Origin of the sequence: Paracoccus sp. J39, from assembly GCF_000518925.1 — a bacterium.
Lineage (GTDB): Bacteria > Pseudomonadota > Alphaproteobacteria > Rhodobacterales > Rhodobacteraceae > Paracoccus.
Window position 1 is genome coordinate 55950 of the sequence record NZ_KI912521.1, and the last position, 46358, is coordinate 102307.

Here is a 46358-nt window from a genome sequence, read left to right on the forward strand (position 1 = left end):
GGATGCCGCGCACCACCAGCCGCACCACCATGACCACGGGGGCGAGGATGCGGGTGCTGATGCCGATCGGGCGGGCGACCCGGCTGGCCAGGTCCTCGGGCGCCAGGATGGCATAGGTCTTGGGCAGCACCTCGGAAAAGACCAGCACCAGCGCGGTCATCACCAGCGTCGCCGCCGCCACGCCGCCCGAGCCCAGCAGCCGGGTGAACAGCGCCGTCGCCAGGCTGGCGGCCAGGATGTTGACGACATTGTTGCCCAGCAGGATCGAGCCGATCAGGCTTTCGCTGTCCTCGGTCACGTCCAGCGCCTTTTGCGCGCCCGCATCGCCCTTGTCGGCGCGCGCCCGCAGCTTGCTGCGGCTCGAGGCGGTCAAAGCGGTCTCGGAGCCCGAGAAGAAGGCCGAGAGGGCCAGCAGCACCAGGATCGCCGCGCCGGTCAGCCAGAAGGCCAGGTCGTAATACGCCGACCCGGCGGCAGGCGCAGGGACGGCGGCGGCCGCTGCCGTGGCCAGGGCGATCATGGCGCTTTCCCGTTGCGGCCGCGCCGCGCCAGCGGATGGTGGTTCAGCACCAGATCGCGCATCCGCCCGTCCATGACATGGGTATAGATCTCGGTCGTGCCCAGATCGGCATGGCCCAGCAGCGTCTGGATGGCGCGCAGGTCGGCGCCGCCTTCCAGAAGATGCGTGGCGAAGGCGTGGCGGATCACATGCGGCGAGACGCGGGCCGGGTCGATCCCGGCCGCCAGCGCCAGCTGGCCCAGCAGGTTGTTCATCGCCTGCCGGGTCATGTGCCCTTCGCGGCTGGCGGCGGGGAACAGCCAGCGCGCGCCCTTGCCGGCGACCAGCCGGCCCAGCGGGCTTTCGGCGGGGGCCTCGTCGCGGCGCTTCAGCCAGGCGGCGAGCGCCCGGCGGGCCGGATCGCTCAGCGGCACCATGCGCTCCTTGCCGCCCTTGCCCCGGATGAGCAGCAGCGCCGGATCGCCCCGGCAGGCGCCGACCGGCAGCGACACCAGCTCGCTCACCCGCATGCCGGTGGCATAGATCAGCTCGACCAGCGCCAGGTTGCGCGCGCGCTCGGTCTCGTTGCGGCCGATGCGGGGCATGGCGTCCAGCATGGCCTGCACCTCGGCGCGGTCCAGCACCTTGGGCAGGCGCTGCATCCGGCCCGGCCCGCTGATGCGGCAGGCCGGATCGTCCTCGCGCCAATCTTCTTCGAGCGCGAAGCGGAACAGCTGCCGGATCGCCGACAGCCGCCGCGCCCGCGTCGCCCGCGACAGGCCCTGGGCGTCGCAATGAAGCAGGTAGTCCTCGATCCCGTCGCGGGTGACGGTCAGCAGGCTGCCGCCGCGCGCCGCAAGCCAGCCGGCGAAATCCTTCAGGTCGCGGCCATAGGCCAGCAGCGTGTTGCGCGCCGCCCCCGCCTCGGCCGCCTGCGCGTCGAGAAAGGCCGAGATCCGGCCCTGATCGCCAAGCCGGCCGCCGCTCACGGTGCGCCGCCGCCCGGTCCGGGCGTCATCACCGGGGCCAGGACCAGCTCGACCGCGGCCTGACGCGCGATCTCCTGCTGGCCCAGCACCCGCAGCACGCGCAGGCCCTGCGCCGCGCGCGGCAGGTCGCCGTCAAGCCCGGCATCCACGTCGGCAAGGGCGGCCAGCAGCGCCTCGCCCCGGCGGTTTGCCAGGATCAGCTGCGCCGCGCCCTGCGGCAGGTCCTGTTCCGAAGGGCCCAGAAAGGCGGGGAAAAGCTGCGCCGCGCGCGGCTCGCCCTCGCCCGGGGGCGGCGCGGATTCGGGCTCGCCCTCGGCAAAGCGCAAGAGCCACAGGTCGAAGGGCTCGGCATCGGCGGGCGGGTTCTGCGCCACCTGCGGCTGCGCGGCCTGCAGCGCCAGCCAGAGCGCGATCTGCCCGGGCCTGCCGTCCAGCCCCAGCGCCCCGACCTCGGCCCCGACCATATCGGCCAGCGCCGGGCCGAGGCCGGCCTGGACCATGGCGTCGAAGGCGGCGGGCAGGGTCCGCGCCACCGCATCCGCGTCGCGCAGCAGCAGCGCATCGGCCAGCGCCTGCACGGCCGCGGCGCGGTCCCAGACCCCGCCCGAGGCGGCGGGCTTCTGCTCCAGATAGATCATGCGCAGCTGCGAGGCCGGGATGGCGCCGGCCCGCGCCAGCCGCTCGGCCGCGTCCAGCCGGGCCTTCCAGCCTTCGTTCTGGTCCAGGTCGGCCAGGGCGAAGGCCAGCGGCAGGCTGGACGAGGGCAGGGGCTGGCCGATCGCCTCGTGCAGGCGCAGCTCCAGCGGCGTCACCACCTGCGGCGGCACCAGTTCCTCGCTGCTGTCGGAATAGCCGTCGTCGAGATATTGCGCCAGCAGCGCCGCCATCTGCGGGTCGATCCGGCCCATGGTTTCGGCGCCGTGAAAGACCAGCGCGGCGGCGGTCCAGTCGCCGCCGAGCGCCAGGCAGAAGATCCGTGCCGGGAAGCTGGGGGCGACCCCGGGGGTGCGGTCCATGATCTCGCAGGCATGCGCCTCGTCGCCGGACAGCAGCGCGATGTCGAAAAGGCGCCGGAAGCGTTCCGGATCGCCGGGACCGGCCGCCTTCAGCAGCTCCTTGGCGGCGCCGGTCGCGCCCATGTCCAGAAGCTTGTCCACCCGCGCCAGGAACAGCGCGCCTTCCTGCCCGGCCTCGGTCCGGGGCGGGCGCAGCTGTGCGGCCAGCAGCCGCCGCTCCAGCCGCCGCAGCGCCGGCAGGCGCGGGTTCGAGCTGCGGATCAGCCGCACCAGCACCGCCGCGTCGCTGTCGCCCCAGAGATCCGCCGGCAGTCCCGCCGCCCGGGGCGAGACGGTGCCCTTGCCGTCGGGATTGCCCTCGCCCAGCCGGGTCACCCCGACCGGCTCGACCGCGCCGGTCGGGGCAATGTCGCGCTTGGACCGGCGCTTGAGCTCGGGCGGCCGCGGATCGCCGGGCCGCCATGAGGAGATGCTGCCCGGCTCCTGCACGCTGCCCGACAGCCAGTCGCTGGCCGAAAGCGGCGGTTTGGCCCCGGCCGGCTGGGCCAGCGCCAGCCCCGCCGCCACGGCGCAGATCAGGGCGCGGGCCAGGCCGGAGCTGTCAGTCGAGGTCATCTTGCCCAGCCCCCGCATCGGCCCCGGACGGGCCGGCATCGCCGGTCGCCGCGGCGGTTGCGGCTCCGGCAGGATTGCCGGCGGCGGGCTCGGCGGCCGGGGCCGGGGTCTCGGCGCCCAGGTCCAGCTCGACCGGCATCCGCATCTCGCGCGGGTCCGAGCTCATGTCGCCGAAATAGGCATAGCCGGCCAGGCCCGCCAGAATCAGGATGACCAGAACCACCACCACCTTCAAAAGCCGCATGAAACGCCCCTTCCGCCTCGATCAGGAATGCCGGTCTGCTGCCGGCTCGCGCGAAATATATATGGCATTTCCCGAAAGATCACGCCATCAGTCACTCCGGTTGCAAAAGGCGGGATGCGGGTGGTGATGCGGCGTAACATCGTGCTGATCGGGATGATGGGGGCGGGAAAGACCGCGATCGGGGGCGAGCTTGCGCGCCGCCTGCGCCGGCCGTTCCACGACACCGACGCCGAGATCGAGCGCGCCGCCGCAATGACCATCCCGGAAATCTTTGCCCGCGACGGCGAGGAGTTCTTCCGCGCCCGCGAATCGGAGGTGCTGGGCCGGGTGCTGGCCTCGGGCCCCGGCATCGTCTCGACCGGCGGCGGCGCCTGGCTGCGCCCCGAGAACCGTGCCCGCATCGGCGGCGAAGGCGTCTCGGTCTGGCTGGACTGCGATCTCGAGACGCTCTGGCACCGGGTCCGGCACCGGCCGACCCGGCCCCTGCTGCAGACTCCCGACCCGCGCGGCACGCTCGAGCGGCTGCTGGCCGAGCGCAGCCCGGTCTATGCGCTGGCCGATATCCGCGTCCCCGCGCAACGCGGCGACAGCATCGAGCAGACGGCAAATCGCGTGCTGGCCGCCATCGGCGCGCATGATCCGGCGATCCTGGAGGATAAATGAGCATCGACACCGTTCACGTGGATCTGGGCGCGCGTTCCTATGACGTGCGCATCGGCCAGGGCCTGCTGGCGCGCGCCGGCGACGAGATCGTCGCGCTGGCCGGCAAGCGCCGCGTCGCCATCCTGACCGACGAGACGGTCGCCGGCCTGCACCTGCCGGCGCTGCGCGAGGCGCTGGCCCGGCACGGCATCGCCGCGCCGGCGCTGGCCTTGCCCGCGGGCGAGGCCACGAAATCCTGGGCCGAGCTGGGCCGCGCCGTGGAATGGCTGCTGGCGCAGAAGGTCGAGCGCAAGGATCTGGTCATCGCGCTTGGCGGCGGGGTGATCGGCGATCTGGCCGGATTCGCCGCCGCGATCCTGCGCCGCGGCGTGCGCTTCGTGCAAATTCCGACCACGCTGCTGGCGCAGGTTGACAGCTCGGTGGGCGGCAAGACCGGCATCAACAGCCCGCAGGGCAAGAACCTGATCGGCGCCTTCCACCAGCCGGCGCTGGTCCTGGCCGATATCGACGTGCTGGGCACGCTGGCGCCGCGCGATTTCCGCGCCGGCTATGGCGAGGTGGCGAAATACGGGCTTCTGGGCGACGAGGATTTCTTCGGCTGGCTCGAGGCCAATGCCACGGCGCTGGCCCGCGATCCGGCGTTGCGCCAGTGCGCCGTGCGCCATTCGGTGGCGATGAAGGCCGGCATCGTCCAGCGCGACGAGACCGAGCAGGGCGAGCGCGCGCTGCTGAATCTGGGCCATACCTTCGGCCATGCGCTGGAATCGGCGACCGGCTATTCCGACCGGCTGCTGCATGGCGAAGGCGTGGCCATCGGCTGCACCCTGGCCTTCGAGCTGTCCGCGCGGATGGGCCTGTGCAGCCAAGAGGCGCCGTCGCGCGTCGCCGCGCATTTCGCCGCCATGGGCCTGCCGGCGCGCATCCGCGACATTCCGGGCGAGCTGCCGGACGACGAGGCGCTGATCGCGCTGATGGCGCAGGACAAGAAGGTGCAGGACGGAAAGCTGCGCTTCGTCCTGGCGCGCGGCATCGGCCAGGCCTTCGTCACCGATGCGGTCCAGCCGGCGCTGCTGCGGCAGGTCCTGGCGGATTCGCGCTAGGGTCGCGGCTCTTCGGTCTCGGCCCCGGCCTCCGCATCGGTTCCCGCCTCGGCTTCGGCCTCGATATCGTCGAGGGGCGGCGGTTCGGTGCGGCGGCGGGGCGGCACCGCCTCGTTATGGCCCAGCTTGCGGTCGCGGTCCCGGCGCAGCGCAGCGCGGCCCAGCATCAGCAGGGTGATCGGCGTGGTGGCCATGATGAAGATGCCGATCATCAGCTCGTGCACCACTGCTCGCCCCTCGGCCAGCGAGAACATCAGCATCGAGGCCAGGATGATCAGCAGCGTGCCGTAGCTGTAGCCCAGCGTCGGCGCGTGCAGCCGCTGGTAGAAGCTTTTCAGCCGCACCAGCCCGACCCCGCCCAGCAGGGTCAGCGTGGCCCCGATCACCACGAACAGCGCCACGACAAGCGCGGCCCAGGGCGGCAGCTGATGCAGATGCGTCATTCGATGACCTCGCCGCGCATCAGGAACTTGGCCGCGCAGACCGTGGTGACGAAGCCCAGCACGGCGATGACCAGCGCGCCCTCGAAGAAGAAGACATTGCCGTTGACCATGCCGATGACCAGAAACAGCAGCATGGCGTTGATATACATGGTATCCAGCCCCAGCACGCGATCCTGGGCGCGTGGGCCGCGCAGCATGCGCCAGCAGGCCAGCGCCAGCGCCAGGATCAGGGCGATCTGGGCATAGCCCAGGGCGAAACGCAGGATCTCGGCGGTCATTCGAATATCTCCATCAGCAGCGTCTCGTAGCGGTCGTGGATCAGGCTCTGCCAGTCGGCGTCGCTGCGCAGGTCGAGGACATGCAGCAGCAGCCGTCCTTCCTCCTGGTCGAACTCGATCCAGGCGGTGCCGGGCGTGCCGGTCAGGATGATCGCCAGCACCGCGATGGCATTGGGGTCGCGCAGGGCCAGGGTCAGCTCGACGAAGCCCGAGTTGTATTTCGGATGGTCGGGCCCGAGGAGCAGCACCCGCGCCACGGTGATGTTCGAGCGCAGGATGTCCACCGCCACGATCGCCATCAGCTTCGGGATCGCCAGCCAGCGCCGGAATACCGGCTTCGGCGGGTGCAGATGCTCGACCGACCAGCCCGCCCCCAGCGCGATCAGCGTGCCGAGCAGCAGATGGCCTAGGGTGAAGGCGGTCAGGAACAGCCACATCACCACCAGCGCGGCCGAGAGCAGGGGATGGGGAACGAGCCGGCTCATTCCGTCTCCTCCCCGTCGTTGCCGGGCTGCGGATCGGGGGCAAGGTTCTGCGCGGGGGCGGAGCGAATGTCCTGCGCCTCGGCCAGAACCGCCTTGCGATAGACGCCGGGCTCGAGCAGCGCGCTGGCGGTGGCGCTGGTATAGCCCAGCAGCGCCTCGGACCGCACGGTCTGCACCGCGATCATGCCCAAGAGCATGACCACCGGCACGACCTCGAGCGCCAGGATGCGCGGCGTCGGACCCTCTTCGGCCCAGAAGCGCCGGATGCCGAAGCGCATCAGCGAGATCAGCGCCCCGAGGCCGGACAGGATCAGCATGGCGGCATAGGTCCACAGGATCAGCGGCAGATGGCCGGCGGCAGGCAGGTTGTCCTGCACCGCACCGCGCAGGATGGCGAACTTGCCGATGAAGCCGGGCATCGGCGGCAGGCCGGCAATCATCGCCGCGACCAGGCTGAAGCAGATGGCCATGGTCAGCCAGCTGACCGTGCGATGGCTGGCCGGGGCCGGGGCGTCCTCGACCGTGTCCAGGCCCATCGGCGCCCAGCGTTCGCTGAGCGGGTCGAAGCCGTCCCCCTCGGTTGGGGCGTCGTCGTCGCCCTCGTCGTTGCGGCTGACCGGCTCGGCGATCAGGAAGAAGGCCGAGATCGCCGCGGTCGAGCCGACCATGTAGTAAAGCGCGCCTCCCAGCATCGAGCTGCCGCCGCCGGCCTGCGCGAAGCCGATCGAGGCCAGCACCGTGCCCGAGGAGATGATCGCCAGATAGCCGCCCTTGCGCGACAGGTCCGGGGTGCCGAGGATGCCGATCATGCCGAAGCCCATGGTCAGCACGCCGCCGATCATCAGCACCGGCGCGCCGAACCCCGCCGAGGGCCCCGCATCCGGCCCCAGCACCAGCAGCGACAGCCGCAGGATGACATAGATCCCGACCTTGGTCATGATCGCCATGATCGCCGCGGCGGGCGGCGAAGCCGAGCCATAGGTCGAGGGCAGCCAGAAGCACAGCGGCCAGGCGGCCGCCTTGATCAGGAAGGCCAGCCCCAGGAAGGTGGCGGCGGCATGGAACAGCAGCCGCTCGGCATCGTTGAGCCAGTAGAGGGCCCGGCCGATATCGGCCATGTTCAGGGTGCCGGTGGTGCCGTAGACCAGCGCCACCCCGATCAGGAAGAACAGCGAGGCCGCGAGGTTCACCGCCAGGTAATGCAGCCCGGCCTTGATCCGCTCGGGGCCCGAGCCGTGCAGCATCAGACCGTAGGAGGCGGCCAGCATCACCTCGAAGAAGACGAAGAGGTTGAACAGGTCCCCGGTCAGGAACGAACCGTTGACCCCGGCCAGCAGGAACTGGAACATGCTGTGGTAATGCTGGCCCTTGCCGTGCCAGCCGGCGGCGGCATAGATCAGCGAGGGCGCAGCCAGCAGCGCCGTCAGCATCACCATCATCGCCGACAGCCGGTCCAGCACCAGCACGATGCCGATGGGCACCGGCCAGTCGCCCAGCCGGTAGAGCCCGACCACGGTGCCGCCCTGTTCGGTGGCGGATTTCACGTCGGCCATCAGCTCGACCGAGGCGAGGAAGGTCAGCCCGACCGCCACGAGCCCCATGATCAGCTTGGTCTGCCGGTTGCGGTCGCTGTAGAACAGCATGATCGCCCCCGCCACCAGCGGGATCAGGATCGGCGCGATCATCAGATGGTCGGGCGTGGTGCCGTTGTTCATCATTCGCGCTCCCTGCCGTCGACATGGTCGGTGCCGCTTACCCCGCGCGAGGCGATCATCAGGACGAGAAACAGCGCGGTGGTGGCGAAGCTGATGACGATGGCGGTCAGCACCAGCGCCTGCGGCAACGGGTCGGCATAGGCGGTCGGATCGACAAAGCCGCCCTTGGGCATGATCGGCGCGGCGCCGACATAGAGCCGGCCCATGGCGAAGATGAACAGGTTCACGCCATAGGCCAGCAGGCACAGCCCGACGATGACCTGATAGGAGCGCGGGCGCAGCAGCAGCCAGACGCCGGAGCCGACCAGCACGCCGATGGCAAGGGCCAGGATCAGTTCCATTCGCTCGTCTCCTCGCTGGCTTCGGCCGTGCGGGCGCGGGGGGCGACGCGCAGCGACTGGTGGGCGATGGCGATCAGCATCAGCACGATGGCGCCCAGCACCAGCGAGAACACCCCGAAATCGAACAGCATCGCGGTCGAGAACGGCACCTTGCCGATCACCGGGATGTCCAGATACTGCGCATGCGCGCTGAGGAAGGGATAGCCGAAGATCCAGGACCCGGCCCCCACCGCCGCCGAGATGGTCAGCCCCGAGGCCATCCAGCGCACCGGCAGCACGGTGATCCGCGCTTCGACCCAGCGCACATTGGCGGCGACATATTGCAGCAGCAGGCCCACCGCCAGCGTGACGCCGGCGGCGAAGCCCCCGCCCGGCAGGTCATGGCCGCGGAAGAACAGATAGGCCGACAGCGCGATGATCGGCGCAAACATCCATTGCATCAGCACCGAGGGCACGAAGAGATAGGCCTCCAGCGCCTGTTCCTCGGCGTCGAGCTGCGGGCGCGGGCGCTCGACGCTTTCCGGCGCCGGGCGGAAGCGGCGCAAGAGCGCATAGACCGTCAGCCCGACGATGGCGAGCACGGTGATCTCGCCGAAGGTGTCGAAGGCGCGGAAATCGACCAGGATGACGTTGACGACATTGGTGCCGCCGCCCTCGACATAGGCGTTGCGCAGGAACCAGTCGCCGACCGAGGCGCCGGGCGGGGTCAGCAGCACCGCCAGCGCCAGCGCCGTCATGCCGGTGCCGCAGGCCAGCGCGATCAGCAGGTCGCGGCTGCGGCGTGCCCGGGCGACCAGCGTGTTGTCGCCGGGGATCTCCTCGTCGCGCTTGGGCAGCCAGCGCAGGCCCAGCAGCAAGAGCGTGGTGGTGGCGATCTCGACCAGCAGCTGGGTCACGGCCAGGTCGGGGGCCGAGAGCCAGACGAAGGTGGCGCAGGTCACCAGCCCGGCGCCGCCCATCAGCACCAGGGCCGCGAAACGGTGATACTTGGCCTGCCAGGCGGCGCCGACGGCGCAGGTGCCGCCGACCAGCCACAACAGGGCAAAGACCAGCTCGCTGGCGCCGATCTCGGGCATCGGCACGTTCCAGTCCAGCAGGCGCAGCACGAACCAGGACCCGGCCAGCGACAGCAGCACCATGACCCGCAGCTGCGTCTGCAGCGTGTTGGTGGACAGCACCCGCAACGCGAATCGCGGCAGGCGGATGGTGAAGACCTGCAGCAGCCAGTCGAAGCCGCGCGCGAAGTCCAGCCGCCGCATCAGCCGCGTGCCGTCCTCGCCCGAATCGATCAGCCGGCGCGGCAGCAGATAGAGCAGCGCGCCCAGCGACATGGCGATCAGGCTCATGATCAGGGGCGGGGTGACGCCGTGCCAGACCTTCAGGCTGAAATGCGGCAGTTCCGGGCCGACCACGGCCATGCTGGCGGTCTGCAGCCAGATGCCCAGCACCTGCTGCGGGAACATGCCGACCGCAAGGCAGATCGCCACCAGGATCGCCACCGGCAGGCGCATCAGCAGCGGCGGCTCGTGCGGTTCCCGCGGCAGGTCGGTGGCGGTGGGGCCGAAGAACACGGTGACGATGAAGCGCAGCGAATAGGCGGCGCTGAACGCCCCGGCCAGCACCGCGACATAGGGCGCGAAATTGTCGAGCGAGCCGCCGTTGTTCCAGACATAGGTCGCCTCGAAGAACATCTCCTTCGACAGGAAGCCGTTGAGCAGCGGCACCCCGGCCATGGCGCCCGAGGCGATGATCGCCAGCGTCGCCGTGACCGGCATCACCCGGGCCAGGCCCGACAGGCGGCGCATGTCGCGGGTGCCGGTCTCGTGGTCGATGATGCCTGCGGCCATGAACAGCGAGGCCTTGAAGACCGCATGGTTGACGATGTGGAACACCGCCGCGATCAGCGCGAAGGGGCTGCCGATCCCGGCCAGCGCGGTGATCAGGCCCAGGTGACTGATGGTCGAATAGGCCAGCAGTCCCTTGAGATCGTGGCGGAACAGCGCCACCACCGCGCCCAGCAGCAGCGTGGTCATGCCGATGCCGGTGACGATCTGGAACCAGGCATCCGTGCCCCCCAGCGCCGGATGGAAGCGCAGCAGCACGAAGACCCCGGCCTTCACCATGGTCGCCGAATGCAGATAGGCCGAGACCGGAGTCGGCGCCGCCATGGCGTTGGGCAGCCAGAAATGGAACGGGAACTGCGCCGATTTGGTGAAGGCGCCCAGCACGAACAGGATCAGCACCGCGGGATAAAGCCGGTGGCTGGTGATCTGCGGCCCCGCGGCCAGCACCGCGTCCAGGTCGTAGCTGCCGGCGATCTGGCCCAGGATGATCATCGCCACCATCAGGCACAGCCCGCCCGAGGCGGTCACGATCAGCGACATCCGCGCCCCGTCGCGGGCGTCCTGCCGCTGGAACCAGTAGCCGATCAGCAGGAAGGACACGATGCTGGTCAGTTCCCAGAACACCACCAGCATGATGATGTTGCCCGACAGCAGAAGCCCCGACATGGCGCCGGAAAAGGCCAGCAGGCAGGAATAAAGCCGCGGCACCGGGTCGTCGGGAGACATGTAATAGCGCGCGTAGAGGATGACGAGAAAGCCGATCCCCGCCACCAGCACCATGAACAGCCAGGAAAAGCCGTCGATCCGGAAGGTCAGGTCCAGCCCGATCGAGCTGACCCAGTGGAAGGTGCCGGTGATGTGCTGCCCCTCGGTCACGGCGGGATAGAGCACGCCCAGGATCACTAGGACGACGATCATCGTCAGCCCGGCCAGCCAGGCTTCGGCGTTGCGTGCCCCTATGGGAAGCGTGGCCGCCAGGGCGGCCGACACGAATGGCGTCAGAACAAGCAAGAGCAACAGGTTCTGTTCGACCATCGTGTTCCTTTTCCGGTTCGGGGTGCGCGCAGATAATAGACGCGCAGGCCCGGAAAACACAACCGACCGGGTCGAGAAAAACGACGCAAAAATCCAAGATCAGGAATATTTTATCGCGCTGCCGCGCGAGGCGCCGCGCCGGGGCCTAGCGGTCCCGGATTCGCGTCACGTCGCGCATCTGCCCGCCGGTGACCAGCACCTCGACGGGTGTGGGATGGCTGATGAAATGCAGCGGGCTGGCGGTCGGCCCATAGGCGCCGCAGGCATGGATGGCGATCAGGTCGCCTTCCTCCAGCCGCGGCAGCGTGACGCTGCCGCCCAGCTTGTCGATCGAGGTGCAGAGCGGGCCGGAAATATCCTGCTTCTCCTCGGGCCGCGCGCCGTTCTCGTCGCCGCCCACCCGGTGCATGACGTAATTGCGCCGCAGCACCATGCCGAAATTGCCCGAAGCCGCCAGGTTGCCGTTCAGCCCGCCGTCGCAGATGGCGATTCGCGTGCCGCGCGATTGCTTGACCGAGACCACGCGGGTCAGGAACCGGCCCGCCGGCCCGACCAGGTAGCGGCCCAGTTCCAGCACCAGCCGGGTCGCGGGAAAATGCGCGGCGAAGGCGTCGAGTTCGGGGCCGATCTCGGCCGCGATGGCGGCGAGGTCCAGCGCGCTGTCGCCGGGGTGGTAGGGGATGCCCAGCCCGGCGCCGAAGATCAGCTTCTCGGGGTTCAGGTCCAGCGCCGCGCAGGTGTCAGAAAACACCTGCATGAAGATGCGCCAGTTCTCGCAGATCGCCTCGGGCTTGAGGCATTGCGTGCCGGAATAGATGTGCAGCCCGATGATGCGCAGGTTCGGCAGGGCGGCGATCTGCGGCAGGATCTCGGCCGCGTCCTCGACATCGATGCCGAAGGGGCTGGGCCGGCCGGCCATCTGGTCGCCGAAGCCCTTGGGCACCCGCGCCGGCGCGAGGCGGATCAGCACCGGCTGGACGCGGCCCAGCTCGGCGGCGATGGCATCGGCCAGCCGCGCCTCGCGCAGGCTTTCCAGCACCAGCTCGCCCAGGCCCGCCCCGATGGCGGGGCGCAGCTCGGCATCGCGCTTGGCCGGGCCGGTGAAGCTGACCTTCGCCGCATCCCAGCCCGCCTCCTGGCTCAGCGCGAATTCGCCGCCCGAGGAGATGTCGAGATAGTCCAGCCGGCCCCGCATCCAGTCCAGCAGGGCCGGGTTCGGGTTGCTCTTGACCGCGAAGCTGACGGCGAACCAGCGCCCCAGATGCGCGCGCAGATGCGCGAGCCGGGCCTCGATCTCGTCGGTGGCATAGACATAGGCGGGGGTGCCGAAACGCGCGGCGGCCTCGGCCAGCTGCCGGTCCAGCGCGGCCGGATCGGTCGCCGGATCAGTCGCCGCATCAGTCAAGGGATTGCACATAGGCGAGGATGGCGTCGACCGTGTCGAAATTGTCCAGCGTCACGTCGCCGGGCTGCACCCGCACGCCGGCATGCTGCTCGACGAAGGAAATCAGCCCGACCATCGCCACCGAATCCAGCATCCCGGTCGAGAAGAGTTCGGTATCGCCCTCCAGCGGCGTGTCGATGTTCAGCTCGCTGCGGATGTAGCGGATCAGCTCGTCCTTGCTCAGGCTCATGGATTCAATGCCTTTCTGGTCAGTTCTGCAGTGCGGCCTTGGCGGCGGAAATGATGGCGGGGCGGTCCAGCTTGCCGCTGGCGGTGCGCGGCATGGCGCCCTGCCAGGGATGGTATCGCTGCGGACGCATGTAATGCGGCATCGCCCGGGCGCAATGCGCGGCCAGCGCGGTTTCGTCGGCCTGCGGCAGATAGGTCACGACCGCGTGAACCGCCTGGCCCAGATCGGCATCCTCGACCCCGAAGGCCACCACGTCGGTCACCAGCCCGCTTTGCGAGATCGCATCCTCGACCTCGGTCGGCGACAGGCGAAAGCCGAGCGTCTTGATCATCTCGTCCATGCGGCTGACGAACCACAGGTCGCCATCCTCGTCGACGCGCACCAGATCGCCCGACCAGACCACCGGTTCGTCGCCCAGCAGATGCGCCAGTTCGGGGCAGGGGCGGATCTTCTGTGCCGTCACCTCGGGCTTTTCCCAATAGCCCATGCTGACCAGCGGGCCGGCATGGACCAGCTCGCCCTGTTCGCCGGGACCGGCCACGCCCTCGCCATGCTTGACGGCGAAGACCTGCGCGTTCGGGATCTGGCGGCCGATCGAGCCCATCTTGGCCGCGAATTTCTCGGGCGGCAGATAGGTCGAGCGGAAGGCTTCGGTCAGCCCATACATCAGGTAGATGTCGACGCCCGGGAATACCTGCGGCAGCAGCTCCAGGATGTTCGGGGGGATCTTGCCGCCGGTATTGGTGATGCGCCGCAGCGCCGGCAGGTCGGTCGGGCGGTCCACCAGCAGCCGCACGATCTGGTTCCACAGGGGCGGCACGCCGGCGATTCCCGTCACCGATTCGGCCTGGGCCATGCGGATGATCTCGGCCGGCATGGTCAGCGGCTGGTGCACCACCGTCCCGCCCGTCAGCAGCATGGTGGTCAGCTGGTTCAGCCCGGCGTCGAAACTGTAGGGCAGCACCGAAAGCAGCCGGTCGCTTTCGTCCAGCCCCAGATAGTCCGCGACCGAGATGGCGCCCACGCGGATGTTGCGGTGGCTGAGCATCACCCCCTTGGGCGCGCCGGTCGAGCCCGAGGTGTAGATGATCATCGCCAATCCGCGCGGGTCGGGTTCGTCGGGCGCGGAAGCCTGGTCGGCGGCAAGCGCCCCCCAGGGGTCCGCGCCCTGGACAAGGCCCTCGGCCTTGCCCTGAACAAGATAGGCCGTGCCCTTTGGCAAGGCATGTTCGCCCACGAGCGCCTCCAGCGCGTTGCGGGGCAGGATCACCGCGCGCGCCCGGCTGTCGCGGGCGACATAGGCCAGCTGCGCGGGTGTCCAGCGGATGTTCACGTTGACGACCACGGCGCCCATCTTCCAGGCGCCGAACATGGCCGCGACCTCGTCGATGCCCTTGCGCAGATGCACGATCACCCGGTCGCCGGGCAGGATGCCGCGCCGGACCAGCCAGTCGGCGACGCGCCCGGCCTCGGCCGCCAATTCGGCATAGGTGACCGCGCGGCCCTGATCCACGGCGGCGGTCTTGCCCGGGCGGGCGGGCAGGTTGTCGGCCAGCAGGCGCCACATGCTGCGGTCGAAATCGTCACTCATGGGCGGGGGCCTTCTTCCTGGCGGCAAAGATCGGCAGGCTGGGATAGATCTTGGCGGGAGAGCCGATCACCACCGAATCCGGCGGCACATTGGTCGTCACCGCGGTATTGGCGCCGATCCGCACCCGGTCCCCGATGGTGATCGGGCCCAGCACGCAGGAATTCACGCCGATGAACACGTCATCGCCGATCACCGGCGCGCCCGGGCCCATGTTGGTGCCGATGGTGACGTTGTGCATCACCCCGCAGCGGTCGCCGATGACCACGTCGGGATGGATGGACAGCGAGCCCTCGGCATGGATGATGTGGAAATCCTTGCCCAGCCGCACCTGCGGCGGGATCCAGACCTTGGTCACGTTCAGGATCAGTACCTTCATCAGCGCGTAGGGCTTGCTGGCCAGCCAGCGCAGCAGCGGATTCTTCAGCCCGATGGCCCAACGGCCGTAGCGATAGACGGCAAGCGAGACGAAGGCGGGTTCGGTCAGCGAACGGCCGTGTCGTCTGTAGTCGTCCCGGAGAGTTTCAAACATCACCATACACTTGTTTAATGACTTCGGCGGGAAATAAGCTCGCCCGGCCCCATATTCCGATGTCTCGCCGCAAACTCAACCTGACTGTTAGGACGGGTTTCAGGGGTTTTCGACGGCGATCAGGTCGAGGGTGCGCCGAATCTGGTCCCATTCGACCCGGTAGCCGCCCGCCGTTCCCTCGCCGACCACCATGGCGTAGCGTTGCTGCCAGCAATCCGTCAGCAGCTTCAGCGAGGTCGTCACCCGGTCTGCCGGCTGCAGCGTCAGCACCGTGCCGCCCGGGGCCATGGCGATCACGCCATGGGCGAGCTGGCTGCCCTCGACGCCCACCACCAGCCGGGCGGCGCCCGCCGCCTCGGCCATCTGGTCGGCGTCGTGGCGGTCGATATAGAGCGTGCGGAAACCGTATTCGGCCTCCAGCCGCTCGGCGATCTCGGCCTCGTTCTCCAGGATGCGGGCATCGCCGCTGGCGCCGCGGAAGATGAAGACGCCGGGCAGGGGCTTCAGCGCGCGGTCCTTGAGGATGCGGGCGCGATTCTCTTGCGCGCGGGCGCGGCGGTGGCTGTTGTTGTGCAGGTCGTCGAACAGGATCAATTCGTCGAAATGCGCATCGCCGATGCGCCGGGGCGTCATGTCCAGCAATTCCTCGTAACGCGCGATATGGCCGCCGCGGGCAGGGGCAGAGGTCGCGGGCGCGCCGGCCGCCTCGGCCAGACGATAGGCGAGGCAGTCGTTCAAGAGCCAGTTGCCGAACCAGCGGTTGCCGATCCAGCTTTCGTAAAGCGCGCCGGACAGGCTTTCGCGCGGGCGGGCATAGGTCAGGCCGGAATGCCTGCGCTGGCGCAGGTGACGCTCGCCCCCCAGGGCATGCAGCACGCCGTCGACGAAATCGACGTCGCGAAAGCGGTAGCCCATGGTCGGCGGCGTGCGCTCGGCGGGGTCGCCCTGCATCTGCGCCAGAATGTCGGGCAGGGCGCCGAATTCGGTGCGCGCGATATGGTCGATCTGGTCGGGCAGCCAGATGCCCGGCGTGATCTCGACCACCTCGGCGGGGCAGATCTCCCAGCGTTCGACGGCGGTGTCGAAGAAATCCGCCTGGCCCAGACCGAAAAGACGACGCAGGCGGTTATGGATCGGTCTGAGGGAATGCATGGCGGCTCGGCTGGGCAGGTTCGGGACGAGTTTGAGGTCGCAAGGCGGCGCGTGCAAGCGGGATCAGCCGCTTCCGCCGGAATCCGGCGCCGTCAACGCCTGGATCAGCGTCCTGGCGATCATGGCATGGTCCGCGGCGGAAGGGTGCCACAGGCAGGCATTGCGTTTCGGGTCGCCCAGAACGACCAGCCGGTTGGCGATGCCCTTGGCGGTCAGCAGGTCCGAGGCGCTGCGATGCGCCTCGACCAGTTCGGGCCCGTATTCGCCGAAGGCAAGCAGGACGATCTGCGCACCGGGATTTTCCTGCATGCGGGCGGCGGCGAAATCGGCCAGCGCCGGGGCGAAATCACGGCGCAACTGGCTCGGGTCGCTCCAGCGTTCGCCCGGAGCGAGCGCCGAGCCGAAGACATTCGAGCCGAGCGCGATGACGACGATATCGGCCTGGCGCTGGGGCAGGGCGGTCGCTTCGGCATCCCCCGGCAGGGCCAGCGGATAGAGCCGCTCCATGGTGCGCTCGGGGTCTGCGCCGCCATAATTGCGCAAGAGCCCGATGCCCGAGCGGGCGACCATCCGGTAATCCGCATCCAGCGCCGCCGCCACCTGCGGGCCGAAGCTGCGGCTGGTATCGGTGGCGGCATAGACCTCCTCCTCGCTGCAATCGCGGCGCTCGGCGGTATTGGCGAAGCCCAGCGTGTCGGAATCGCCAATGAACTCGATCAGCCTCGGGGCGGGCTCGGGCGGAGGCAGCGCCGCGGCCGAGCCGTCCAGGAAGAAGCCGCCGAACAGCGCCGGTTCCCAGGATTCGCTGATCTTTTCAGCGCGGATCACATGCGGGCCGGGGGCTAGCCCCTCGATTCGCAAGTCCTGCCGGCCCGGGCGCGAAAGCTCGACCGCCTCGCCGTCCAGGATCACCCGCCAGCGATTGACCGCATCGTCGAAGCGCAGGGTGATTCCCGTCCCCGCGAACCGGGCCGAGGCGTGGAACCCCGGCCATTCGTGGCGATAGCCTTCGCCCGAGGAATCGGCCGCCACGCGGCCCGTCACCTGGGCAGGCAGGGCGGTCAACCGGGGCTGCGGCGCGACCAGCCGCGCCTGGAAGCCCAGGCCTTCGGCGAGGAGGAGCTGCGGCACCGGCGTCGCCGGGCGCGGCGGTTCTGGCCAGGGGACAAACGCGACCAGCGCGGCGAGCCCCAGGCCGAAAACCCCGGCGCCGATCCGTTTCATCCGTCCCGCACTCATGACCACCCATCCGCCGCCCGCATTCACGATCCTGACCAGGCCCTGCCGGCAAGTCCAGCGCCCGGTCAGGCGCGGAACCCGGCCAGAATCCCGACCGCGTCCCGGATGTCATAATGATGATTGCCGATGAAGAAACCGTTAAGGTCGATCTCCTCGGCATGGGTCATCGGCCCGTGCAGGCTGTGATCCATCATCCGCAGCACGGGATTTTTCGTAAAATTGCCGCTGACGATGGGCCGGGTCTCGAATCCCAGCGCCTCGAGTCGGCCCAGAACCTCGCGCCGCGCAAGGCCCGTTTCCGGCCGCAGCACCAGCGAAAATCCGAACCAGCTGCTTTCGCCGGTCTCGCGCTGGATGCGGAACAGCGGATGATCCGCCATCGCCTGCTGCCACAGCGCGCCGTTCGCGCGCCGCCCCTCGATCAGCCGCGGCAGCTTGGCCAGCTGCGCCCGCCCCAGCGCCCCCGACATCTCCAGCGGGCGCAGGTTGTAGCCGGGCAGGACGAAGCGGAAGCTTTCCTCGAAGGGATCGTCGCTCTTCTCGCCGGTGACGCGGTTGAATTTCGGCAGGTTGCGCGTCCAGCCATGCGCCCGCAGCGCCAGCAGGATATGGTAAAGCTCCTCGTCGTCGGTGACGACCAGCCCGCCCTCCATGGTGGAGATATGGTGCGAGAAGAAGGTGGAAAACGTCCCCATCACCCCGAATGTGCCGCATTGCCGGCCACCGAAGGTGGCGCCCATCGATTCGCAATTGTCCTCGATCAGCACGATGCTGCGCCCGCGGATAAGGGCGCGGATCGCGTCGAAGTCGTTGGGATTGCCCAGCAGGTTCACCGCCATGACGGCGCGGGTGCGCTCGGTGATCGCCCCGGCCAGCGCGGCCAGGTCATAATTCAGCGTCTCGCGGTCGATATCGACGAATTTCAGATGCAGCCCGTATTGGTGCAGCGGAAAGAAGGTCGTGGACCAGGAGACCGCCGGCACGATCACCTCGTCCCCCGGCGCCAGCCGCAGGGCGGGGTTCTGGGTATGGCGCAGCGCCGCCACCATGGCGAGATTGGCCGAGGAACCCGAATTCACCATCACCGCGTAACGGCTGCCGGTAAAGCGGGCGAATTCTGCCTCGAAGGCCGCCACCTCGCCCCCCATGGAAAAGCGGTCCGAATCGATCACCCGCTGCAGCGCCGCCCGTTCCGCCTCGTCCCAGCTGGAGGTGGCAAGGGGAAAACGGCTCATGGCTGCTGCTCCAGATACCAGGCATAGGTGGCGGCGATGCCCTCGCGCAGCCCGGTCCGCGGCGCCCAGCCCCATTCCGCCTGCCGTGCCACGGACAGGAGCTTGCGCCGCATGCCCACCGGCTTGCCCAGGTCGTGGGTGAAGCGGCCCTGCCAGCCGATCACCTCGGCCACGATGCGGTAATAATCGGCGATGGCGTGATCGTCCCCCGGCCCGACATTCATCACCGGCGGCAGCGCCGAGGGATCGGCCAGCGCCCGCAGGATCGCCTCGGCCAGGTCGCCGGCATACATGAATTCGCGCCGCGCCGTGCCATCGCCCCAGATCTCGACCGTCTCATGGCCCTCGACCCGGGCACGGTGGATCTTGTGGATGATCGCCGGCAGCAGATGCGACTGCCGGGGGTCGAACTTGTCATGCGGGCCATAGAGGTTGCAGGGGATCAGCGTGCGCCATTGCAGGCCGCGATCCTCGCGGCAGGCATAGTCCACCAGCCGCATCGTCAGGATCTTGGCCAGCGCATAGCCCTCGTTGGTGGGCTCCAGCGCGCCGGTCAGGATCTGTTCCTCGGACAGGTCGCGGCCCAGTTCGCGCGGATAGACGCAGCTCGAACTCAGGTTGATCAGCACCGGCACCCCTGCTTCGCGGCAGGCGGTGATGAGGTTCAGGCCGATCCGGGCGTTCTCGGCCAGGAACCGCACCGGCTCGGCCATGTTGGCCTGGATGCCGCCGACCACGCCCGCGGCATGGACCACCGCGTCGGGGCGATGCCGCGCCAGCCAGTCGCGCAGGGCGCGGTCGTCGCACAGGTCCAACTCGGCCCGCGAGGGCGCCAGCAGCTCCCAGGCGGCGATGCCCGGATGGGCGCGCAGGTTGCGCCCGACCATGCCGTTTCCGCCGGTGACGAACAGCCGTGCCATCTAGCGCCCCCCGGCCGAGACCGGCAGGCCCAGCCCGTGACGCTTCAGCAGCGCATGGCGGCGCGCCACCTGCAGATCGGCGGCGACCATCTCGGCGATCATCTCGCGCAGGCCGGTCTCGGGCCGCCAGCCCAGCCGCTGATGCGCCTTGGCCGCGTCGCCCAGCAGGCTCGCCACCTCGGCGGGGCGGAAATATTTCGGATCGACCCGCATCACCACGTCGCCCGGCCCGACCGCCGGCGCGAGGTCGCCGGAAACCGAGGCGACCACGGCAACCTCGTCCACGCCCGCTCCGCGGAACTCCAGCGCGATGCCCAGCTCTTCCGCGGCCCAGATCAGGAACTGGCGCACGGAATGCTGCTCGCCGGTGGCGATGATGTAATCGTCGGGCGCGTCGCATTGCAGCATCAGCCATTGCATCCGCACATAGTCGCGGGCATGGCCCCAGTCGCGCAGCGCGTCCAGGTTGCCCATGTAGAGGCAGCTTTCCACCCCTTGCGCGATATTCGCCAGCCCGCGGGTGATCTTGCGGGTGACGAAGGTCTCGCCGCGGCGCGGGCTTTCGTGGTTGAACAGGATGCCGTTGCAGGCGAAAAGCCCGTAGGCCTCGCGATAGTTCACCGTGATCCAATAGGCATAAAGCTTGGCCACGGCATAGGGGCTGCGGGGATGGAAGGGCGTGCGCTCGGTCTGCGGCGTCTCGCGCACCAGCCCGTAAAGCTCCGAGCTCGAGGCCTGGTAATAGCGCGTCACCCCCTCCAGCCCCAGGAAGCGGATCGCCTCCAGAAGCCGCAGCGCCCCCAGCCCATCCACGTCGGCGGTATATTCCGGCGCCTCGAAACTGACCGCGACATGGGACTGCGCGCCCAGGTTATAGACCTCGTCGGGCCGCACCTCGGCCATGATCCGGGTCAGGCTGGAGCTGTCGGTCAGATCCCCGTAATGCAGGAAGAAGCGCGGCGCGGCCTCATGCGGGTCCTGGAAGATGTGATCGATGCGCTGGGTGTTGAAGGACGAGGCGCGGCGCTTGATGCCATGCACCTCATAGCCCTTTTCCAGCAGGAACTCGGCCAGATAGGAGCCGTCCTGCCCGGTCACCCCGGTGATGAGCGCCTTCTTCACCATCCATCCTCCTGGCCGGGCTTCTTTGCTCTTCAAATACCCATGCGACCGCGCAAGCTTCGCTGTCCTCCGGGTATTTTCAGAGCAAAGAAGACACAGGCGCGGCCCCAAGATCCTTCTGCCCGGCGCCCGCTTTCACCGTTTTTCAAATACTCCCGCGGCCGCACCACCGGCACAGCCGCCCGATCTTCATAGCGCCGCGTCGAAGACCGGCCGGTAGATCTCCTTCAGCCGCGCCACCGCCTCCTGCGGCGACATCTCGATCGACTCGCCGGTGCGGCGCGCGGTCAGCTCGACCTTGTTCGCAGCCAGGCCGCGCGGCCCGACGGTGATCCGCCAGGGCAGGCCGATCAGGTCCATGGTGGCGAATTTCGCCCCTGCGCGCTCGTCGCGGTCGTCATAAAGCGGGTCCAGCCCCTGCGCCTTCAGCTCGGCGTAAAGCGCCTCGCAGGCCCCGTCGGTCGAGGCGTCGCCCTGCTTGAGGTTGACGATGCCGACATGGAAGGGTGTCACGCCCTCGGGCCAGACGATGCCCTTGTCGTCATGGCTGGCCTCGATGATCGCGCCCAGCAGGCGGCTGACGCCGATGCCGTGCGAACCCATATGCACCGGCACGCGCTGGCCGTCCGGGCCGACCACCGTGGCGCCCATCGGCTCGGAATACTTGGTGCCGAAATAGAAGATCTGCCCGACCTCGATGCCGCGCGCCTGGCGGCGGCGGGCCTCGGGAACCTGCTCGAACAGCGCCGGGTCGTGGGTCTCGTCGGTGCGGGCGTAGCGGCTGGTGAATTCCTCAAGCACCGCCTGGCATTGCGCGACATCGTCGTAGTCGATGGTGCGGTCGCCGAATTTCAGGTCGGTGATCTCGCTGTCGTAGAAGACCTCGGATTCGCCGGTCTCGGCCAGCACCAGGAATTCATGGGTATAGTCGCCGCCGATCGGGCCGCCGTCCGCGCGCATCGGGATGGCCTGCAGCCCCATGCGCTCATAGGTGCGCAGATAGCTGACCAGGTGGCGGTTATAGGCGTGCAGCGCGTCCTCTTTCGTCAGGTCGAAATTGTAGCCGTCCTTCATCAGGAATTCGCGGCCGCGCATGACGCCGAAGCGCGGGCGGATCTCGTCGCGGAACTTCCACTGGATGTGATACAGCGTCAGCGGCAGGTCCTTGTAGCTGTTCACATGCGACCGGAAGATGTCGGTGATCATCTCCTCGTTCGTGGGGCCATAGAGCAGGTCGCGCTTGTGGCGGTCCTTGATGCGCAGCATCTCCTCGCCGTAATCGTCATAGCGGCCGCTCTCGCGCCACAGGTCGGCCGCCTGCAGGGTCGGCATCAGCATGGCGATATGGCCGGCGCGGGCCTGTTCCTCATGCACGATCTGCTCGATGCGCCTGAGCACCTTGAAGCCCAGCGGCAGCCAGGAATAGATGCCCGCCGCCTGCTGCTTGATCATGCCGGCGCGCAGCATCAGCCGGTGGCTGACGATCTGGGCCTCTTTGGGGTCTTCCTTCAGGACGGGCATGAAATAGCGCGTGAGACGCATGGCGAAATCCTCGATATGGCCGGCACGGGTTAGCGCAGAGCGTCCGGCGGGGCAACGCCCTTCCTTGCAAGCGGCGGCGGGACCGTCCACATAGGAACGCGGACGCGAGGACGGGAGCGACAAGACCCATGCAATTGCCGGTGCAGAAACAGATCCTGTATTGGGGCGGGGCGCTGGCCGTCCTGCTGCTGGCGCTCTGGGGGCTGGGCAATGCCATCATGCCCTTCATCATGGGCGCGGCGGTGGCCTATCTCTTCGACCCGCTGGCCGACCGGCTGGAGCGGCTGGGCCTGTCGCGCACCGCCGCGGTCGTCATCATCACGCTTTGCGGCCTGCTGCTGGTGGTGGCGCTGTTTTTGCTGCTGGTGCCGGTGCTGGTGCGCCAGACCACGGCGCTGATCGAGACGGCGCCGCAGATGTTCCAGCAGCTGCAGCGGTTCCTGATGACCCGCTTTCCCGAGATCTTCACCGAGGGCAGCCCGGTCAACACCGCGCTGACCAACATGGGCCAGCAGATCAGCGAGCGCGGCGGTCAGCTGGTCAGCACCGTGCTGGGCTCGGTCATGGGCGTGGTCAGCATGGTCATGCTGGTGGTGATCGTGCCGGTCGTGGCCTTCTACCTGCTGCTCGACTGGGACAACATGGTGGACCGGCTGGACGAGCTGCTGCCGCGCGAGCATGCCGGCACCATCCGCCGCCTGGGGCATGAGATCGATGCGGCGCTGTCGGGTTTCGTGCGCGGGCAGGGCATGGTGATCCTGATCCTGGGCACCTTCTATTCGGTCTGCCTGGGCCTGATCGGTCTGCCCTTCGGGGTGGCGATCGGGGTGATCGCCGCCTCGCTCTCGTTCATCCCCTATGTCGGCGTGGTGATCGGCGGCGTGACCGCCATCGGCGTGGCGCTGTTTTCCTTCTGGGGCGAGCCGGTCTGGATCGGCGCAGTGATCGCGGTCTTCGTCCTGGGCCAGATCGTCGAGGGCAACTACCTGCAGCCCAAGATCGTCGGCGGCCATGTCGGGCTGCATCCGGTCTGGCTGATGCTGGCCCTGACCGTCTTCGGCACGCTTTTCGGCTTCGTCGGCCTTCTGGTCGCGGTGCCGGCGGCGGCGGCGCTTGGCGTGCTGGTGCGCTTCGGCGTCGGTCGCTACAAGGAAAGCGCGCTTTACACCGGGCGCGAGGTCCCCTCGCCGCCCCCGCCGCCGACGCTGGTCGAACTGGTGCCGCGCGGCACCTCCGAGCGCGCGCGCCAGTTGGCGCAGATGTCGCGCGACGTGGCGGTGGCCGAGATCCAGCGCGAGGAGCATCTGGCGCATCTGCTGGAGGAGCACCAGCATCGCCAGGAGGCCGGCGCGGTCCCCGATGCCGAAGGTCCGCCCTCGCCCTCGGAACTCTGGGCCGAGGCCCGCGAGAGCCGGGAAGGCAAGGGCGGCTGAACGGTGGCAAGGCAGCTGACCCTGGACCTGACGATGCCGCCGGCCTCGTCGCGCGACGATTTCCTGATCACCGCCGCCAATCGCGACGCGCTGGCCATGCTGGACGCGCCCGAGCGCTGGCCGCAGGGGCGTCTGCTGCTGATCGGGGGCCCCGGATCGGGCAAGTCGCATCTGGTCGGCTTCTGGGCGGCCGAACATGGTGCCCCCGTCAGCCACGGCTGGACGCTGTCGCCCGACACCGTGGACGAGCTGGTCCGGCCGGGCGGCGCTCTGGTCGTCGAGGACGCGCATGAGATCGGCGGCAACGCCACGGCCGAGCAGGGGCTGTTCCATCTGTGGAACCTCGCCGGCGCGCGGCAGGCGCTGCTGCTGATCACCGCGCGCACGGCGCCGCGCGACTGGGGCGTGGCGCTGCCCGACCTGCGCTCGCGGCTGGAAACCGCGGCGCAGGCGGTGCTCGGCCCGCCCGACGACGCGCTGCTGCCGGCGGTGCTGGTCAAGCTGTTCGCGGACCGCCAGATCCAGGTCGCGCCCGAAGTGGTGGACTGGCTGGCGCTGCGCATGGAGCGCGACCTGGGCCTGGCCCGCCGCCTGGTTGCCGCCATCGACCGCGAATCGCTGGCCGACCGCCGCGCCATCACCCGGCGCCTGGCCGCCGAGCTTCTGGACAAGCTCACCCCTGCCGACGCATGATCCGCCGGCATTTCCCTAGCCCGCAGTGACATGACCCAAGCCGATTTCCTGAAATCCCCATTTCCCGCCCCGCGCGCGCTGCCCGACGGCACGCCCGAGGGGTCGGCGCGCTTCTTCAACCGCGAGATCAGCTGGCTCGCCTTCAACTGGCGGGTGCTGGACGAGGCGCGCAACCCGCGCGTGCCGCTGCTGGAGCGGCTGCGCTTCCTGTCGATCTCGGCCACCAATCTGGACGAGTTCTACACCGTCCGCGTCGCCGGCCTGCGCGAACTGGTGCGCGAGGGCAACACCACCCTTTCCGATGACGGGCTGACCGCGGCCGAGCAACTGGCGCTGGTCAATGCCGATGCGCGCCGGCTGATGGGCGCGCAGCAGGCGGTCTGGAACGGGTTGCGCCGCGAGATGGAGCAAGCCGACATCGCCATCCTGTCGCGCGGCCGCGTGACCCGCGCCGAGGAGGAATTCCTGCGCCGGCATTTCATGGATCAGGTGTTCCCGGTGCTGTCGCCGCTGGCCATCGACCCGGCGCACCCCTTTCCCTTCATCCCGAACGCGGGCTTTTCGCTGGCGCTGGAGCTGGCGCGGGAAAGCGACGGCCAGCAGATGCAGGCGCTGCTGCCGATCCCGCAGCAGATCGCCCGTTTCATCCCGCTGCCGGGCGGCAAGCGGTTCCTGCGGCTGGAAGACCTGCTGCTCATGCATCTGCCCAGCCTGTTCCCCGGCTATCGCGACATCGGCCATTGCGCCTTCCGCGTGCTGCGCGACAGCGATCTTGAGGTCGAGGAAGAGGCCGAGGACCTGGTGCGCGAATTCGAGACCGCGCTGAAGCGCCGCCGCCGCGGCAGCGTCATCCGGCTGAAGATCACCGCCGGCGCCCCCGACCGGCTGCGCCGGCTGATCATGGAGGAACTGGACGTCGATCCCGAGGAGGTGGTCGAGGTCGAGGGCCTGTTGGGCATGGCCGACCTGCGCGAACTGGTGCTGGACAGCCGCCGCGACCTGCAATGGCCCAGCTTCACCCCGCGGGTGCCGGAACGGGTGCAGGACCATGACGGCGACATGTTCGCGGCCATCCGGCAAAAGGACATGCTGCTGCATCACCCCTACGAGACCTTCGACATGGTGGTGCGCTTCCTGGCGCAGGCCGCGCGCGATCCGGACGTGCTGGCGATCAAGCAGACGCTCTACCGCACCTCGCGCGACAGTCCGATCGTCGACGCGCTTTGCGAGGCGGCCGAATCGGGCAAGTCGGTGACGGCGCTGGTCGAGCTGAAGGCGCGCTTCGACGAGGCCGCCAACATCCGCCAGTCGCGGCGGCTGGAACGCTCGGGCGCGCATGTCGTCTATGGCTTCATGCAATACAAGACCCATGCCAAGATCAGCGCCGTGGTGCGGCGCGAGGGCGACCAGCTGGTGACCTATACCCATTTCGGCACCGGCAACTATCATCCGATCACCGCGCGCATCTATACCGACCTGTCGCTGTTCACCTGCGATCCGGCGCTGGGGCGCGACGCCTCCAAGGTGTTCAACTTCCTGTCCGGCTATGTGCAGCCGGACGGGCTGGAGAACATGGCGATCTCGCCCATCGATCTCAAGGAGACCCTGCTGGAGCTGATCGCCCGCGAGGCCGAGTTCGCCCGCCGCGGCCGGCAGGCCGAGATCTGGGCCAAGATGAACAGCCTGATCGAAAAGGACGTGATCGAGGCGCTTTATGCCGCCAGCCAGGCGGGCGTCCGGATCAACCTGGTGATCCGCGGCATCTGCGGGCTGCGGCCCGGCATCGCCGGCCTGTCGGAAAACATCCGGGTGAAATCCATCGTCGGACGCTTTCTGGAACATTCGCGGATCGTCTGCTTCGGCAACGGCTTCGGCCTGCCCTCCAAGCGCGCCCGGGTCTTCATCAGCTCGGCCGACTGGATGGGCCGCAACCTGAACCGCCGGGTCGAGACGCTGATCGAATGCTTCAACGAGACGGTGAAGGCGCAGATCACCAGCCAGGTCATGGCCGCGAACATGGCGGACGAGGCGCAAAGCTGGCTTCTGCAACCCGACGGACGCTATCTGCGCTATCTGCCGGCCGGGCGGGACGACCTGTTCTGCTGTCACAGGTTCTTCATGGAAAACCCCTCATTGTCGGGACGCGGCAGCGCGGGTGCCCGTGACGTTCCGGCTTTGATGCACTCGACGGATTGACGCGAAGGGGGCAATTGCCCCATCCAAGGCGCGCGCCCGGCGCGGTAACGGAATCGAGAGGAACCCGATGAACGGCATCTTGACCGCAAGCGGAGAAACCATCGAACCCTTCGGGCGCTCGCTGTTCGAGCGGGCCTCGGAACGGGCGCTGAGCCGGGTGGGCGTGGTCGATGTCGGCTCGAACTCGATCCGCATGGTGGTGTTCGACGGCGCGGCGCGCTCGCCTGCCTATTTCTACAACGAAAAGGTCATGGCCGGGCTGGGGCAGGGGCTGGCCAGCACCGGCCGGCTGAATCCCGAGGGCGTGCGCCGCGGCATGGCGGCCCTGCGCCGCTTTGCCGTGCTGGCCGACAGCATGGGCATCAAGCCGCTGACCTGCGTCGCCACCGCCGCCGTCCGCGAGGCCGAGGACGGCCCCGCCTTCCGCAAGGCGGTCGAGAAGGAGACGGGGCTGAAGCTGCTGGTCATCGACGGCGAGGAAGAGGCGCGGCTGTCGGCCCAGGGCGTGCTGCTGGGCTGGCCGGATGCCAGGGGCCTGGTCTGCGACATCGGCGGCAACTCGATGGAGCTGGCCGAGGTGGCGAACGGCAAGGTCGGCCGCCGCATCTCGACGCCGCTGGGCCCGTTCCGGCTGCAGCAGGTCAAGGGCGGCGCCTCGGGCCTGCGCGACCATATCCGCGACACCATCGAAAAGGCCGCCGCCCGGCTGGGCCGGGGGCACGACCAGATCTATCTGGTTGGCGGCTCGTGGCGCGCCATCGCCCGGCTGGACATGGAGCGGGCGAAATATCCGATGACGGTGCTGCACGAATATCGCATGTCGCCCGATGCCGTCGCCGAAACGGTGAAGTGGATCGCCGGCAAATCCGTATCCGAGATGCGGGCGATGACCGGCATCTCGCAAAGCCGGATGGAGCTGGTGCCGCTGGCCAGCCAGGTGCTGCGCCAGCTGGTGCAGAGCATGCAGCCGAAATCGCTGGCCGTTTCGTCCTATGGCATCCGCGAGGGGCTGCTCTACGAGCAGATGCCGGCCGGGCTGCGCTCGCGCGATCCGCTGATCGAGGCGGCGCGCTTCGCCGAGCGGCAGATGGCGCGGATGCCGGGCTTCGGCAAGCGGCTCTATCAGTTCCTCGAGCCGCTGTTCGGCGACCTGCCGGCCGAGCGCGACCGGCTGGTCAAGGCCGCCTGCCTGCTGCACGACACCACCTGGCGCACGCATCCCGATTATCGCGCCGATGCCTGTTTCGACAATGTGACGCGGGCCAACATGGCGGCGCTGTCGCATCCCGAGCGGGTGTTCCTGGGCCTGTCGCTGCTGCATCGCTACAAGAACAGCCGCGCCAACTCGCCCATGGCGCCGCTTTTCGCGCTGCTCTCGGAGAAGGAGATCCGCGAGGCCGAGGTTCTGGGCAAGGCGATGCGCTTCGGCGCCATGTTCTCGGTCAAGGACCCGGCCGAGGCGGGGACGCTGAAGCTGCAGCCCAGGAAGAAGCAGCTGGAGCTGAAGCTGACCCGGACCGGCCGGGCGCTGCTGGGCGAGGTGGCCGAGGCGCGGTTCCGCGCGCTGGCCGAGGCGCTGGGAGTCGCGCCGGTGGTGACGCAGGGCTGACCGGCCGGCCTCTCGCGGTCGCCATCCTGTCCGAACCGACAACTTCCCCGCACCGGCCGCTCGTGGCATTCCTGCGCTCACGGGGGCGACGATCCCGGTGTTGTTGCCGAGTGTCTGGTTTCGGATCGACAGCCCCCGACGACTTCCGGCCGGCGAGGGCGGTGACGAGGGCGGGGCGTTCAGGCGCCCCAGGTCCTTTCCAGCACCGAAAGCCAGTTCCTCCAGGCGATCTTTTCGACCAGGTCGCGGCCGTAGCCATGCGCCTGCATCGCCTGCAGAAGCTTCGGCAGCGCCGAGGCGTCGGCCAGGTCCTCGGGCATGTCGGCGCCGTCGAAATCCGAGCCGAGCGCGACGCCGTCCTCGCCCAGCAAGGACAGGAGATGGTCCAGATGGCGCAGCATGATCCCGAACCCCTGCATCGGCTCGCGCCGCCCCTCGGGATGCAGGAAGCCGACGGCGAAATTCAGCCCGACCAGCCCGCCCGATTCGGCGATCATCCGCAGCTGGCGGTCGGTCAGGTTGCGCGAGCTGGGCGCGACGGCATGGGCGCAGCTGTGGCTGGCGACCAGCGGCGCATCCGAAAGCCGCGCCACGTCGTCGACGCCCTTTTCGTTCAGATGCGACAGGTCCAGCATGATGCGCAGCCGGTTGCATTCGCGCACCAGATCCTTGCCCGCCTCGGTCAGCCCCGGCCCGGTATCGGGCGAGGCGGGGAAGGCGAAGGGCACGCCATGGCCGTAGCGCGTCGGCCGCGACCAGACCGGCCCCAGCGAACGCAGGCCCATCGCGTGCCAGACATGCAGCGCGTCCAGGTCGGGGATCGGCTCGGCCCCCTCGATATGCAGGATCGCGGCGATGCGGCCGGCCTCGATGCTGGCGCGCAGTTCTGCGGCCGTGCGGCAGATGTCCAGCGTGCCGCTCCGCGCCATCGCCATCAGCTGCCCGGCCTGGGCGATGGCATGGGGCAGGGCCTCGGCGGCCGGCACCTCGGGCGGCAGGTCCAGGGCGAAGGGCGGGTTCTTCTTCAGCATTGCCGCCACCGCGTCGTCGGGCCCGGCGGGCGAGGGCGTCCAGATGGCGAAGAAGCCGCCGGCGAAGCCGCCCGCCTTCGTTCGTGGCAGGTCCAGGTGGCCGGCTCCGTCACCCTGAAGCCAGAGCCGGTCGCGGCCGGGCCCCGCAGCCACCATGCGCTGCAGGAAATCGTTGTGACCGTCGAAGACCGGAATCATGGCATCTCCTTCTTGCTGGGGCGCCGCCACCATGGCGCGAACGGAAAACCGCTGCAACCTGCCGCGCTTCGCCGTAAGCTGGGGCCACAGCCAGGCAAGCAGGAGCCCAAAGCCATGACCCGCATCGACAAGGAATTCTCCGGCCAGACCGTGATCTGCACCTTCGAGGTGACGCCCGGAACCGCGCATGACGTGCTGGACGCGCTGAACGATGCCTATGACCAGGTGATCCGCCATCAGCCCGGCTACGTCTCGGGCGCGGTGCATCTGAACGACGCCCAGACCCGCATCTGCACCTATTCGCAGTGGCGCGACCGGCGCGACTATCAGGCCATGCTGCGCCACCCCGAGATGCGCAGCCGCAACCGCGCCATTCACGGCATGTGCCGCCATTTCGAGCCGGTGATGTACGAGGTGGTCGATACCTGGCAGGTACATGGCCACGGCTGATGCTGCGGCTGCGAAAAAGCCGTGCATTGCGCCGGCTTACCCCCTAGTCTGGCGGAAATCAGTCGGGCGGAAGCCGGAACGGAGGGGCTCATGGCGGGACGCATCATTACCATTGCCCAGCAGAAGGGCGGCTCGGGCAAGACCACCATCGCGGTCAACCTGGCGGTGGCGCTGCGCGGGCGCGGCCATTCCGTCGCCCTGCTGGACACCGATCCGCAGGGCAGCATGGGGCGCTGGTTCCTGGAGCGGCTGGAGCGGCTTGGCGAAGACGAGGCGTTGGAATTCACCACCTCCTCGGCTTGGGGCGCCAGCTACGAATCCGACAAGCTGAAGAAACGCTTCGATTTCGTCATCATCGATACGCCGCCCAAGATCGACAGCGACCTGCGCCCGGCGCTGCGCGTGGCCGATCTGGTGCTGGTGCCGGTGGCGACCAGCCATGTCGACCTGTGGGCGACCGAGGGCGTGCTGGACCTGGCCCGGCGCGAGAAATGCGACACGCTGATCGTGCTGAACCGGACCCGCTCGCATGCCCGGCTGACCGGCGAGGTGGCCGAGGGGGCCGCCGCTTTGGGGGCCGATGTGGCGGCGGCGCAGCTCGCCAACCGCGTCGCCTATGCCGAGGCGCTGGGGCAGGGCCTGGGTGCGGGCGAGCGGGCGCGCAACGCCACCGCCCGGGCCGAGATCGATGCGCTGACCGAAGAGGTGCTGGCGAGCCTGGGCTGAGCCTGGACCGCCATCCGCGGAAATCCGCCGGCCGGGACGGGGGCGGGAAACCATAGGCTGCGCTTGGGCGTTGGCGGGGCAGCAAGTCCAGACTCTCATGAGGTCAAGATGAAACTCCCGCTTTCCCTTGCCGTTCTGGCAGCTCCGCTCGCTTTGGCCGCCTGCACCCCGGAAGCCCCGCCGCCCGAGCCGCCGCTGGCCTCGGCCGACCCCTGCGGCGCGGCGCGCTACAGCCACCTGATCGGCCAGACCTCGCCCACCATCACCGTGCCCGAGGGGCAGATGTATCGCATCGCCCGCGAGGATCAGCCGATGACCATGGAGATGATCCAGGATCGCCTGACCTTCATCGTGGACAACCGCGGCAAGCTGCTTTCGGTCAGCTGCAGCTGACCGGCCCTGCGCCGCCGGACCAGCTTCCGGTGCCTTGACCGGCGGAAGCGGGGTGCGGGAAAGGTCCGCCCCGACGCGGCCGCGGATCAGCTGCGGCGGCGCGACCGCTTGTTGCCGCCGCGCTGTCCGGCGCGCCCGGCGGTCGAGCGTCCCGAGGATTTGACCGCCGCCTCGGCCGCCTCCTCGATGGCGGATTGCCGGGCCAGCGGGTCGTCGGCCACGGCCAGCTCCACCGCCTCCAACCGCTTGACCTCGTCGCGCAGCCGCGCGGCCTCCTCGAATTCCAGGTTCTCGGCCGCCTTGCGCATCTGCGCCCGCAGCGCGTCCAGATGCGCCGCCAGATTGGCGCCGACCAGCGGCTTATCGACCCGCGTCGTGATGCGCGCCTGATCGGTATCGCCCTGCCACAGCCCGGCCAGCACGTCCTCGACATTCTTGCGCACGGTCTGCGGCGTGATCCCATGCGCCTCGTTATAGGCGATCTGCTTCTGGCGCCGGCGCTCGGTCTCGGCCATGGCGCGTTCCATGCTGCCGGTGATGCGGTCGGCATACATGATGACGCGGCCGTCGGCGTTGCGCGCCGCCCGGCCGATGGTCTGGATCAGCGAGGTTTCCGAGCGCAGGAACCCCTCCTTGTCGGCATCGAGGATCGCCACCAGCCCGCATTCGGGAATGTCCAGCCCTTCGCGCAGCAGGTTGATGCCGACCAGCACGTCGAAGGCCCCCAGCCGCAGGTCGCGCAGGATCTCGATGCGCTCGATCGTGTCGATGTCGCTGTGCATGTAGCGCACGCGAATGCCCTGTTCGTGCAGGTATTCGGTCAGGTCCTCGGCCATGCGCTTGGTCAGCGTGGTGACCAGCGTGCGATAGCCTTGCGCCGCGACCTTGCGCACCTCGTCCAGCAGATCGTCCACCTGCATCTCGACCGGGCGGATCTCGACCTGCGGATCCAGAAGGCCGGTGGGGCGGATGACCTGCTCGGTGAAGACGCCGCCGGTCTGGTCCAGCTCCCATTGCGCGGGCGTGGCGCTGACAAAGACGGATTGCGGCCGCATCGCGTCCCATTCCTCGAATTTCAGCGGCCGGTTGTCCATGCAGCTGGGCAGGCGGAAGCCATGCTCGGCCAGGGTGAACTTGCGCCGGAAGTCGCCGCGATACATGCCGCCGATCTGCGGCACCGAGACATGCGATTCGTCCGCGAAGACGATGGCGTTGTCGGGGATGAACTCGAACAGCGTCGGCGGCGGCTCGCCCGGCGCGCGGCCGGTCAGATAGCGGGAATAGTTCTCGATCCCGTTGCAAACGCCTGTCGCTTCAAGCATTTCCAGGTCGAAGTTCGTGCGCTGCTCCAGCCGCTGGGCTTCCAGCAGCTTGCCCTCGTCAGTCAGCTGTTTCAGCCGTGCCTGAAGTTCGGCGCGTATCCCTTTGATTGCCTGCTGCAATGTCGGGCGCGGGGTGACATAGTGGCTGTTGGCATAGATGCGGATCTGCTGGAAGCTGTCGGTCTTGGCGCCGGTCAGCGGATCGAATTCGGTAATCGATTCAAGCTCGTTTCCGAAAAAGTCGAAGCGCCAGGCCCGGTCTTCCAGGTGGGCCGGCCAGACCTCGATCACATCGCCGCGCACCCGGAAGCCGCCGCGCTGGAAGGCGGCGTCGAGGCGGCGGTATTGCTGCGCCACCAGTTCGGCCAGGAATTCGCGCTGATCGTAGAGCTGGCCGACCACCATGTCCTGGGTCATCGCCGAATAGGTCTCGACCGAGCCGATGCCGTAGATGCAGCTGACCGAGGCGACGATGATCACGTCGTCGCGTTCCAGCAGCGCCCGGGTGGCCGAATGGCGCATCCGGTCGATGGCCTCGTTGATCTGCGATTCCTTCTCGATATAGGTGTCGGAGCGCGGCACATAGGCTTCGGGCTGGTAATAGTCATAGTAGCTGACGAAATATTCCACGGCGTTGTCGGGAAAGAAGCCCTTGAATTCGCCGTATAATTGCGCCGCCAGGGTCTTGTTCGGGGCCAAGATGATGGCGGGGCGCTGGGTTTCCTCGATCACCTTGGCCATGGTGAAGGTCTTGCCGGTGCCGGTGGCGCCCAGCAGCACCTGGTCGCGCTCGCCCGCCATCACGCCTTGCGCCAGCTCGGCGATGGCGGTGGGCTGGTCGCCGGCGGGCTGGAATTCGGAACGCATGACGAAGCGCCTGCCGCCCTCGAGCTTGGGCCGGGTCACCTCGGGAAAGCGCGCGATGGGGGCGTTGGTGTTGTTGTGACCCATGGTTTCACCTTTGTTCCTGCCCGGGTGAATCTGGCGCATTCGCGCCGCGATGCAACCCCGGGACGCGAATATTGCGCAGTTTCGCCGCGCCAGGCCGGCCGGCATGGCAGGAATCGCGTGACGAGCATCTTGATCGCCCGCCCTGCATCGGGGATAAGGCGACAAGCAAGAACAGAGGGTTCCCGCCATGCGTGTCCGCATCTACAAGCCCGCCCGCAACGCCATGCAATCCGGCACGGCCCGCAGCAAGAACTGGGTTCTGGACTTTCCGCCAGCCGATCCGCGCGCCATCGATCCGCTGATGGGCTGGACCAGCAGCGACGACACCCAGAGCCAGGTTCGCCTGCGCTTCGAAACCCGCAAGCAGGCCGAGGACTATGCCCGCGAGCATGGCCTGGACTACGAGGTGATCGAGCCGCATACCCGCGCCCCGAACATCCGGCCCCGCGGCTATGGCGAGAATTTCGCCAGCGACCGCCGCGCGCCCTGGACACATTGAGCGCGCCTCCGGATTCGGGTATTTGCAAAACAGAGAAGGCCGGGGTGTCGTGCCCCGGCTTCTTCGTTCCCTGAAGGCTCGAATCCCTGACGCGGCCACGGCCGGCTTGGCTGCGGCTTGATCCGCAGCCGTCTTCAGACGGTGTCGAGATAAAGCTCGACCGTCTCCTCGTCCGAAAGCTCGGCCATGTAGCGCAGTTCCTGCCGCTTGGTCATGACGAAATTCTCGATCAGATGCGCCGGAAAGACGCGCTTGATCTCGGGCGAGGCGGCGAAGGCGTCGATGGCCTCGCCCCAGCTGCCGGGAAGCTGCTCCAGTCCCAGCTCATAGGCATTGCCCTTGATCGGCGGCGGCGGCTCGGCCTTGTCCTCGATGCCGTTCAGCGCCGCGCCCAGCACCGCTGCGACGGTCAGATAGGGATTCACGTCGCCGCCGGCCACGCGATGCTCGATCCGCCGCGCCTTGGGGCCCGAGGAGGGGATGCGGATGGCCGAGGTGCGGTTCTCATAGGCCCAGCCGATGCCGGTCGGCGCATGGGCGTTCGGCACCAGCCGGTCGTAGCTGTTCTCGTGCGGGGCGAACAGCAGGGTCGAGCCGGGCATGGCCGCCAGGCAGCCGGCGACGGCATGGCGCAGCACCTCCGAGCCCTCGTCGCCGCCATTGTCGAAGACGTTGCGGCCCTGCCGGTCCAGCACCGAGAAATGCATGTGCATGCCCGAACCGTTCCATTCCTCGTAGGGCTTGGCCATGAAGGAACCGGCAAAGCCGTATTGCCGCGCCAGCCCCTTGACCAGCAGCTTGAACAGCCAGGCGTCGTCGGCGGCTTTCAGCGGGTCGGGCTGGTGCATCAGGTTGATCTCGAACTGGCCCGGAGCGGCTTCCGAGATCGCGGTGTCGGCGGGAATGTCCATCGCCTCGCAGGCGTCATAGAGCGCGGTGAAGAAGCGGTCGAAGGCGTCGAGGGCGCGCAGGCTCAGCGTCTCGGCCCCGGTGCGGCGCTTGCCCGAGCGCGGGCTGGGCGGCACGCGCAGCTGGCCGCCGGAATCGTCGATCAGGAAGAATTCCAGCTCGGTCGCCACCACCGGGGTCAGGCCGGCGGCCTTGTAGCGGTCCACGACGCGGGCCAGCGCCTGACGCGGGTCGCCCTCATAGGGGCGGCCGTCCAGGTGGAACATCCAGATCGGCAGAAGGCCGGTCGGCGCCTCCAGCCAGGGCATGGGCATGAAGCCGCGTTCGGTCGGCAGCAGCAAGCCGTCGGGGTCGCCGGCCTGGAAGACCAGTGGGCTGTCCTCGATATCCTCGCCCCAGATGTCCATGTTCAGCACCGAGAACGGAAATTTCGTGCCCTCGGTCAGAACCTTGTCGGCGAAACGTGCCGGAACCCGCTTGCCGCGCGCCACACCGTTGAGGTCGGCGGCCGCGATGCGGATGGTCTTGACGTCGGGATGCTCGCGCAGCCAGTCCATGGATCACCTGATGAGATTGGGCCTGTAACGGATCTTCTTCGCCGCGCCGGGAAGATGGCGGTTCAGCCTGCGGTTGGCGAGACCGAACAGCGCGATCAGGCCGATCGTCAGCAGGACGAAATAGGCCGCGACGATCGGATAGGCGATGAAGGGATTGAAGGTCTTGTCAGCGAAATAGCTGGCGTAATAAAGCGCGTCGCCCCGCTGCTGAAAGGCCGGAAAACCCGAAAAGAACACCAGCGTCGTGGCATGGAACAGGAAGATCGCCTCGTTGGTATAGGCGGGCCAGGCCAGCCGCATCGCGGTCGGCCAGATAACGCGGCGATAGCGGGTCCAGCCGGTCATGCCATAGGCGTCGGCGGCCTCCAGCTCGCCCTTGGGCAGGTTGCGCAGCGCGCCGTAGAAGATCTCGGCCGAATAGGCGGCGGTGTTCAGCACCAGCACAAGCAGCGCCCCGGCCCAGGCGCGCGTCATCCAGCTGGTCTGCACGGTGATGCCGAAGACGTCGATACCGGCGCGCGGCAGCTGCACCAGCAGCTCATAGGCCAGGAAGAACTGGATGAAGAGCGGGCTGCCGCGGAACAGGAAGATGAACCACTCGGCCGGCTTGCGGACCCAGCGGTTGCCGCTGGCCTTGGCCACGGCCAGCAGATTGGCGAGGAAGAAGCCGAAAAACAGCGCCAGCGCCGCGAAATAGATGTTCCAGATCAGCCCCGAGCCGATCAGCGTGACCTGCTCGCAAAGCGTGAACCCGCTGCGCGGCAAGAGCCTTTCGCCGATGCCGATGGCGCGCAGCCCGTAATCCTGGATGGTCTGCAGGCACTGGCTCATGTCGCGGCCTTTCGCATCGCCTCGCCGGCGGCGGTGGCCTGGCCGGCCGAGAGCCGCGCCCGGATACGGTCGAAGATCCGTTCCGAGCCCCAGGTCATCAGCAGGTAGAACACCAGGATGGCGAGGAAATAGTAAAGCCGCCAGTCGGGATGCGGATAGGCATAGGCGCGGGTCTTGGCGCCGCCCAGCTCGCGCGCCCAGTAGACGATGTCCTCGACCCCCAGCACGAACAGCAGCGGCGTGGCCTTGATCAGGATCATCCACAGATTGGCGAGGCCCGGCAGGGCATAGGTCCACATCTGCGGGATCAGGATGCGCCGGTTCACCTGCCGCGGGCTCATGCCATAGGCCTCGGCGGTTTCCAGCTGGGCGCGGGGCACGGCGTTCATCGCACCATGCAGCACATTGGCGGCGAAGGCCCCGAAGACCACCGAAAAGGCGATCACCGCCAGGAAGATGCCATAGAGCTGATGCACCCATTCCGGCGAGGTCGAGAGTGGCAGCTTGGCCGCCGCGCAGACGATGAACTCGTTGCCCTGCCGCACCGGCACCGAAGGGTCGCAATAGACGCGCGAGCGCAGCCATTCCAGGCCCTGGTCCAGCGCGATGGGCACGAAAAGGAAGAAGATGATGTCGGGCACGCCGCGCACCATCGAGGTATAGATGCGCCCGAACCAGCGCAGCGGCGTCATGCGCGAGCGCGCGGCCAGCGCGCCGCCGAACCCGAAAAGCAGCGCCGCCGGCGCGGTGACGGCCAGGAGCAGCAGCACCGTGCCGAAGGACAGGTAGAACAGCATGTGATTGCCGGTCGTCAGATAGCATGACAACCAGGCAAGCCCTTGCAGGGCGGAAGGGTCGGTGCAGTAGGAAAACATCGTGCCGCCGGTTGGGCCGCCGCGGGATTGCCGCGGCGGCGTCAGGTCATTCGTAGGTCTGCGCGTCCTCGCCGAAATGCTTCTTGATCAGCTCGTTCAGGCTGCCGTCCTGCTTCATTGCACCGATCGCCGCGTTCAGCTTTTCGCGCAGCTCGTTGTCGGACTGGCGCACGCCGATGCCGATGCCCTCGTCCAGCCGGACCTGCTCGCCGACGAAGATCAGGTCCTCGCTGTCCTCGACGAAGGGGCGCATGACCTCGTGGTCGCCGAAGGCCGCGTCGGCCTCGCCATTGCGGACGGCGGCGAAGACCTGGTCGATATTCGGATATTCCAGCATCGTGGCCTGCGTATCGGCGATATGAGAGGCCTGGACCGTCCCGATCTGGACCGCGACGATGCCGGTTTCCAGATTGGCCCCCTCTTCAAGCGCGACATAGGACGAGGGCGCGGGGGGCAGATAGTTCTCGGTGAAGGCGATGGCCTGCTTGCGCTCTTCGTTGATGCTCATCGCCGCCATGATCGCGTCGTAATTCGACGAGACGAGGTTCGGGATGATCGAATCCCAGTCGTTCTTGACCCAGGTGCATTGCAGTTCGGCGCGCTGGCACAGCTCATTGCCCAGCTCGACCTCGAACCCGGCCACCTGACCCTGATCGTTGATGAAGTTGTAGGGAGGATAGGCGCCCTCGGTGGCGATGCGCACCGTCTGCGCCATGCCCATGCTCGTGGTCAGGGCCAGCGCCGCGGCTGCAAGCATGATCTTCTTCATTTCAACTCTCCTGTTGGTTTTTCATTCGGCCATGGACGCGCTCAGGAACTGGCGCAGCCGTTCGGAGCGCGGCGCGCCGAAAAGCTGCGCCGGCGGCCCCTCTTCCTCGATCCGGCCCTGATGCAGGAAGACGACGTGGTCGCTGACATCGGCCGCCAGCCGCATGTCATGGGTGACCAGCAGCATGGTGCGATGCTCGGCAGCCAGCGCCTTGATGACGCGCACCACCTCCTGCTGCAATTCCGGGTCCAGCGCGCTGGTCGGCTCGTCCAGAAGCAGCGCCTTGGGCTCCATGCAGAGCGCGCGGGCGATGGCGGCGCGCTGTTGCTGGCCGCCCGATAGCTGCGCGGGCCAGGCGTCGGCCTTGTCGCCGATGCCGACCTTGGCCAGCAATTCGCGCGCCCGCACCTCGACCTCGGCCGGGCTGCGCTTCAGCACATGGACCGGCGCCTCCATCACGTTCTGCAGGATGGTCATGTGCGACCACAGGTTGAACTGCTGGAACACCATGGACAGGTTGGTGCGCAGCCGCGTGACCTGGGCGCGGTCGGCGGGCATCCGCGCCAGCCCGGTGCCGCGCCAGCGCACAGCCTCGCCCTCGAACAGGATCTCGCCCTGCTGGCTGTCCTCGAGCAGGTTGCAGCAGCGCAAGAGCGTCGACTTGCCCGAGCCGGAAGAGCCGATCAGGCTGATGACATGGCCGCGCGGGGCGGTCAGGCTGACGCCCTTGATGACCTGCAGCGGGCCATAGGCCTTGTGCAGGTCCCGGATTTCTATCACCGGCACGCGGGCCGAAGCGGGGGCCGAAGCGGGGGCCGGATGGGCGGCGGGATCGGTGGCGGCCATGGTCGGTTCTGTCTGGCTCATGCGGATATGAGGCGATATTTGCCGGGCGATTGCAACGCTTTCCTCGCCGGCTTTCCTGTCGGGGCCGGGGGGACCCGGGGAGGGCCGGCGACGGGCGGATGGCGGGGATGCGGGCTCATTCCTCGGACAGGCCCAGTCCCACCAGCGCCCTTTGCCGGGCCAGCGCCGAATCGCGGTCGTTCACGCCCAGAAGCCCCGCGACCAGCCGCACGAGCGATTCCTCGTCGGCGTTGCGGTTTCCGTCGGCATAGGCGACCTCCCACATGGCGGCGATGATCTCCTGCCGGTCCAGCAGGTCCACCCGTTCCTTGATGATGCGGGTGAAACGCACGGTATCGGGGGCCTCGGCCTCGGTCATCTCGGCCGCCGCGCGCCGTTCGGCCGCCTCGGCGGCGCCAAGGCCCCGGCGCCGGGCCAGCACCTGGTCGATGCGCTGCTGCTCGGCCTTGCCGTAGTGATCGTCGGCGCGGGCCAGGCGGACCAGCAGGGATGCGACGGCGACCTCGGCATCCTGCCCGTGCAGGTGCGAGGATTCGGGGGCGTCGATGAAAAGGCGGCTTAGAAGATTGCGGAACATGGCCGGATATTAAGGCATTTTCGCGCCGCAACAATATGGCGGGCGAAATTTGTCAGGCAGGTTCCCAGCCCTCGACGATGGCGAGGTCGGCGACCGAGCAGGGCTGCCGCAGCGCCAGCGCCGCCTGGTATTCCGGACTGTGATAGCAGGCGCGGGCGGTCTCCAGGTCGGCGAATTCGACCACCACGGTGCGGGGCCGCATCTGGCCCTCGACCACCTCCAGCGCGCCGCCGCGCACCAGGAAGCGCGCGCCGTATTTCTGGAAGGCCGCCGCATTGGCCTGGCGATAGGCCTCGTATGCGGCGGGGTCGTCGACCGTGACATGGCCGATCCAATAGGCTTTGGGCATGGCTGGCTCCTTGGGGCTGTTGCGCGCCGATCATGCCGCGCAAGGGCGCAGCCGCAAGCCCGATCCCGCCCTAGTAACGTTGCGGCACGTATAGCTCGGGCGGCAGCACCTCGCGCTCGTAATCCGGGTTGAAGACCCGGTCGGGCAGGGTGATCTCCTCATGCGGCACCGGCTCATAGGGGACCATGGTCAGCAGATGCGCCATGCAGTTCAGCCGCGCCCGCTTCTTGTCGTTGCCGGGCACGATATACCAAGGGGCCTCGGGGATGTTGGTGCGCTCGAACATCTCTTCCTTGGCCTTGGTGTAATCCTCCCAGCGGACGCGGGATTGCAGGTCCATCGGCGACAGCTTCCACTGCTTCAGCGGGTCGTGGATGCGCATCAGGAAGCGCATCTGCTGTTCCTCGTCGGTGATCGAGAACCAGTATTTCACCAGCCGGATGCCGGAACGCACCAGCATGCGCTCGAATTCCGGCACGTCGTCGAAGAATTGCTGCACCTGGTCCTCGGTCGCGAAGCCCATCACCCGCTCGACCCCGGCGCGGTTGTACCAGCTGCGGTCGAACAGCACGATCTCGCCCCCCGCCGGCAGGTGCGGCACGTAGCGCTGGAAATACCATTGTGTCTTTTCGCGGTCCGAGGGCGCGGGCAGCGCCACCACGCGGGCGACGCGCGGGTTCAGCCGCTGGGTGATGCGCTTGATCGCGCCGCCCTTGCCGGCGCTGTCGCGGCCCTCGAAGATGACCACGACCTTTTCCTTGTGATGCACCACCCAGTCCTGAAGCTTGATCATCTCGGCCTGAAGCCGCAGCAGCTCGCGGAAATAATCGGCGCGCGGCATCTGGTCGGGATGGGTCTGGCGATAGATGCGCGCGATCTCCTGCGACAGGACGGCGTCCTCCATCTCGATCTCGAAATCCTCGTCGAGCGTGTCCTGAAGCTCGGCTTCGAGCCAATCCTTGGGTGTCTGGTCCTGCATGGGGATCTCCTGCTGCGCTTGCCCGCGATCTAGCCTTGCAATGTGACAATCCGGTGTCATGGCCGCGCGGCCCGGCTAGAACAGCCCGGCGCAGTCGCGGATGATGCCGAAGGCGAAGCCGCCGCCGCTGGCATCCGCCACCGTGCCGCACCAGCGCCCGTCGCTGGAAAACAGGCTCTTGCTGCCCCTGGGCCGGTAGGCGACGCGCTTGCCGGTCACGGTGAACAGGTTCAGCGTGCCCGCGCCGTTCGGCGCGTAATAGCCCACCACCGTGCCGTCCGAGGTGAAGATCACCCGCTTCTCATTGGCCGGGTTGCGCGGCGAATTGGCATAGCTCGATCCGCTGTTGGCCGAGCTGGCCGCAGAATTCGCCGCCGCATGCGGCGAGTTCGATTGCCGCGCGGGCTGGTTCTGCGGCGCGCCGGGGCCAAGGTCGAAGGGCAGGCGCGTCTGGTCGAGCAGGAACAGCGGCGCATCCGCAAGCGCGGGGGCGCCGCAAAGCATCAGGATCGGCAGGGCAAGGCGCATGTCGGGACCGTTCGTCTGGGTCCCGGCATTATGGCGCGGCGCGGCGGCTCAGACCAGCCGCTCGTTCTCCATCGCCGCGCGGACGAAGCCGGCGAACAGCGGCGCGGGCTCGAAGGGCTTCGACTTCAGCTCGGGATGCGACTGCACGCCGATGAACCAGGGATGGTCGCGGTATTCCACCACCTCGGGCAGCCGCCCGTCCGGCGACATGCCCGAGAAGCTGAGGCCCGCCGCCTCGAGCTGCTCGCGGTATTTCGCATCCACCTCGTAGCGGTGGCGGTGGCGGTCCTCGATCTCCAGCGCGCCGTCATAGACCTCCGAGATCTTCGAGCCCGGTTGCAGCACGGCGGTATAGGCGCCCAGCCGCATGGTGCCGCCCTTGTCGTCGGTCAGCTTGCGCTGCACGGTGTAATTGCCCTGCACCCATTCCTTGAGGTGATAGACGACCGGCGTGAAGCGGGTCTTTCCGGCCTCGTGGTCGAATTCCTCGGAGCCCGCGTCGGGCATGTCGGCGAGGTTCCGCGCCGCCTCGATCACCGCCATCTGCATGCCCAGGCAGATGCCGAGATAGGGCACCTTCTTCTCGCGCGCGTAGCGGGCCGCGGCGATCATTCCTTCGGTGCCGCGCTCGCCGAAGCCGCCGGGCACGATGATGCCGTGATAGCCGTCCAACAGATGCGCGCCCTCGCCCTCCAGCTTCTCGCTGTCCACCCAATCGGCCTTGACCCGGACGCGATTGGCCATGCCGCCATGGGTCAGCGCCTCGGCGATGGATTTGTAGGCATCTTCCAGCTGGGTATATTTGCCGACCACAGCGATGCGGACCTGGCCCTCGGCATTCTCCAGCCGGTCCATCACGTCTTCCCAGCGGCTCAGGTCGGGGCGCGGGGCGGGACTGATCTGGAAGGCGTCCAGCACCGCCTGGTCGAGGCCGGCGCGGTGATAGGCCAGCGGCGCCTCGTAGATCGACTTCAGGTCATAGGCCGGGATCACCGCATCGGGGCGGACGTTGCAGAACAGCGCGATCTTGGCGCGTTCCTTTTCCGGGATCGGCTGCTCGCTGCGGCAGACCAGCACGTCCGGGGCGATGCCGATCGAGCGCAGCTCCTTGACCGAATGCTGGGTCGGCTTGGTCTTCAGCTCGCCGCTGGCGGCCAGCCAGGGCAGCAGCGTCAGGTGCATGAAGATGCAGCGCCCGCGCGGGCGGTCCTGCGCGAATTGCCGGATCGCCTCGAAGAAGGGCAGGCCCTCGATGTCGCCGACCGTGCCGCCGATCTCGCAGAGCATGAAATCGACCTCGTCCTCGCCGATGGCGAGGAAGTCCTTGATCTCGTTGGTGACGTGCGGGATGACCTGGATGGTCTTGCCCAGATAGGCGCCGCGGCGCTCCTTCTCCAGCACGTTGGAATAGATGCGGCCGGAGGAGACCGAGTCGGTCTTGCGCGCCGAGACCCCGGTGAAGCGTTCGTAATGGCCCAGGTCCAGGTCTGTCTCGGCGCCGTCGTCGGTGACGAAGACCTCGCCATGCTCGAAGGGGCTCATCGTGCCGGGATCGACGTTCAGATAGGGGTCGAGCTTACGCAGCCGGACGGTGAAGCCGCGCGCCTGCAACAGCGCCCCCAGCGCCGCCGATGCCAGCCCCTTGCCGAGCGAAGAAACCACACCGCCGGTGATGAAGATGTAACGCGCCATCGAGGCCCCCGTGAGAAATCCAATAGAAGATCGCGGCCCGAATCTGGGCGGCATCACGGGACTCGAGTCATATCCGATTTGTCCCGTGGCCGCAACGGACCGCAAGTTGTTGTAAGGGGCGCCTGTCGCGCCCCCAAGTTGTGGTGTCAGTTATTGGCCGGGGCCGGCGCATCCGCTGGCGCGTCCGGGGTCGGCGTCTCGGCCGGAGCCTCTGCCGCCGGCGGCGTCACCGGGGCGGTCGCGGGCGCGCTGCCCTCGCCCTCGGCGGGCGCGGCGGGCGTCTGGGCCGGGGTCTCGGTCGCGGGCGTGGGCGGCGTCACCGGCTGGCCGGCGCCCGGAACCACGGGCTGGCCCGCGCCGGGCGGCGGGGCATAGTCGCCGATGCCGGGCAGGCTGGTCGCCGGCGCGGGCTGCGAGCCGCCGAGGTTCAGCTGGTCCACGATCGAGCCGCTGGAGGCGTTCTGCGCGGCGATCAGGGTCAGCGTCATCGAGGTGATGATGAAGCCGATGGCAAAGATCCAGGTCAGGCGCGACAGCGCGTTCGCTGCCTGGCGGCCGGTCATCACGCCGCTGCCTCCGCCGCTGCCCATGCCAAGGCCGCCACCTTCGGACCGCTGCAGCAGCACCACCCCGATCAGAAGCACGGCGAGGATCAGATGCACGGTAAGAACGACGTTTTCCACCACGGGGCCTTTCATTCAGCGACGCGCCTATCTAGTCACCAAGGCACGGATTGGCAAGCGGGGGCGGGCATGGGCGCGCTGATGATCCAGGGCACCGGGTCGAATGTAGGAAAATCCCTGCTGGTGGCGGGATTGTGCCGGGCGGCAAGGCGGCGCGGAATCGCCGTGGCGCCCTTCAAGCCGCAGAACATGTCGAACAATGCCGCCGTGACCCCGGACGGGGGCGAGATCGGCCGGGCGCAGGCCCTTCAGGCGCGGGCGGCGGGGCTGGCGCCCTCGGTCCACATGAACCCGGTGCTGCTGAAGCCCGAGACCGACCGGGCCGCGCAGGTGGTGGTGCAGGGCCGTGCCGTGACGCGGGCGGCGGCGGCGGATTACGGCGCGCTGAAGGCGCAGCTGATGGGCGCGGTGCTGGACAGTTTCGCCCGGCTGCGCGCCGCGCATGATCTGGTGCTGGTCGAGGGCGCGGGCAGCCCGGCCGAGGTCAACCTGCGTGCCCGCGACATCGCCAACATGGGTTTTGCCCGTGCCGCCGGCGTGCCGGTGGTGCTGGCCGGCGACATCGATCGCGGCGGCGTGATCGCGCAGGTCGTTGGCACGCAGGCCGTGATCGACCCGGAGGATGCCGCGATGATCCGCGGCTTCCTGATCAACCGCTTCCGCGGCGATCCGTCCCTCTTCGATGCCGGCCGCGCCTTCATCGCCGAGCGCACCGGCTGGCCGGACCTCGGCCTTGTGCCCTGGTTCCCCGATGCCGCGCTTCTGCCGGCCGAGGATGCGGTCGACCTGCGCCGCATCTCGGGCATGGGCGGGCTGCATATCGCCTGCCCGATGCTGTCGCGCATCGCCAATTTCGACGATCTCGACCCGCTCGCGGCCGAGCCGGGCGTGCGGCTGACCATGGTGCCGCCCGGTCGGGCCCTGCCGGGGGATGCCGATCTGGTGATCCTGCCGGGCACGAAATCGACGCGCGGCGACCTGGCCTTCCTGCGCGCGCAGGGCTGGGACATCGATCTTTTCGCGCATCTGCGGCGCGGCGGCCGGGTTTTGGGCATCTGCGGCGGCTATCAGATGCTGGGGCGCTGGGTCCACGACCCCGGCGGCCATGACGGCGACCCCGGCAGCACCCCCGGCCTGGGCCTGCTGGAGGTCGAGACCCGCATGGCGTCCGAGAAGCGGCTGACGCGGATCGCAGGCACGGCCTTCGGCCAGCCGGTCGAGGGCTACGAGATCCATATGGGCCGCACCGAGGGGCCTGATTGCGCCCGCCCCTTCGCCCATATCCCCGCGCCGGACGGCGCCACCAGCCCCGACGGCCGCGTCGCCGGCACCTATCTGCACGGGCTGTTTTCCGGCGATGCCTTCCGCGCCGCCTGGCTGGCCGGGTTCGGCGCCGCCTCGGCGCTGGATTACGGCGCCGGCGTCGAGGATGTTCTGGACCGGCTGGCCGTGCATCTGGAAGCGCATCTGGACATCGATGCGCTTTTCGCGCTGGCGCGCTAGAGGATCTCGGCCAGGATGCGCTCGGCCTCGACCTGACAGGGGGTCAGGCGGGCGCGGTCCTCGCCGGGGAAGAAGCGGGCGCGCAGCGCGGTCGGCATCGGCGCAGGCTCGGCGATGACCACGCGGGGACCGAGCGTCTCGTTCTCGGCCTGCCAGCTGCGGGCCAGCGCGATCTGCCCGGCCTTGGTGGCGCCGTAGCTGCCGAAGAACTTCTGCCCCGCCCGCCTGTCGTCGAAGAACAGCGCCGTGCCCTTGCGGGCGCGCAGCAGCGGCTCGATCAGCCCGATCAGCCCGCGCGTGGCGACGAGGTTCAGATCGACCGATTTCTGGAAATCCTTGCCGTCGATATGCCCGGCCGGCGACAGCGGGGCGGCATGGATCGCGCAATGCGCCCAAAGGTCCAGCCCGCCCCAGCGGCCCATGACGGCCTGCACCATCTGCACCATGGCCTCGGGCTGGCCGACATCCATCGGCGCCAGCGTCGCCGCGCCGCCGGCCTTGCGGATGCGGTCGTCCAGTTCCTCCAGCGCGCCGGTGGTGCGGGCGACGGCCAGGATGTGCCAGCCCCGGCCGGCAAGGGTTTCGGCCAAAGCGGCGCCAAGGCCGCGCGAGGCGCCGGTGATCAGCGCGATTTTGTCATGCTCGGTCATGGCGCCGATTTCGCATCCGCGCAGCGGTCGCGCAAGCCCCGAAGCGCGGCCTTCGCGGCGGGTGCGTCATCGTGCCCGTCCCGGGCAGCAGGCTGATCCGGCGGGAAAATTCCCCGGCCGGCCTCGGCCCGCTGCAGATCCGCCAGCGCCGACTGGCACATGCCCAGATCGAGCCATTGGCAGCCCGAGCAGATCCGGCCGAGATCCCCGGGCCGCAACCGCGCGGTGGCGCGGGCCTGCGCCTCGGCCCAGGTCATGCGCTGGCCCGAACGGATGCCGAGCGCGGCGGCATGGCGCCTGTCGAGCCGGCCGATCCGGTCGTCCGCGGCGCAGCCCATGCCGCGCCGCGACGGGCAGGGACGGCAGATCGCATCGGCCATGACGGTGAAGACCACCGGCGTCTGCGGATCAGCCCGCAGCCGCCCCAGCACGATGGCGTTCATGTTCTCGGTGAATTCCGGCGAATAGCCGCTGCCCCGCCAGCCGATCGCGCAAAGCACGTGATGCGGGCGCAGCAGAACGGCCCCGGAACTGTTCCGGGGCCGGTCCTGATCCTGTTCCCGCTCGCTCAGCGGGCGTCCAGCGGCTTGTAGTCCCGCCGCGGCGAGCCGACGTAGAGCTGGCGCGGCCGGCCGATCTTGTTCTGCGGATCGGCGATCATCTCCTTCCACTGCGAGATCCAGCCGACGGTGCGCGACAGCGCAAAGATCGGCGTGAACATCGAGGTCGGGAAGCCCATGGCTTCCAGGATGATGCCCGAGTAGAAATCCACGTTCGGATAGAGCTTCTTCGAGACGAAATACTCGTCTTCCAGCGCGATCCGCTCCAGCTCCTTGGCGACCTGCAGCGTCGGGTTG

Annotated in this window: 47 protein-coding genes (1 of these 47 only partly in view); 11 read left to right on the forward strand and 36 right to left on the reverse strand. The window is 68.5% G+C overall.

Annotated features, from left to right (window positions below; all coding sequences use genetic code 11):
• The 4 genes in view from L632_RS0121460 to L632_RS0121475 are tightly spaced (each overlapping or abutting the next) and all read right to left on the reverse strand, a layout consistent with a single transcriptional unit that may run on beyond the window.
• Window positions 1-520, reverse strand: partial view of an HlyC/CorC family transporter gene (locus tag L632_RS0121460; RefSeq protein ID WP_036699125.1) — the beginning only. Its footprint begins 863 nt before the window's first position; 520 of the gene's 1383 nt are visible here — the first part of the coding sequence; it begins with the start codon at window positions 518-520; its stop codon lies beyond the left edge, outside the window.
• On the reverse strand, window positions 517-1488 hold the full coding sequence (locus L632_RS0121465; RefSeq protein WP_028717577.1) for a site-specific tyrosine recombinase XerD: 972 nt from the start codon (window positions 1486-1488) through the stop codon (window positions 517-519). The genes L632_RS0121460 and L632_RS0121465 overlap by 4 nt, the downstream gene beginning before the upstream one ends.
• Window positions 1485-3119, reverse strand: coding sequence for a hypothetical protein (locus tag L632_RS0121470; RefSeq protein WP_036699140.1), 1635 nt, complete (start codon window positions 3117-3119; stop codon window positions 1485-1487). Before L632_RS0121470 ends, L632_RS0121465 begins: the two co-directional genes overlap by 4 nt.
• Window positions 3106-3363: a hypothetical protein gene (locus L632_RS0121475; RefSeq protein ID WP_028711145.1), complete on the reverse strand. Its 258-nt coding sequence runs from the start codon at window positions 3361-3363 to the stop codon at window positions 3106-3108. Before L632_RS0121475 ends, L632_RS0121470 begins: the two co-directional genes overlap by 14 nt.
• A gap of 114 nt (window positions 3364-3477) precedes the next feature.
• Here L632_RS0121475 and L632_RS0121480 point away from each other — a divergent pair, with 114 nt between their 5' ends.
• Window positions 3478-4026 (forward strand): shikimate kinase, encoded by a 549-nt coding sequence (locus L632_RS0121480; protein ID WP_256380452.1) that lies wholly within the window; start codon window positions 3478-3480, stop codon window positions 4024-4026.
• Window positions 4023-5126 (forward strand): 3-dehydroquinate synthase, encoded by a 1104-nt coding sequence (gene aroB, locus L632_RS0121485; RefSeq protein WP_028711143.1) that lies wholly within the window; start codon window positions 4023-4025, stop codon window positions 5124-5126. Before L632_RS0121480 ends, aroB begins: the two co-directional genes overlap by 4 nt.
• Here aroB and mnhG read toward each other — a convergent pair.
• The 16 genes from mnhG to proS all read right to left on the reverse strand — a co-directional run bounded on the left by mnhG (window position 5123) and on the right by proS (window position 22231).
• On the reverse strand, window positions 5123-5569 hold the full coding sequence (mnhG, locus tag L632_RS0121490; RefSeq protein ID WP_028717578.1) for a monovalent cation/H(+) antiporter subunit G: 447 nt from the start codon (window positions 5567-5569) through the stop codon (window positions 5123-5125). The two genes, aroB and mnhG, sit on opposite strands and share 4 nt — an antisense overlap.
• Complete coding sequence (locus tag L632_RS0121495) at window positions 5566-5847, reverse strand: K+/H+ antiporter subunit F (RefSeq protein ID WP_028717579.1); 282 nt, start codon at window positions 5845-5847, stop codon at window positions 5566-5568. The genes mnhG and L632_RS0121495 overlap by 4 nt, the downstream gene beginning before the upstream one ends.
• Window positions 5844-6332 (reverse strand): Na+/H+ antiporter subunit E, encoded by a 489-nt coding sequence (locus L632_RS0121500; RefSeq protein WP_028717580.1) that lies wholly within the window; start codon window positions 6330-6332, stop codon window positions 5844-5846. The genes L632_RS0121495 and L632_RS0121500 overlap by 4 nt, the downstream gene beginning before the upstream one ends.
• Window positions 6329-8050: a monovalent cation/H+ antiporter subunit D gene (locus L632_RS23360; protein ID WP_371256014.1), complete on the reverse strand. Its 1722-nt coding sequence runs from the start codon at window positions 8048-8050 to the stop codon at window positions 6329-6331. Before L632_RS23360 ends, L632_RS0121500 begins: the two co-directional genes overlap by 4 nt.
• Window positions 8047-8388: a Na+/H+ antiporter subunit C gene (locus L632_RS0121510; protein ID WP_028711139.1), complete on the reverse strand. Its 342-nt coding sequence runs from the start codon at window positions 8386-8388 to the stop codon at window positions 8047-8049. The genes L632_RS23360 and L632_RS0121510 overlap by 4 nt, the downstream gene beginning before the upstream one ends.
• Window positions 8379-11267 (reverse strand): monovalent cation/H+ antiporter subunit A, encoded by a 2889-nt coding sequence (locus tag L632_RS0121515; protein WP_028711138.1) that lies wholly within the window; start codon window positions 11265-11267, stop codon window positions 8379-8381. Before L632_RS0121515 ends, L632_RS0121510 begins: the two co-directional genes overlap by 10 nt.
• A 145-nt stretch (window positions 11268-11412) precedes the next feature.
• Window positions 11413-12672 (reverse strand): type III PLP-dependent enzyme, encoded by a 1260-nt coding sequence (locus L632_RS0121520; RefSeq protein ID WP_232215642.1) that lies wholly within the window; start codon window positions 12670-12672, stop codon window positions 11413-11415.
• Window positions 12665-12901: an acyl carrier protein gene (locus L632_RS0121525; RefSeq protein ID WP_028711136.1), complete on the reverse strand. Its 237-nt coding sequence runs from the start codon at window positions 12899-12901 to the stop codon at window positions 12665-12667. Before L632_RS0121525 ends, L632_RS0121520 begins: the two co-directional genes overlap by 8 nt.
• Before the next feature lie 19 nt (window positions 12902-12920).
• Entirely contained in the window at window positions 12921-14492 is a 1572-nt protein-coding gene (locus L632_RS0121530) for an AMP-binding protein (protein ID WP_028711135.1), read from the reverse strand.
• Window positions 14485-15021 (reverse strand): serine O-acetyltransferase, encoded by a 537-nt coding sequence (locus tag L632_RS0121535; RefSeq protein ID WP_230375663.1) that lies wholly within the window; start codon window positions 15019-15021, stop codon window positions 14485-14487. The genes L632_RS0121530 and L632_RS0121535 overlap by 8 nt, the downstream gene beginning before the upstream one ends.
• 99 nt (window positions 15022-15120) lie before the next feature.
• Complete coding sequence (locus L632_RS0121540) at window positions 15121-16173, reverse strand: glycosyltransferase family 61 protein (protein ID WP_028711134.1); 1053 nt, start codon at window positions 16171-16173, stop codon at window positions 15121-15123.
• 63 nt (window positions 16174-16236) lie between these two features.
• On the reverse strand, window positions 16237-17397 hold the full coding sequence (locus L632_RS0121545; protein WP_232221020.1) for an SGNH/GDSL hydrolase family protein: 1161 nt from the start codon (window positions 17395-17397) through the stop codon (window positions 16237-16239).
• A gap of 80 nt (window positions 17398-17477) precedes the next feature.
• Window positions 17478-18647 (reverse strand): DegT/DnrJ/EryC1/StrS aminotransferase family protein, encoded by a 1170-nt coding sequence (locus L632_RS0121550; protein ID WP_028717583.1) that lies wholly within the window; start codon window positions 18645-18647, stop codon window positions 17478-17480.
• On the reverse strand, window positions 18644-19567 hold the full coding sequence (locus tag L632_RS0121555; protein ID WP_028717584.1) for a GDP-L-fucose synthase: 924 nt from the start codon (window positions 19565-19567) through the stop codon (window positions 18644-18646). The genes L632_RS0121550 and L632_RS0121555 overlap by 4 nt, the downstream gene beginning before the upstream one ends.
• Complete coding sequence (gene gmd, locus L632_RS0121560; protein WP_028717585.1) at window positions 19568-20692, reverse strand: GDP-mannose 4,6-dehydratase; 1125 nt, start codon at window positions 20690-20692, stop codon at window positions 19568-19570.
• Window positions 20693-20878: 186 nt separating this feature from the next.
• On the reverse strand, window positions 20879-22231 hold the full coding sequence (gene proS / locus L632_RS0121565; protein ID WP_028711129.1) for a proline--tRNA ligase: 1353 nt from the start codon (window positions 22229-22231) through the stop codon (window positions 20879-20881).
• Between the two features lie 140 nt (window positions 22232-22371).
• On the opposite strand from proS, the gene L632_RS0121570 reads away from it, so the two are divergent.
• The 4 genes from L632_RS0121570 (at window position 22372) to ppx (ending at window position 28162) form a co-directional block, all read left to right on the forward strand.
• On the forward strand, window positions 22372-23664 hold the full coding sequence (locus L632_RS0121570) for an AI-2E family transporter (RefSeq protein WP_232215640.1): 1293 nt from the start codon (window positions 22372-22374) through the stop codon (window positions 23662-23664).
• A 3-nt stretch (window positions 23665-23667) separates the two neighbouring features.
• Window positions 23668-24357, forward strand: a complete 690-nt coding sequence (locus L632_RS0121575; RefSeq protein ID WP_028711127.1) for a DnaA ATPase domain-containing protein — start codon at window positions 23668-23670, stop codon at window positions 24355-24357.
• 30 nt (window positions 24358-24387) lie between these two features.
• Window positions 24388-26553 (forward strand): RNA degradosome polyphosphate kinase, encoded by a 2166-nt coding sequence (locus L632_RS0121580; RefSeq protein ID WP_028711126.1) that lies wholly within the window; start codon window positions 24388-24390, stop codon window positions 26551-26553.
• A gap of 67 nt (window positions 26554-26620) precedes the next feature.
• Window positions 26621-28162, forward strand: coding sequence for an exopolyphosphatase (gene ppx, locus L632_RS0121585; RefSeq protein WP_028711125.1), 1542 nt, complete (start codon window positions 26621-26623; stop codon window positions 28160-28162).
• Window positions 28163-28341: 179 nt separating this feature from the next.
• On the opposite strand, the gene L632_RS0121590 is transcribed toward ppx, so the two are convergent.
• The gene (locus L632_RS0121590) at window positions 28342-29391 is read right to left on the reverse strand and encodes a dipeptidase (protein WP_028711124.1); all 1050 of its coding nucleotides are present in this window, start codon (window positions 29389-29391) and stop codon (window positions 28342-28344) included.
• 114 nt (window positions 29392-29505) lie between these two features.
• Between L632_RS0121590 and L632_RS0121595 the strand changes: the two genes are divergently transcribed.
• The 3 genes from L632_RS0121595 (at window position 29506) to L632_RS0121605 (ending at window position 30960) form a co-directional block, all read left to right on the forward strand.
• Complete coding sequence (locus L632_RS0121595; protein WP_028711123.1) at window positions 29506-29841, forward strand: antibiotic biosynthesis monooxygenase; 336 nt, start codon at window positions 29506-29508, stop codon at window positions 29839-29841.
• Between the two features lie 90 nt (window positions 29842-29931).
• A complete protein-coding gene (parA, locus tag L632_RS0121600) occupies window positions 29932-30567 on the forward strand; it encodes a ParA family partition ATPase (RefSeq protein ID WP_028717586.1) in 636 nt (211 codons plus the stop codon).
• 108 nt (window positions 30568-30675) lie between these two features.
• A complete protein-coding gene (locus tag L632_RS0121605; RefSeq protein WP_028711121.1) occupies window positions 30676-30960 on the forward strand; it encodes an I78 family peptidase inhibitor in 285 nt (94 codons plus the stop codon).
• An 86-nt stretch (window positions 30961-31046) separates the two neighbouring features.
• Here the strand turns inward: L632_RS0121605 and uvrB are convergent, their stop codons facing one another.
• The gene (uvrB, locus tag L632_RS0121610; protein ID WP_028717587.1) at window positions 31047-33233 is read right to left on the reverse strand and encodes an excinuclease ABC subunit UvrB; all 2187 of its coding nucleotides are present in this window, start codon (window positions 33231-33233) and stop codon (window positions 31047-31049) included.
• Between the two features lie 187 nt (window positions 33234-33420).
• Here uvrB and L632_RS0121615 point away from each other — a divergent pair, with 187 nt between their 5' ends.
• Complete coding sequence (locus L632_RS0121615) at window positions 33421-33732, forward strand: ETC complex I subunit (protein WP_028711119.1); 312 nt, start codon at window positions 33421-33423, stop codon at window positions 33730-33732.
• A 134-nt stretch (window positions 33733-33866) separates the two neighbouring features.
• On the opposite strand, the gene L632_RS0121620 is transcribed toward L632_RS0121615, so the two are convergent.
• The 11 genes from L632_RS0121620 to secG all read right to left on the reverse strand — a co-directional run bounded on the left by L632_RS0121620 (window position 33867) and on the right by secG (window position 43348).
• Window positions 33867-35198, reverse strand: coding sequence for a glutamine synthetase family protein (locus tag L632_RS0121620; RefSeq protein WP_028717588.1), 1332 nt, complete (start codon window positions 35196-35198; stop codon window positions 33867-33869).
• Window positions 35199-35201: 3 nt separating this feature from the next.
• Window positions 35202-36029, reverse strand: a complete 828-nt coding sequence (locus tag L632_RS0121625) for an ABC transporter permease (RefSeq protein ID WP_028717589.1) — start codon at window positions 36027-36029, stop codon at window positions 35202-35204.
• On the reverse strand, window positions 36026-36904 hold the full coding sequence (locus L632_RS0121630) for an ABC transporter permease (protein WP_028711116.1): 879 nt from the start codon (window positions 36902-36904) through the stop codon (window positions 36026-36028). The genes L632_RS0121625 and L632_RS0121630 overlap by 4 nt, the downstream gene beginning before the upstream one ends.
• Before the next feature lie 46 nt (window positions 36905-36950).
• Window positions 36951-37673, reverse strand: coding sequence for a transporter substrate-binding domain-containing protein (locus tag L632_RS0121635; protein ID WP_028711115.1), 723 nt, complete (start codon window positions 37671-37673; stop codon window positions 36951-36953).
• Between the two features lie 21 nt (window positions 37674-37694).
• Entirely contained in the window at window positions 37695-38519 is an 825-nt protein-coding gene (locus tag L632_RS0121640; protein WP_051476521.1) for an ABC transporter ATP-binding protein, read from the reverse strand.
• A 136-nt stretch (window positions 38520-38655) separates the two neighbouring features.
• Window positions 38656-39117: a TerB family tellurite resistance protein gene (locus L632_RS0121645; RefSeq protein WP_028717591.1), complete on the reverse strand. Its 462-nt coding sequence runs from the start codon at window positions 39115-39117 to the stop codon at window positions 38656-38658.
• Window positions 39118-39169: 52 nt separating this feature from the next.
• A complete protein-coding gene (locus L632_RS0121650; RefSeq protein WP_028711112.1) occupies window positions 39170-39466 on the reverse strand; it encodes a DUF1330 domain-containing protein in 297 nt (98 codons plus the stop codon).
• A gap of 70 nt (window positions 39467-39536) precedes the next feature.
• Window positions 39537-40445, reverse strand: a complete 909-nt coding sequence (gene ppk2, locus L632_RS0121655; protein ID WP_028711111.1) for a polyphosphate kinase 2 — start codon at window positions 40443-40445, stop codon at window positions 39537-39539.
• A gap of 75 nt (window positions 40446-40520) precedes the next feature.
• Complete coding sequence (locus L632_RS0121660; RefSeq protein WP_028711110.1) at window positions 40521-40973, reverse strand: hypothetical protein; 453 nt, start codon at window positions 40971-40973, stop codon at window positions 40521-40523.
• Between the two features lie 48 nt (window positions 40974-41021).
• Window positions 41022-42665, reverse strand: a complete 1644-nt coding sequence (locus L632_RS0121665) for a CTP synthase (protein ID WP_028711109.1) — start codon at window positions 42663-42665, stop codon at window positions 41022-41024.
• A 146-nt stretch (window positions 42666-42811) separates the two neighbouring features.
• Window positions 42812-43348, reverse strand: coding sequence for a preprotein translocase subunit SecG (secG, locus tag L632_RS0121670; RefSeq protein ID WP_028711108.1), 537 nt, complete (start codon window positions 43346-43348; stop codon window positions 42812-42814).
• Between the two features lie 69 nt (window positions 43349-43417).
• Between secG and L632_RS0121675 the strand changes: the two genes are divergently transcribed.
• Window positions 43418-44851 carry a cobyric acid synthase gene (locus L632_RS0121675; protein WP_028711107.1) on the forward strand — a complete coding sequence of 478 codons (1434 nt, stop codon included), beginning with the start codon at window positions 43418-43420 and terminating at the stop codon, window positions 44849-44851.
• On the opposite strand, the gene L632_RS0121680 is transcribed toward L632_RS0121675, so the two are convergent.
• The 3 genes from L632_RS0121680 to L632_RS25060 all read right to left on the reverse strand — a co-directional run.
• Complete coding sequence (locus L632_RS0121680) at window positions 44848-45501, reverse strand: SDR family oxidoreductase (RefSeq protein ID WP_028717593.1); 654 nt, start codon at window positions 45499-45501, stop codon at window positions 44848-44850. The genes L632_RS0121675 and L632_RS0121680 overlap by 4 nt on opposite strands.
• On the reverse strand, window positions 45498-46001 hold the full coding sequence (locus L632_RS24140; protein ID WP_084637744.1) for a DUF1284 domain-containing protein: 504 nt from the start codon (window positions 45999-46001) through the stop codon (window positions 45498-45500). The genes L632_RS0121680 and L632_RS24140 overlap by 4 nt, the downstream gene beginning before the upstream one ends.
• Window positions 46002-46069: 68 nt before the next feature.
• Window positions 46070-46358, reverse strand: a 289-nt coding sequence (locus L632_RS25060; protein WP_036699130.1) for a citrate/2-methylcitrate synthase, incomplete at its 5' end; no start/stop codon positions are given.

Coding starts and splice junctions, on each gene's coding strand:
- L632_RS0121470 (WP_036699140.1), bottom strand. CDS start 3,119: ATGACCTCGACTGACAGCTCCGGCCTGGCCCGCGCCCTGATCTGCGCC.
- L632_RS0121475 (WP_028711145.1), bottom strand. CDS start 3,363: ATGCGGCTTTTGAAGGTGGTGGTGGTTCTGGTCATCCTGATTCTGGCG.
- L632_RS0121480 (WP_256380452.1), top strand. CDS start 3,478: ATGCGGGTGGTGATGCGGCGTAACATCGTGCTGATCGGGATGATGGGG.
- aroB (WP_028711143.1), top strand. CDS start 4,023: ATGAGCATCGACACCGTTCACGTGGATCTGGGCGCGCGTTCCTATGAC.
- mnhG (WP_028717578.1), bottom strand. CDS start 5,569: ATGACGCATCTGCATCAGCTGCCGCCCTGGGCCGCGCTTGTCGTGGCG.
- L632_RS0121495 (WP_028717579.1), bottom strand. CDS start 5,847: ATGACCGCCGAGATCCTGCGTTTCGCCCTGGGCTATGCCCAGATCGCC.
- L632_RS0121500 (WP_028717580.1), bottom strand. CDS start 6,332: ATGAGCCGGCTCGTTCCCCATCCCCTGCTCTCGGCCGCGCTGGTGGTG.
- L632_RS23360 (WP_371256014.1), bottom strand. CDS start 8,050: ATGATGAACAACGGCACCACGCCCGACCATCTGATGATCGCGCCGATC.
- L632_RS0121510 (WP_028711139.1), bottom strand. CDS start 8,388: ATGGAACTGATCCTGGCCCTTGCCATCGGCGTGCTGGTCGGCTCCGGC.
- L632_RS0121515 (WP_028711138.1), bottom strand. CDS start 11,267: ATGGTCGAACAGAACCTGTTGCTCTTGCTTGTTCTGACGCCATTCGTG.
- L632_RS0121525 (WP_028711136.1), bottom strand. CDS start 12,901: ATGAGCCTGAGCAAGGACGAGCTGATCCGCTACATCCGCAGCGAGCTG.
- L632_RS0121530 (WP_028711135.1), bottom strand. CDS start 14,492: ATGAGTGACGATTTCGACCGCAGCATGTGGCGCCTGCTGGCCGACAAC.
- L632_RS0121535 (WP_230375663.1), bottom strand. CDS start 15,021: ATGTTTGAAACTCTCCGGGACGACTACAGACGACACGGCCGTTCGCTG.
- L632_RS0121540 (WP_028711134.1), bottom strand. CDS start 16,173: ATGCATTCCCTCAGACCGATCCATAACCGCCTGCGTCGTCTTTTCGGT.
- L632_RS0121545 (WP_232221020.1), bottom strand. CDS start 17,397: ATGAAACGGATCGGCGCCGGGGTTTTCGGCCTGGGGCTCGCCGCGCTG.
- L632_RS0121550 (WP_028717583.1), bottom strand. CDS start 18,647: ATGAGCCGTTTTCCCCTTGCCACCTCCAGCTGGGACGAGGCGGAACGG.
- L632_RS0121555 (WP_028717584.1), bottom strand. CDS start 19,567: ATGGCACGGCTGTTCGTCACCGGCGGAAACGGCATGGTCGGGCGCAAC.
- gmd (WP_028717585.1), bottom strand. CDS start 20,692: ATGGTGAAGAAGGCGCTCATCACCGGGGTGACCGGGCAGGACGGCTCC.
- proS (WP_028711129.1), bottom strand. CDS start 22,231: ATGCGTCTCACGCGCTATTTCATGCCCGTCCTGAAGGAAGACCCCAAA.
- L632_RS0121580 (WP_028711126.1), top strand. CDS start 24,388: ATGACCCAAGCCGATTTCCTGAAATCCCCATTTCCCGCCCCGCGCGCG.
- ppx (WP_028711125.1), top strand. CDS start 26,621: ATGAACGGCATCTTGACCGCAAGCGGAGAAACCATCGAACCCTTCGGG.
- L632_RS0121590 (WP_028711124.1), bottom strand. CDS start 29,391: ATGATTCCGGTCTTCGACGGTCACAACGATTTCCTGCAGCGCATGGTG.
- L632_RS0121595 (WP_028711123.1), top strand. CDS start 29,506: ATGACCCGCATCGACAAGGAATTCTCCGGCCAGACCGTGATCTGCACC.
- parA (WP_028717586.1), top strand. CDS start 29,932: ATGGCGGGACGCATCATTACCATTGCCCAGCAGAAGGGCGGCTCGGGC.
- L632_RS0121605 (WP_028711121.1), top strand. CDS start 30,676: ATGAAACTCCCGCTTTCCCTTGCCGTTCTGGCAGCTCCGCTCGCTTTG.
- uvrB (WP_028717587.1), bottom strand. CDS start 33,233: ATGGGTCACAACAACACCAACGCCCCCATCGCGCGCTTTCCCGAGGTG.
- L632_RS0121615 (WP_028711119.1), top strand. CDS start 33,421: ATGCGTGTCCGCATCTACAAGCCCGCCCGCAACGCCATGCAATCCGGC.
- L632_RS0121620 (WP_028717588.1), bottom strand. CDS start 35,198: ATGGACTGGCTGCGCGAGCATCCCGACGTCAAGACCATCCGCATCGCG.
- L632_RS0121625 (WP_028717589.1), bottom strand. CDS start 36,029: ATGAGCCAGTGCCTGCAGACCATCCAGGATTACGGGCTGCGCGCCATC.
- L632_RS0121630 (WP_028711116.1), bottom strand. CDS start 36,904: ATGTTTTCCTACTGCACCGACCCTTCCGCCCTGCAAGGGCTTGCCTGG.
- L632_RS0121635 (WP_028711115.1), bottom strand. CDS start 37,673: ATGAAGAAGATCATGCTTGCAGCCGCGGCGCTGGCCCTGACCACGAGC.
- L632_RS0121640 (WP_051476521.1), bottom strand. CDS start 38,519: ATGGCCGCCACCGATCCCGCCGCCCATCCGGCCCCCGCTTCGGCCCCC.
- L632_RS0121645 (WP_028717591.1), bottom strand. CDS start 39,117: ATGTTCCGCAATCTTCTAAGCCGCCTTTTCATCGACGCCCCCGAATCC.
- L632_RS0121650 (WP_028711112.1), bottom strand. CDS start 39,466: ATGCCCAAAGCCTATTGGATCGGCCATGTCACGGTCGACGACCCCGCC.
- ppk2 (WP_028711111.1), bottom strand. CDS start 40,445: ATGCAGGACCAGACACCCAAGGATTGGCTCGAAGCCGAGCTTCAGGAC.
- L632_RS0121660 (WP_028711110.1), bottom strand. CDS start 40,973: ATGCGCCTTGCCCTGCCGATCCTGATGCTTTGCGGCGCCCCCGCGCTT.
- L632_RS0121665 (WP_028711109.1), bottom strand. CDS start 42,665: ATGGCGCGTTACATCTTCATCACCGGCGGTGTGGTTTCTTCGCTCGGC.
- L632_RS0121675 (WP_028711107.1), top strand. CDS start 43,418: ATGGGCGCGCTGATGATCCAGGGCACCGGGTCGAATGTAGGAAAATCC.
- L632_RS0121680 (WP_028717593.1), bottom strand. CDS start 45,501: ATGACCGAGCATGACAAAATCGCGCTGATCACCGGCGCCTCGCGCGGC.